Below are 41,987 nucleotides of genomic sequence, written 5' to 3'. Positions count from 1 at the left end.
GCCACCTTCTTTAGAAGGTGGTAATTTACTTGGTGCCTGCGGTGTTCGTTGTGACGGTTAAACGCCACCCACAGGAATAAAGTAAACTAATGCAGACCATACGCTAATCCAGCTAATGACCACTGCAACGTCTATCCAATCTTTACTCCACATAATACCCCCTTGAGTATTATTGATACATAGCATGAACCCAAGGAGTAACTAGCAACCTTTGTGCCATTGAATAGAACTGATATCGGGCTGTAGACGATTGAGCGTTTGCGGCTTATCTTCCAGCAGTCGGATGAAGCAGTCGGCCATGGAGACAGAGGTTATAACCCCTTCATCTTCCATATTCAAAATCGCGTCGTAACCTTCTTTACCTTTCATCGTATATGCCGATGAAGAACCGTGATATATACGCTGGTGGTCAACTGGCTGCCAGTTGCCACTCGAATCTAAAATCATTAAATCCTGTATACGCTTACCGATTTCCGCCTCAGACAGATAAGTAAAGCGCAGATTATGTGTGTAAGGAAATGAGCCATCCCCTGTCCCTTCAACACCATTGTTTAGCGCGTTATTAATTGCCCCTTCTAAAATGAGCGGCAAGTATTGACCTTTAATTTTGTAGATACCGATCGGTACGGCAAATGGCAGTAGCTTACCTGCCACATCCGCAACAGATACGTTTCCCGCATTAAGTGAATTCCTCACTCCTCCGGCATTATGGAGCGCAAAATCTACGTCGTACCCCATCTGGGTCATCTTGTAATGGAATGACTGTGCGACTAAAGGGGCGAGTTGACTTGGTCCTTGCTCATCTGGGACGCGGATGTGACGCAATTTTCTATCGGCTGTCGCAATGATCTTACCTTGTAAAGCCACAACCTGATTACGATACTTCTCTTGCAACACCGTCTGAAGTGCAGGATCTTTTTTACACACAACAACATTTGGATGTACGTTAATAAACTCACGTGCTTGTTGATATGGTGTGTCGTCATGAGTTTCGCTCATGCTGGCATCAATAAACAGTCGTCGACCAAGGAGTAGCTCATTTTGACCGTTGAATGAGATCAGTTCACCATTGGCCGTAAACTCCAAGTCGCAATGACCAAGGCTCAAGGCATGATAGCCCGCTTGTACTACGTAGGTTTGATTGACTTTTACGCCATAATCATCGTCTTTGGTTAAGCCTAAATCACTGAAATCCCCCTGCAAGCGATGACTATGTCCGCCAACAATCACACTGATGCCATCGACATGGTTGGCGAGATCTAAATCGGCTTCGTACCCCATATGACTGAGCAAGATAATCTTGTTGATTCCTGCAAGGTGCATCTGTGCTACCGTATTTTTTGCCGTTTCAATCGCGTTAATAAAGGGCGTGTCCCAGTCTGGATTTGAGATGTCGGCCATCTTGTCGAGCGCTAAAGAAAAAATAGCAATCTTATCGTCACCAAACGGTTTCTCTATCCAACCAGCGCTATGAGTGACGGCGTTATAGCTCACCACCTTTGGATTGATTGACAGCCTATGTGCCTTATTGAGGGATTCGTTACTTAGATCCCAATTGCCAGCAAGCAGCGGGAAATTAATCTGAGTTGCAAACTGAGCGACGGGTTCATTACCCATGTCTAATTCATGATTGCCTAACGCCATCGCATCAATATCTAAGCCGTTAAGCATGGTGGCGTTTGCTTCTCCCTTAAACAAAGAGAAGTACAAGGTCCCTTGAAAGCAATCTCCCGCATGAAGAAAAACAAATTCTTGGTCTTGAGATTGTGCCTCTTCACGCAACTGTTTTACTCGCGTGGCGATACGAGCAAAGCCCCCGGCACTGACATAGGGCGCTAACGAGTGTCCATCGACATTGATAGATAACTGAAGAGATGTAGGTTCAAAATAGGAATGTGTATCATTGATGTGAGCTATCCGCAGCCGTGTTGTTTTATTTTTTTTATCTGTCATATCTTTTCTCTCTTTTCCGCTACATCCTACCTTATCCAACATGACAGATTCATTATATTTCACATTTATATTGAGAACGATATGTCATATACATCTGAATGTATGATGACGGTCATAGTTATAAAACGAGTTGAGATTGATGTCAGGTTAAGACTTTGTGAGCTAAATGTCTGCTATGTCAGCATTTTTCTATTATGCTTATCATAACAACAATCATTGAGGTCACTCTATGAAGCTAGAGCGAATTGAGATTTCCGGGTTTCGTGGAATCAAACGTCTTTCAATCGCATTCGATGAACTCACCACCCTAATTGGTGAAAATACTTGGGGTAAATCATCACTCCTAGACGCGCTTTCTGTTTCACTCCCACCAGAGGGCACACCGTATAGTTTCGAAATGACAGACTTCCACGTCGATTATTCCATCGCCCATCCCCAGACTCAGCACCTACAAATCGTACTAAGTTTGGTTTCTACTGATAAAAACGAAACTCACGCAGGTCGCTATCGAAAGATCAAACCCGTTTGGGTTGAAGACGAACAAGGGGTCCATCGTATTATCTATCGATTGAGTGCATCACGTGTGGCGTATGATATCGAGACTAAGTACAGTTTTCTCGATATCGAAGGAAACCCATTGCCGTTGCATCACTCCGAAAAGCTGGCACAAGAACTGATGAGTCTCCATCCTGTTATTCGACTCAAGGATTCACGTCGTTTTGAACGCCCTATTCACAACGGAAACAGTGTCAGTTCCCGTGTAGAGAAACGGATAGACAATACTTGCCGCCGTTTAATGGCGATTCCCGGCCACGTCAACAAAGGTGAAATGCGTAGTAGCCTGAATTCAATGAACGCCTTAGTCGAACACTACTTTTCTTTTAAATCCAATTCACGCAAGAATCCACGCAAACAGCGTGATGGTATTTTCTTTAATGCGCCTCAAGGTACCAAAAGTATTTCTCAGGTAGTTGAGGAAACAAAAGACAAACAAACTCGCTTGCTGTTTATGGGGCTGTTAAATGCCTATCTTCAAGCGAAAGGCCCAACAACACTAAGACGTTGCGCTCGCCCACTGTTGATCATTGAAGATCCAGAAGGCCGTTTGCACCCTACCCACCTCGCGCGCGCATGGGGTTTACTGCAACTTTTACCTATGCAAAAAATATTAACAACCAATAGTGGCGAGTTACTTGGTCAGATTCCATTATCCAGTATTAGACGCTTAGTTAGACAGTCGGATCGTACTATTACCACTTACTTGTCTGAGCAAGGATTTGGCCGCGACGATTTGCGCCGCATCGGGTTCCATATTCGTTTCCATCGCTCAGGTGCGCTGTTTGCTCGGTGTTGGCTATTGGTTGAGGGCGAGACTGAGGTGTGGCTATTTAACGAATTGGCTAACCAGTGCGGCTACAACCTCGCCGCGGAAGGCGTGCAAATCATCGAGTTTGCTCAGTCAGGTCTAAAGTCGCTGATCAAAGTTGCCAAAGCATTTGGAATTGACTGGCATGTTGTAACAGATGGCGATGCCGCCGGTAAAAAGTACGCAGCCACCGTTAAAGCTCAGTTGGGTCATGACCAAGAGCGACACAGACTCACCGAACTACCGGATCGAGATATAGAGCACTTCTTGTATAACAATGGATTCGAGCCGTTTTTTAAAAATATGGTCAAGATTCCACTAGATCACCCTATTCCCGCGAAAAAAGTCGTCACACGAGTGCTGAAAAAATACGCCAAACCGGATCTCGCGCTCGCCATCGTTTCCCACTGCGAAACCAAAGGTAACGAATGCATTCCAATCTTATTGCGCTGGACATTGAAGCGTGTCGTCACAATGGCAAATGGCAACACATAAAAAAGCGGCATCTATAACTAGATGCCGCGTATCAAAAAATACTGATACAAATCAATCGGGGGTTCCTGAACAGCTTCGGTATAGCAGTCAGGATGGTTATCTAAAGCTAAGAACGCGCTTGTAAACGGCTATTAGCCTGAGATTGGTTTGACTTCTGATGAAGCCACATGCCGCTCGCTTTCATTAGGTAACCAAAAATGCCACCTAAAATCAGGGAAGGAATCACTAGCTTCCAGTTACCATCGGCTGCAAAGGTTGCGCATGAACCAATAAAGGTGCCAGGGATATAACCGAGCCAAGCTTGTTTCGCCTGCACACACATCAAAAATGCAACAAGGGCAGTAATCACGTAGCCAAGGATTTCCAGTGAAGCGAATTGAGATGCGTAAATGATCACCATTGCCCAAAAAACGCCACTCATATTAGTTATCAAACTAACTGATAACCCTTTTAGTCCGTCGTTTGGCGACGCAAAATAGCTAGTACAGCCCAAGAAACCTGCCCATGAAAGCAGCCCTAGAGAGATAGCTACCCACCCCCAAAGTCCGGATAAAATGCCTGTTGTAAGTGAAATTGCGACTAGAGTGCTCATTACGCCTCGCTCGGTGTGTTTAACCACACATCAAAAGTTCAAGTAAGCATACTAGGCAATTTCACGCCAATAACACACATCGTAGATCACACAATCAATAATTAAATTGCATTGTAAATCATTAAACTTGTGACGTAATCGATATTTCAACAGTTTTAGTTAATAAGGTGCAGGGGCGTTGGCTACAACACTGACGGCTTGCCTTTCATCATTCGTGCCCCTTCTCGCTTAATGCACTCGACAAGCGGGTTTTCAATCATGTCGGCTCGCCATATAAAAGAGAGAGTCCGCTCCATACTGAGTTCTGGGACATTCAGAGCGACAAGCTGACCACTTTCAATGAATCGCTCAACATCAAGATAGGGTAAACAAGTAAGATATTGACCGTTTTCAACCATACTGCGAAGCACTGGAACGTGTTCGTATTCACGCCATACATCGAGATCTTCAATCAAATGGTGTATCGAACTGTCAAAAATCATTCGTGTCCCGCTGCCGTGCTCTCGCAATACCCAACGAGCCTGCTCAAGCTGCGCCAAGCTCACTGTTTCATGGCGAGCGAAAGGATGATGAGCAGCAGCAACCACTGTTAGATGATCCCGGCACCAAACCTCCTGATGCAAGCGGTTGTCATCACAACGTCCTTCGATGATACCCAGGTCATATTTGTAGTCGAGTACCCCCTCGATAACACTGTCGGTACTTTTGACGTTAAGTGAAATACGCATTTCAGGAAAAGAGTTATCAATAATACTGATAAGGTCAGGCACCAAATGTTCTGCTGGTGTTTGGCTTGCGCCAAGCTTAACGTGGCCACTAAGCAAATGCTGTTCGTAGAAGCCCATTTCAATCTGTTGTGCATCTTGCAAGAGGCGTTTTGCTTTTGGGCGAAGCCACATTCCCCAGTGGGTCAGAGCCATCTGCTTTCCTTGGCGTTCAAAGAGCGGACGGCCGAGCATCTTCTCCAATTGAGCCAAAGACATGCTTGTCGCTGACTGAGTTAATGCGAGTTTATCAGCAGCCAAACTGACACTGCCGGTATCGGCAACTGAATCAAATACTGCAAGCTGTTTTAATGAATATCGCATAGCGATCCAATCCTTTGCTATTGATGGTGTTTTCTACACACATTACTACGTTCAAATGTCAGATTGACCCGACATATACGCAAACCATTTCATTTTACGCTCCTGCCACGGCATATCAATATTTTTGATGTGTTTTTTAAAAATTATCAATTTTACCTCTAGTGCTCCTGACCCTAATCTGGTTGGGCAGTGGTGAGTTATTCGCTGCATACACACAGGAGGAGATTTATGCAGTACACGTTGAGGAGCGGTTATGTCATCAACTCAAGTCAATAATCAGTACTTTTCGCCCATCGATATGATGGCCGAAGCTGAAAAATTTGCGTTAAGCAAAGCCAAAAAGAGCAGCGGCATGACGTTAAGCCTAGCGATTATGGCTGGCGCGTTTATCGGTCTGGCATTTCTGTTTTACATAACAGTCACAACAGGCAGTGCTGATAGTGGTTGGGGGTTAAGCCGATTAGCTGGAGGCTTGGCCTTCAGTATGGGGCTCATTCTCATCGTCATATGTGGTGGAGAACTGTTTACCAGTTCAGTGTTATCGAGCATCTCTTGGGCCAATAAACAGATTAGCTTTACCAAGATGATCTCTATCTGGGGCAAGGTCTACTTCGGTAACTTTATTGGTGCAATGCTGCTGTTGATCATCGTCAGTGCCGCTGGCATGTATCAATTGGATCAAGGTCAGTGGGGATTGAATGCGCTCAACATTGCTCAGCATAAACTACACCACACCACCATCCAGGCATTCGCATTAGGTGTGTTATGTAACTTATTGGTTTGTCTAGCAATATGGTTAACTTTTAGCAGTGCAAACGCAATGACAAAGGCAGCAATGACAATTATGCCTGTTGCCATGTTCGTCTCAAGCGGCTTCGAACACTGCGTAGCCAACATGTTTATGGTGCCATTGGGGATCGTTATCCAGAACTTTGCTCCCGATAGTTTTTGGCAGCAAGTCGGCGTATCAGCGACACACTATGCAGACCTAAACGTTAAGCAATTTGTCTTCGCCAACCTGATTCCAGTGACACTTGGAAACATTGTTGGGGGAGCCGTTTTGGTGGGACTTGCGAACTGGGGAATTTATCGCAGACCACATCTAAAAGCAGCCAGTGTATCGGCCATTACAACAACTCAGTTAAATACGGTTAAGGAACTAACTATGAACAACAACCTAACGGCTAAAGACATTATGAATAGCGCGCCAGTCGTACTACGCGCAGACATGCCAACTCCAACAGCGATCGACACTCTTTTAGACAACCATCTTGCCAGTGCACCCGTTTGTGATATCGAAGGTCGTTTAGTAGGTTTCTTCTCTGTACATGACGTGATGGTCGACCTATGGTGTCAGGATTACATTCCAACGAGCGATCAAAAAGTGGTTGATTTAATGTCACGCGAAGTTATCGCTATCGATAGCAAAGACAAACTGGTTGATATCGCTGAATTCCTTTGTATCGACAAGGAACAGCTATACCCAACAACGAGCATGGGGATGGCGACTCGCTTCACCACACTCTCTTTAGAAGAGCGTGCGAAATCGATGAAAGTAAACCAACCGCATGTACTGCCTGTTCTTGAGCAAGGTAAATTGGTCGGTGTGGTCTCACGAGAAACTGTTCTTGCCGCACTGCGCCCTATTTACGGTGAACGAGTGAGCATCGTTGAACAACGCCATCTAGAAACAGCGTAAAAGACAGAATAACAACACGTTGGCTAGAAGTTTTGGTCGGGAAATAAGTCGCTTGACCAAAAAAAGCCCCTTAGCTCTGGCTAAGGGGCTTTTTTGTCACTTCCGCTGCTGGCGTTATTTCTTAACACCTTCAACGTGCAGTTCCATGTCTACATAACTTGATGCACCCATCACTGCGATATTGAAGTCTGCAAGCTCAAGACGCGTTGTGCCGTAGAAGCCAGCACGCTCATTACCCCAAGGATCTTGACCTGCACCAATGAACTCAGCATCAATTGTAACTGGCTTAGTCACACCATGAAGATTCAGTTCACCATTTACAGCCAGTTTGCCGTCGCCTTTATCAACAACACTGGTACTGGTAAAGGTTGCTGTAGAGTACTTAGAAGCGTCAATAAAGTCTGAACTACGAATATGTTTATCACGCTCTGCATGGTTCGAGTCTAAACTTGTCGTATCAACATTTACCATTACTTTTGATGCGGCTACGTTAGCAGGATCATAAGAAAACTCACCATCGAACTTGTTAAAACGACCTTTGATAAAACTGTAACCTAGGTGGCTTACTTTAAAGTTAACTGAAGCGTGAGCACCTTTAGTATCGATCATGTAATCTGCTGCGCTAGCACCAAAAGGCAATGCCATAACCATAGCCAGTCCTGCAGCAAAAATTGTTTTTTTCATTGTGAAGCTCCTATCATCTTACGTAGCGTGTTGTTTTTCACGTTTTTGATAACGTTGTGCACGTAATAACTAGTTTATGCCTAGCATTTTACGTAACGTATTGTCTTTATTAATAAAGTGGTGTTTTAAAGCTGCAATTGCATGAACAGCAGCAAGAATAATGAGTGCCCAAGCCGTATAGAAATGAACCTGACCAGAGATATCTGCCTGATTTTCAAACAGAGCCCCTAACGCGGGTACACTAAACCAGTTGAAAACGTCAATCGCTCGGCCATCTTCCGTCGAAATCAAATATCCTGAGACAAACAGCACGATAAACAGACCGTACATCGCCATATGAGCCAATTTGGCGCCAATGATTTCTAGCGGGCTGCCTTCAGTTCGTGGTGACGGCGTCACTAATTTCCATACAAATCTAAAGATAGTTAACCCTGCTAGCAACAATCCAACTGATTTGTGCCAGTGCGGTGCGGTCTTATACCACTGACTGTAATAGGATAGATCGACCATCCACAATCCGACACCGAACATGGCGATAACCACAATCGCTGACAACCAATGGATTGATCTTGCTACTGGGTTGTAATTTTTTACGTCTGATTTCATTCAACAGCCCTATGCCTTAGCGTTACTTTTGTGCTCTTTAGACTACATTTCCGTCTTTCTTGCAACAGATTATTTACTATTCTTTACTTTCACGACATCCGTTGGTGTTGATTAAGTCGTTCAAAAAAATTGAAGGAACTTAATAATCACTCAATTGCTCGGCTTGATAGATTTCATCGCCGATATCTAACATTTTTCTTTCCATTATCGCTTGCGCATCAGATAGGCCTTTGTTGTAAAAAGCGCCACCAAAATTCTTGGTAATAAACTCAAGCAGAAATTCACTATCGAATTGTCCGATTTCAATATCAAGTTCGTCTTCTAAGTAGTTCTGAAGCCGCTGCGCCATCGCCTGTTTTTGTTGTGATGTAAATTCAATCTTAGACATAAACCCCTAAAGCTCCTCAAGTTTTAATCGATTAAGTGTAACGAAACTTTATCGCAGCATGTTAGTCTAGTTACGCTTAGTGCTTATTATGGAGAGATTGATCTTGTTATTGGATGTATTAGTACAGAGCGTCAACGAATTTCAGGCTGACTGCATGGCGTTATGTGAAAAGCACTACCCAACAATTCACAATAAGGGGATGAATGAGCATCATTTGGGCCTAGCCTTTGCGCGTCGTCTTTCACGCACGCTGAATGAGTTTGGTCATGACTACGACTATAAGTCTCTTGATACGGTAAACAACATCGATCTTCCCCATCACTATCGAGTCAGTTCAGAAATAGGCACGGTGTGGATTTTGACTTCTCACCTTGTTAGCGCTGGGCCTTCATGTCGTAAGAAGCTGTTTAAAACCATAGCCCATTGGCAAGAAGAGTATGGATACGCCGTCCAACCGAACGATCTATTACTATTACTTACTGACCATTGGATAACGCGTAGCAAACAGAGTCGAGAGTTACTACATTGGTGGACAGGTCAATTACCAGACGAGATAGATGAATACCGTGTTCAGGGGATCACTCTGTATGAAAGTGAATCTCTACTGGCTCAATCTCTAGAACAGCATTTTAGCCTCAGCCCTTATTTCGTAAAGTTTACCCATCCATTAAAGCGCGCTACGGATAAACAGCTGGTACGTAAATACATTCAGCTCTATTCAGTCATACAACTTAGTTAAACGCCGTCATGTCATCGTAAGGTCACGTTCTCCAACAATACTACTCCCTCTTTGTCGAGATAAAGAGGTTGAAGTGAAAGCTCTTAAACGCTACCAGTACGAACGATAGTATCGCCCGCTAATTTCCCCTCTAGCGTGGACAAAAACGCATCAAACCATGTTTACTACTTAGCCACTAATGACAAAACGTTCAGTTAATCTGTCTGCTAGTAAACGATTAATTAACCAATAGTTGGATATGCCTTCAAAATTCGAGTCTTTAGCCCAAAGTTTAATTGACAGATTTACGGCCGTGTCAATATTATGTCGCAACGTTGAGAACAACCCACTGTGGTTAACTTTGTCGATTATCGAGGTCTATTGTAGGTATGATTCTATCCACTAAGCAGCAATTTGTGGATTGCCTTTCCATCAATGAAAATTCGCAGTACGTCGGTACTTATAAAGACCTAAAACTCAATAGTGTGTTCCAACCGATTTTCGACCGCCAGGACCAAGTTATCGGTGTTGAAGCTTTGGTAAGGATTCACCGTGAAGGACATGGTTGCGTCCGCCCTGATCTCTTTTTCCATTCTGACCAGACTGACTTTGATGACAAGATCAATGTAGAGCGTTTAAGTCGAGTCATTCACATTCGAAACTTTGCGCGTTCAAAATACCGTCATCTGCAACTCTTCCTTAATGTCCTCCCGTCCGCTGGGGAATATCTCGCCATCGAAAGTATTGATTCTTGCTTGCTCAATCAGCGTCTCAAAGCTCTTGAGCTAAGTAGCTCGCAAATTGTCATGGAAGTGATTGAACTCGCTGCATCGAGCGAAGAGAACCTGCGCCGAGCGATGGACAAACTTGCTGAGAATAAGTTCACAATCGCGGTAGATGACTATGGTATAAATGCCTCAAACCAAAAGCGGGTTGAAGCGTTAAGACCCGGAATAATAAAAATTGATCGTACATTGATGCTATCGTGCATGGACGGCGATAAAAGTGGCTTGCTGTCTAGCATTAACCTTGCAAAAAAACTCAATGCAAAAACGGTAGTTGAGGGTATTGAGACTCAACAGCAGCTTGATGCAATGCGTCAGTTAGAGATCGATATGTTCCAAGGGTATTTTCTCGCAATGCCGGCTCCACTAGAGGCCGTCCATCCGTTCGCAACACACAACTTTGAGGAATTGAGTAAGTAAAATGTGACAAACGGCGATTTAAATAAGTTGTCCTAAAACTCTCGCTGAGAACAATACCTCCTCCCCATTTTGTATATGCCCCATCAATCATTGGCTGTAATTTTAACATCCAAGAAACCACATACTTACAATACATATCTCTAACTGCAAAAGCTTTATCGAATTATTGTTCCAGATCATTAGAACGGCAAATTGCCCTCGTGCCACAAGATAGAATTCTGTACATTCTTTGACATAGTTTGAAACAGTTTCTTTATATTTTTCATATCTTGAGGAGATTTCTATGCTGGAACTCTTGATTGGCCTCGTTGTGACGATCACCGTTGGCTATTTCATTGTCAAAGGCTACAAACCCGCTGGTGTCCTACTCACTGCCGGTATTTTTCTGTTGATTGTTACGGGGATTATCGGCCACACCGTATTGCCCGCAAAGATCACATCAACAGGAAACATGGTCACTGACGCACTAGAGTACGTCAAATACATGCTTCAGTACCGTGGTGGCGGTTTAGGTATGCAGATCATGCTGTTATGTGGCTTTGCTGCTTATATGACTCATATTGGTGCTAACAATGTTGTAGTAAAACAGTTTTCAAAACCACTCTCTGTCATCAAGTCTCCATACGTACTGCTCGTTGCAGCCTATATTGTCGCGTGTCTCATGTCATTAGCCGTGAGTTCTGCAACAGGCCTTGGTGTTCTATTAATGGCAACACTATTCCCAATGATGACGGCTATGGGCATTTCTCGTCCAGCTGCGGTTGCTGTTTGTGCGTCCCCTGCTGCGATCATTCTTTCACCAACGTCTGGAGATGTGGTCATTGCAGCTGAGAAGTCAGGATTAGATTTGGATGTATTCGCCGTCCAAACCGTACTTCCAGTCTCAATCTGTGCGATCATCGTGATGGCAGTAGCCGCTTTCTTTTGGAACAAATACCTCGATCAAAAGCAAAACTCTCCAATGGAGCGAGTCGATGTTTCTGAGATTGAAGTAAACGCGCCAGCGTTTTATGCCGTGTTACCATTCTTACCGATTATTGGTGTGTTCCTGTTTAACGGTCGTACTATCCCAGGCCTCAAACTAGACATCTACACCATTGTAGTGCTTTCGATTTTCATCGGCGCTTTGGTTGATTATGTTGTTAAGCGTTTTGACGGACAAAAAACCCTTGAAGACCTAGAGTCTTGTTACCAAGGTATGGCTGACGCGTTTAAAGGTGTTGTGATGCTATTGGTCGCAGCTGGTGTGTTCGCTCAAGGTCTTATGTCTGTCGGCGCTATTGATAACCTACTGCACTTAGCAGAAACAGCGGGCGCAGGCGGTATTGCCTTGATGCTGATCTTGACTGGTCTAACAGTTGCCGCGGCCATTGCGACGGGTTCAGGTAATGCGCCTTTTTACGCATTCGTTGAGCTTGCTCCTTCATTAGCCGCTAAAATGGGCCTCAACCCAGCGTTCCTAATCATTCCGATGCTACAGGCGTCTAACCTAGGTCGTACTATTTCGCCAGTATCAGGTGTTATCGTAGCAACTTCAGGCATGGCAAACATCAGTCCGTTCGAAGTCGTGAAACGTACTTCGGTTCCTGTACTGTGTGGTTTGGCAACGGTCATCATTGGTACGATGGTACTGGTTCCAATGAACGCGTAATTCGCCGACTAGGCACTAAAAAGGGCGCTATCAGCGCCCTTTTTTGTATTGGTGACAGTTACTTATTATCACCGTATCGTTCTAGGTATAACACGGTTGCTGCTGTGCGAGACGGTACCTTGAGCTTCTTAAGTAGGCTCTTCATGTGCACTTTCACCGTCGATTCAGAGATAAAAAGTGTGTCTGCAATCTGTTTGTTACGAAAGCCTTTTGCCACTTCTTTTAAGATTTGTAACTCACGGTCTGTGAGTTCATCAAAGACGTCCGTGCTGTTCTCACGTTCGCTAAGATATTTGGCTACTTCTCGGCTGTACGCTTTGTTACCGCGTAACGATGAACGCAGTAGCTCCACCAGCTCGTCAGGTTCCGTATCTTTAAGTAAATAGCCGTCAGCGCCTGCTTTGACGATCGCTTCAATATCTGCCGGGCTGTCTGATACTGTGAGGATAACAATTGCTGCATCGCAACCATCTGCACGAAGTGCCCCAAGCGTATCAAGTCCAGACATCCCCTTCATATTGAGGTCGAGTAACACGAGATCAGGTGTATGCTCATGGTTTTTGGCAACGGCATCAGCGCCATTGCTTGCTTCCGCCACCACATCAAAATCGTCTTCAAAGCTCAAGAGCTGCTGAATACCACGTCTCATCAGTGGATGATCATCCACTAGTAATACTCTACATACGGTCAATGTTCGTTTCCTTAATCTTGGGATACTCTAATAGTATTTCACAACCTTTATTGTCACGACTGTTAACGACAAGATTTCCACTTAATCGAGAGGCGCGCTCTTTCATAATGCTTAATCCGTAATGGTTGAGCTTTTCAATTGATTGATCAAACCCTACACCATCATCACTGACCGAGACTAGGACGTGTGTATCGGTTTCATGACATTGAATACAAATGTGTTGTGCATTTGCGTGCTTTATAGCATTTATGGTTGCTTCTCTTATCAATTGAAGTAGATGTACTTGTTGATTTGCATCTAGTTCAATGGATGATAATTGATTGCTTAAAATGATTTCTGCATCGGTCTGCTCTGCCAACTGAGACGTCATTTCACTCAGTGCGTTTCCAAAACTGCCCTCTTTGATCGTCAATCTAAAGGTCGTCAAAAGTTCCCTTAGCTGGGTGTAAGCCGCCGACAACCCGGTATCAAGTTCAGCAAGAATTGGCGTCGTGTTATCAAGCTCTTTGCTATCAGGTAGTTTAGCAATTCCTCTTTTAAGCAAAGAGACTTGAATCTTGAGATACGATAACGACTGCGCTAATGAGTCATGTAACTCACGGGCAATGGTCGCACGCTCTTCCATCAGAAGCAGTTGCTCAGCCTGTTTTTGCGCCTGATTGTAATAAACTGCCCGCGAGAGTATTTGGACAAAGTTATCGATCAGAGCTTGATCCGGACACGGCAATGATACTTTCCAATAAAGCGTCCCTAACTCCACGCCATCTAATGACAACGGCTGGCTCTGGCAGTTCGAATCGCATCCGGCACATTCGTCACCTTGTGTCAGTATTAGTGGACGTTCACCCTCGGCAGTGATTTCTAATTTAACCGCCGCGATGCCTTCTAAGCTTGCAATGTGAGCTAAGATGGCTTCAAAGTTATCCTGACCAATCCTCGAAGCAGTGAGTTCCTGCGATGATTTATATAGTACTTTCAGCGAGTTGTTGGCATGCTGAAGCCTCTGCGTTTTCTCATTAACCGCTTTTTCAAGCCCTCGATACAGCTTACCAAGTTCCGCGGCCATATTGTTAAAAGTGCGGGTTAAAATCCCCATCTCATTGTCGCTCGAAACATTGAGCTCAACGTCAAATGAACGCGATTGGATCTGTTCACTGGCATAAACCAATGCGTTCAAAGGTCTTACGATTTCACGTCGTGTGTAATGAACCACAAAGATGCCGACGATAAGAATCCCACCAAGACCTAATCCGCCAACCCATGCGAGCTTGATCAGTTTCTGCTCTGAGAAGTTTTGTAATTTGAATACAAAAGCATCGATTTGATTGACAAATCCAGCAACGAGGATCAAATAACGATCCCTGTCATGACTCTTTAACACCTGCTTGAGTTCGTGCCAACGTACAATCAGGCGGTAGTAATCATGGGTAATATCGTCAGGTACTGTCCAGCCTTGCAACGCCTTCATCGACGGTGCATAAACAGAACGTTCAAACATGGTAATGTGCGCTTCATAATCGACAGATTCAGACTGGATATCATGCGCAAGTCGATAGCTCTGCATACGCATCGATCCTGCTACGTTGACTGCCTCAGCATCATTCAGACTGGAAGCCAAAGTGATGATGGCAAAACTCGTTGTCGCCACCGAGAGTGCAAGGATAAGGCCCATCGCTTTGGCAATGGTTCTCGTAACGGAGTTTTTCACACTTTTTAACACAGTCTCACCACTTGTTGAATCTATCGCCGATATTTGTTCTACCTAGTTTGTGCGACACGCACAATATGTGATCAAAGCCGTCGGAATTTATTGATCTAAAACAACAACCCCCGCTAATTAACCCCTAAGGGGTATTTATACAAATATGTCAAAAACTACAATTTGTATGAACTTAAATGACAGTTTGTTAATGGCAATTGTGAGCTAAGCGTAGTCCACAATAATTGTGATATTAAGGATTTCAGTGGTCGATCTAGCAAAGCGCAGCTTTTTTTCTCGTAACAAAATCGATGATACCGCAATCAAGCTCCCTTGGTTGGCAAATTCTGGTGTTTTTACAGATTTATGCACCCGTTGCGGAAAATGTGCCGAGAATTGCGAAACGAACATCATTGTCAAAGGTGACGGTGGTTTTCCTACTGTCGATTTTTCGATTGATGAATGCACATTTTGCTATCAGTGTGCCGAAGCATGCCCTGAACCCTTATTTTTGCCTCAATCACAACAACCTTGGAATGCAAAAGCGTCAATCAGCGAAAGCTGTTTGGCGATTAATAATGTCGAATGCCGAAGCTGTGGCGATATGTGCGAAACCATGGCAATCAAATTCCAATTACAAATCGGCAAAGTCGCACAACCAAAAATAGAGTTTGATGAATGTAGCGGATGTGGCGCATGTGTTGCTGTATGCCCTACTTCGTCAATCATTGTGAGCAATTTAGTTTAAACGGAATCCATCCATGTCACTTAACGAAGTGCATATTTCTAGCTTAGTCGTCCACTGCTCTCCTGAGCATCTTAACGAAGTTAAGCAACAGATTGAGCAAAACGATAATGCAGAGATTTATGCTGATAGCCCTGAAGGGAAAATAGTCGTGGTTTTAGAAACTGAAAACCAGGGCTTTATCACCGACACAATCGAAGCAATAAACAATTTACCGAATGTATTGAGCACTGCGTTGGTTTACCACCAAATTGAAAGCAGTCTCGATGACAACGAATTAAACGACAATAACACTGGAACTCAACATTCCCAAATCGAGGGTGAAGTATGAAGATGACAAGACGAGCGTTTGTGAAAGCAAACGCAGCAGCATCAGCAGCGGCAGTCGCAGGTATCACTCTACCAGCGTCTGCAACCAACCTGATCGCTAGCTCAGACCAAACAAAAATTACCTGGGACAAAGCGCCTTGTCGTTTCTGTGGTACTGGCTGTTCTGTTCTTGTAGGGACACAAAACGGCAAAGTAGTGGCTACCCAAGGTGACCCAGAAGCACCTGTTAACAAGGGGCTAAACTGTATCAAAGGCTACTTCCTTTCAAAGATCATGTATGGTCAAGACCGTCTTACACAGCCTCTGCTACGCATGAAAAATGGCCAATATGACAAAGAGGGTGAATTCACTCCTGTCTCTTGGGATGTTGCATTTGACACCATGGCTGAAAAGTGGAAAGAAGCACTTAAAAAGCAAGGTCCTTCTGGCGTAGGTATGTTTGGTTCAGGCCAATGGACTGTGATGGAAGGTTACGCAGCCGCTAAAATGATGAAAGCTGGCTTCCGCTCTAACAACATCGACCCTAATGCTCGGCACTGTATGGCTTCCGCTGTAGTCGCATTCATGCGTACCTTCGGTATTGATGAACCAATGGGATGTTACGATGACTTTGAAAACGCGGACTCTTTCGTTCTTTGGGGTTCAAACATGGCAGAGATGCACCCAGTTCTTTGGACTCGCATCACTGACCGTCGTCTAAGTCACCCACACGTTAAAGTCAACGTGCTATCAACTTACTACCACCGTTCATTCGAATTGGCTGACCAAGGTTACATCTTTGAACCTCAGTCTGACCTAGCAATTGCAAACTTCATCGCTAACTACATCATCCAAAATAACGCGGTAAACTGGGACTTTGTAAACAAACACACCAACTTTAAGCAAGCAGATACTGATATCGGTTACGGCCTACGTGACGATGACCCACTGCAAAAAGCGGCGGCAAATCCTAACTCAGGCAAGATGTCTGCGATTTCGTTTGAAGAATACAAGAAATCTGTCGCGCCATACACCGTTGAAAAAGCGTCTGAAATGTCTGGCTTGTCTCAACAACAACTGATTGAACTGGCTAAACAGTACGCAGATCCAAACACTAAAGTGATGTCTTTATGGACAATGGGTATGAACCAACATACTCGCGGTGTATGGATGAACAGCCTAATCTACAACATCCACCTACTAACAGGTAAGATAGCGACTCCGGGTAACAGCCCATTCTCACTAACGGGTCAGCCATCAGCATGTGGTACTGCGCGTGAAGTTGGTACGTTTGCTCACCGTCTACCAGCAGATATGGTCGTAGCAAATCCGAAACACCGTAAGATCGCAGAAGGTATTTGGAACATTCCAGATGGCGTTATCCCACCTAAACCGGGTTACCACGCTGTATTGCAAGACCGTATGCTTAAAGATGGTAAGTTGAATGCTTACTGGGTTATGTGTAACAACAATATGCAAGCGGGTCCAAACATCAACGGCGAACGTCTTCCAGGTTACCGCAATCCAGAAAACTTTATCGTATGTTCTGATCCATACCCTACTGCAACAGCACAAGCAGCGGATCTTGTTCTACCTACAGCAATGTGGATCGAAAAAGAAGGTGCTTATGGTAACGCAGAACGTCGTACACAAGCTTGGTACCAACAAGTCGGTACGGTTGGCGAAGCTAAATCTGATTTATGGCAGGTGATGGAGTTCTCTAAACGCTTCAAGATGGAAGAAGTTTGGACAGAAGAACAACTTGCGAAAGCACCTCAATACCGCGGTAAGACTATGTATGACATGTTGTTCGCCAACGGCGTTATCAACAAGTTCCCAATTGAAGAAGCACGTGAGCTAAATGACGATGCTCACCACTTCGGTTACTACGTTCAAAAAGGTCTGTTCGAAGAATATGCGATCTTTGGCCGTGGTAAAGCACACGACTTAGCCCCATACGATGTATACCAACAAACTCGCGGTCTACGCTGGCCTGTTGTCGATGGCAAAGAAACACTATGGCGTTACAAAGAAGGCTCAGATCCATATGCGAAGGCAGGTTCAGGATGGGACTTCTACGGTAAGCCAGATGGTAAAGCACTGATTATTTCAGCGCCTTACGAAGCGCCACCAGAGTCGCCTGATGCTGAATACGACATGTGGCTATGTACTGGCCGTGTTCTAGAACACTGGCACACAGGTACTATGACACGTCGTGTACCAGAACTTTATAAAGCCGTTCCAGATGCAGTCTGTTACATGCATCCTGCTGATGCGAAGGCGCGTGGTATCCGTCGTGGCGATGAAGTTCTGATTGCGAACAAACGTGGTGAAGTACGTGTACGTGTTGAAACTCGCGGCCGTAACCGTCCACCAGAAGGCTTGGTCTTTGTACCGTTCTTTGATGCACGCATTCTGATTAACAAACTGATCCTAGACGCGACTGATCCTCTGTCTAAACAGACTGACTTCAAGAAGTGTCCAGTCAAGATCACTAAGATTGCGTAAGTTTGCATGCCCTGACTGATTCGTCAGTCAGGGATAAGAATTTAGCCGATAGGCGGAGAATGAATAATGAAAAAATTCCTAATTGCACTGTTATCTGTTGGTGCTTTAATGAGTGGTGCGGCTGTAGCTGAGCTTGATAATCCTGGTGGTATTGGTGGCTTAGAATCATTACGTGGCGTGAGTGAATTAGAAGCAACTCGCCCTGCTGATGAGTTTAAAAAATACCCACGCGAACAAATACTCGACAGTAGCTTTGTTTACCAGCCACCGTTGATCCCTCACAACATTCGCAACTATGAGGTATCTCTGAATGCGAACAAATGTCTCGCATGTCACAGTTGGAAGAATGCAAAAGAGATGGGCGCAACCAAGATCAGTGTAACGCACTACGTTAACCGCGAAGACGCAGTACTGGCTGACGTATCACCTCGCCGTTACTTCTGTCTTCAATGTCACGTTCCTCAAGCCAACGCAAAACCGCTTGTTGAAAATGAGTTCAAGAGTGTCGATGCGCTTAAATAAGCAGCACGTGAGTAAATAAGAGGTTATCTATGAAATTATTGAAAGCGTTTTGGAAACGATTGGCAACCCCAAGTAAAGCTGCGGTCGGTGTAGTTCTATTTATGGGTTTCGCTGGTGGTCTTCTATTCTGGGGCGCGTTTAACACGGGGATGGAGGCAACCAATACAGAGGAATTCTGTTCTGGCTGTCACGCACCTATCGTCGAGGAAATTCAAGAAACAATCCACTACTCTAACCGCTCTGGTGTACGTGCAGTCTGTTCAGACTGTCACGTACCACACGAGTGGACAGATAAGATTGTTCGTAAGGTTCAAGCATCGAAAGAGTTGTTTGCGCATTTTGTAACAAATACCATCGACACACCTGAGAAATTCGAGGAGCGTCGAGCGTACTTAGCTGAACGAGAATGGTCTCGCTTGAAGAAGAATGACTCACTTGAATGTCGTAACTGTCACGAATTTGAGTATATGGATTTCTCTGAGCAAGGTCAGCGTAGTGCAAAACAGCACTCTACTGCCCTAGCCTCTGGTGAGAAAACGTGTGTAGACTGTCACAAAGGTATTGCACACAAACTGCCTGACATGCACGGTGTTGAAGGCTGGCAATAAGGAGCACAGAAAATGAGTACTTTAGAATCCGTTATCTGGCATATCCTCGGCTATGGTGCCATGCCTTTTATCATTTTATCTGGCTTTGCGGTAGTCGCTGCAATCTCTCTATGGATACTATCGCTAGGTAAAGATAAAGAGGTGGAATAACGTTTCCCCTCCGCGCTGACACAATTTTGCCTATTTTGTATCAAGCGTAAAAAAACCACCGCATTTGCGGTGGTTTTTTTTGCTATTTATTTGGGTAACCCTGTGGATTGTTCGACTGCCATCGCCATGTGTCACTCGTCATTTCTTCAAGAGTTCGCTTCGCCTGCCAACCAAGCTCTTTGATGGCTTTACTTGGATCGGCCCAACACTCTGCAATATCACCGGGGCGACGCGCGACAATCTGGTAAGGGACATTTTTGCCCGAGGCAAGTTCAAAAGCTTTTACCATTTCAATCACACTGTAGCCACTGCCTGTCCCCAAGTTATAGATATGTAGACCCGATTTTTGACCGACTTTCTCTAACGCAGCAACGTGACCATCTGATAGATCCATCACATGAATGTAATCTCGAACACCCGTACCATCTTTGGTTGGATAATCATTGCCAAATACAGACAAAAATTCTCGACGACCAACAGCGACTTGAGAGACGAAAGGCATAAGGTTGTTTGGAATGCCTTGCGGATCTTCACCGAGTTCACCTGATGGATGTGAGCCAACAGGATTGAAGTAGCGCAAAAGCGTAATACTCCAACCAGGGTTTGCTTTTTGAAAATCGGATAGACACTCTTCAACCATCAATTTACTGCGACCATAAGGGTTCGTCGCACTAGTCGGGAAGTCTTCAGTAATTGGCACACTCGCTGGATCACCATATACAGTTGCAGAAGACGAAAAAACGAGTGTTTTCACATTAGCCTCGCGCATTGCAGCAACCAAGACCAAGCTACCATTGACGTTATTGTCATAGTATTCCAGAGGCATGGTGACAGACTCACCGACCGCTTTAAGCCCAGCAAAATGAATAACCGCCTGAATGTCATTACTCTTTAGCACATCAACGAGTAGCGCCTTATCGCGAATGTCGCCCTCGATGAACATCGGTCGAACGCCCGTTACACCTTGGATACGATCCAGTACGGATGCTTTGCTGTTGTACAAATTGTCAAAGATGACTGGCGTCATACCAGCTTCAATCATCTGTATACAGGTGTGGCTGCCAATGTAACCCATGCCGCCGGTAACCAAAATATTCATATCACTAACCTTCTGAATTATTAAGGCAAATATTAACCAAAAGTCGGGGTAAAATACAGGATAGGGATACACTTAGCAGAACAATCAATCCTGATTGATGACAAATCGACCTTTTCCACTCGCCTTGGCTTGGTACATTGCCGTGTCCGCTGCTTTAAGCAATTCGTCCATACTCTCGTCGTAGTCCTCTACAAAGTGTACGCCAATACTAGCACCTACGTTCAAAACACGGCCTTTATAGACAATGTCTTTATGGATCAAAGCGATTAGACGCTCGGCCAACATAGAAATTGATTGCTTGGTCGTATTGTTGATTAACACCACAAATTCATCACCAGAGAGCCTTGCGACTAAATCATTGGTTCTCACCTGTGACAAAAGGCGTTCTGATACCTGTTTAAGCACCTCGTCCCCCGCGTCGTGGCCATAGGTGTCATTCACACCTTTAAACCCGTCCAAATCGAGATAGAGTAACGCGAAACCAGTTCTGCTTTCTTGTTCACTTTTGAGTACTTCCGTCAGTACCCGATATAGCTTGGCTCGATTCGCTAGACCGGTAAGGGAATCATGGTGCGCCAGATGTTCTAGCCTTTCCATCTCTTTAAGGTTCGACAAATCGGTTAAAATGTAGACATAGTCAAATGCATTCTCATCGTCATTGTTTACGATACGTGAAACCTTTACGAACATAGGAACTTGATGTCCGTAGATGTGTTTTTCCCATACCTCACCTTGCCATTGCCCATAATTTATCACCGCCTCTTTAATTGTTGGCATAAGAGAGCGGAATTGCTGCCATTCGAAGATATCGTCGGTGTTTTTTCCCAATAATGACTCTTGAGGGTAGCCAAGCAACGATGTCAATGCAGGGTTGACCATAGTAATAACGTCATTTTCATCAGTGACTATCAACGCGTCCTGACTGTGTTCAAACACGCCGGCAGCTAGTCGCTGCCTCTGTAGCGCTAGTTCAACTTCCGTAACGTCCTGAATCGCGAACAGAAGCTGACCTAACTTGGTCAGTTTGGCGCAACTGACTTGAAGTAACTGGCGCTGTTCAAACACATCCGTAACCCAAAACTGTTGGTCGATAAATTCCTGCTGCTGTTTGAGTGCCTGCTTAATGCTCTCCGAGTTTCGCCCACCAATAAAGTCGAGAATATTCGCACCTTTAAGAAACGCACTTGTACAACGGAACACTTGGCAAGCGGAAGCATTAAAATGAATAATTTCACCGGTTGAATTGACCACCATGAGCGCATGTTTTACCGCCTCGACCACTTCATTGGCGAACGATTTCTCTTCTTCCAACCTATCTAATGTGTATTCAACTTGTTGGTCTCTTTGCTTCAATCTATCCAGCATGGTGTTAAAGGCACGAACCAGCGCGCCAATTTCGTCATTAGCCGTCGGGCGTACATTTAGAGTATTTTGCTTTCTGTCGATAAACGAACGCATACCGATATTTAAGTGGTAGACTGGTTCGACAATGTATTTCTGCACGGTCATGTACAATACAACGCCAGCTAACACCATCAAGAGCAAGAACATCAGACTATCGAACAAGGCGCGATCATAGAGTTCTTGGAAGGAGGATTTCGATATAATCACCCTCAGTTTGGCAATCACTTCTTGTTCTAGCTCGACAGGAACCAGCAAGAAAATATGATCCTTACCGATCGAATACCCTTGTCGGTTGATCTCATTCCGTTGTCCTTCTGTCGGAACTGGTGCTGCAAGACCTTCTCTCTCATACATAGCGAACAATTGACCGTCAGAAGTGTAGAGTTTAACCCTAGCCACTTCTTTATCCGCAGAGAAAGCATCCAACACTTCCTTCGCGGCTAAACTGTCATCAAATAAAATAGCCGCTTGTAAGTTATACGCCACACCTTTGGCCAGCACACTGACTCGGTTGATTAGATTATCTCTCTGTGTATCCACAGCATGGTAAAACGCGTACCCCTGAGACAATAGGAAAACAAGTCCAGTAAACACGATGAGCGGTATGATCAATTTACTTTTGAGTGACAGATCGGTGAGTGATTTCATCATAGCTTCCCCTCAACGTCTGAAACACGCAATAAATTTGAAGATATTCGATAGCTGCCAAGGTTGCCGAGGTTAACTTTAGGTTTTATTCGTCCGGCTTTGGTCGCCAATTCCACGGCGCCGCCGTAGTCAGTAAAACGCGTAACGTCACTGACAGTAACCGTGCTTTTGGGATAAGAGTTGAGCAGCGACAAACTGCTTCTTTGCGTTAAATAAACAAGATTGCAATTATCGCTAGTGATTCGAATAGGCTTATCTCGTACCATTTTTCCTTGGGTAATCTCGGAGAGTAAACTTCGGATTTTTTCACTGTCGGGAAGACAAATATTGATGCTATCCATCTGTTCCTCCGCTTGCCAATAAATAAAGCTCACGATGCGATAGAGGTAGACGGCCTTAATTTGATCTTCACTATATGTCGCTGCACAGGCTTGCTTACTACCCAGCAGTAATCCAATAACAATAAGCCACAACGAGCGAAAATGCCTAGTATTCATAACTCAGCCTCAATGCGACGAGTTCCTCACGCAAATAGAAACTGTTTATGTCTTCATAGAATCCCTGATTCTCAGCAAGGTTTTGTACCAATAATTCAACTAACGGCGCACTAGGGTTAGCTTGCCACGCCAACCTCACATCGAGCGTGAGGTAATTGTCCAAATGGGCATTACTCTCGTAATTCACCTCTTGCCCTTTGAGCATGAGGTCAAATTGAATTTGTTGAGTGACCTGCCATAACATTTGCAAAGACGCCAAATGTTGAGAATCTATAGATATGCTTCCTTCTGCACTTCCGTTACTCGTAGACGAAGGCTGCCAATCATGATCTAGGGTGAGATAACTATAACTACCATACAAGGACAAAGAGTCGTTGAGCATCCAACGAGTGGCAATTTCTACCCCATAAGAGTCGACAACATAGCTGTAAGTTAACTGGTAGATGTCAATTTGATCATAACCGGGATAACGCCCTTGATATTCGACGCCATCGATATTGTCGTAATGGCTGTAAAACACAGACGCATCAAGCTCGACATTCTCCGTGATTAAGCGATAGCCTATATCGTAGGTAATGACAGTTTCTAGATCTCGCTCTGCCGAAGGCAGGGTCAGTTGATAGAAGTATTCAAGATGACGGAAATCACTTGAACAATCTCTTCCTGCTGGACAATACAATTGGTTGGCAATGAAAATGGAGTTGGTATCCATATAAGAAGGAGCAACGATACCCCTGCCTACTCCAGCCCATACGCTGCTAATGAAATCAATATCGTAAATGGCTCTTAGTTGCGGAGAAAGTTCTAAGCTATCTCCCTGTTCAAAATATTCAGCTTTAACACCCACAACCGTTTTTAGCTTGTTAGTCCATTGTCCTTCATGCTGGATATAACTATTTACAATACTGTCGGCAGCAGAGTCGATATTGTACAAGCGTACATAATAATCCACTGAGTTGAGATCATAGCCCGAGAACTGATGCATTAGATCGAGAGCGATATAGCGGTAACCACCGCCATAAATAACCTGCTGCCGCGGAGTCAGTTGCGTCGCGAAGTTGAACTCGGCGTCAAAAGTTGAATATTTTCCGGGGGCATCATAAGCAGAGTCGTAGTTTTGTTGAAGCCAGAAGCGATAATTACTTTCTGTATTGTCTGAGAGAGTTTGGCGAGTATCGAGTTGTGCGTAATAGGAATGGCTAGTGATGGTTTCATTGGAATAACTTGTCCCAGTGGCAAAGCCATTAGCGTAGTCAACCGTGAACATATCTTGAATGACGCTACTTTTCTCTCCTCCTAGGCGTAATATCCACTGATGAGGCCGCTCGACAACAATGCCTGCACTGTGCATGTTCCAGCGCGTATCTGGTGTGATGGGCAGGTAGACTTCAGACTTATGCTTATAGTAGGCACGAGCATATATGTCTGGTGATAGCAATAAACCCTGGCGTACCGAGAGATCATAACTGCCATACTTTTGATAACTTAAGGAGACTTGCCCGCCTAACGTTTCCGTCGCTGACTTCGTCACAATGTTGATCACACCGTTTTCCGCATTCCCACCCCAAATACTCCCAGCAGGCCCACGAAGCACTTCAATGCGGTCAATGTCATCCATCGGATAATCTACATCCGCCCAATAGACGCCACCATATATCGGACTATAAAGGCTACGTCCGTCTTGAAGAACCAACATTTTATTAAATAGGCCACTGTGAAAGCCACGTGAAGATACGATCGGCTCCGCCGCGGAATAGTGACTCACTCTAAGCCCCGGCACTAGATTAAGAGCGTCAGCCAACGATCTTGCGCCACTTCGCTTAATCCGCTCTCCATTCAGTACATAAACCGCAGCAGGAATATCAGCGAGATCTTGAGAAAACTTCGAAGCAGAATCGACAGTTACATGCAGTAGGGAAAGCTCTTCTAAACTCATTGATACCAATTCATCGAGATCGCTCTCGCTATGAGCAACCGTCGAAGCTGTGAGGAGAACCATGGAGAATAGTGATCTTTTATACATTCAGGAACCTGACAATATTAGCAAATTATATTATTCCACTTATCAATATTTAATTACACACATAACAAATTAGTTTTTTCAGTTTGTTGGCTAAAAAATGAAACCGATCACTGTTTAATTTAGTCAATTGAAACATGTTACTAGGTGATTTGATTAGGGAATTCTTTCATTGATGATAAAACGTTCAATCAGTCTCAATTGTGATATGGGTGAGAGCTTCGGTTCTTGGACAATGGGTAATGACCGATCAGTCATGCCACATATTGACATGGCGAACATCGCATGCGGATTTCATGCCTCCGACCCTAAGATCATGAGTGATACCATTCAACTTGCGATCAAATATAACGTAAAGGTCGGCGCGCATCCTAGCTACCCCGATCTGCAAGGGTTCGGCAGACGCAGTATTCCAATGCCAGCAGAAGAAATTACTGCGATGCTTATCTACCAAATTGGAGCGATTAAAGGGTTATGTGAGAGCCACAACTGCGAGCTCAGTTACATAAAGCCCCACGGGGCACTATATAACGACATGCAAAAAGATATGGTTATCTTTGAGGCCGTGGTTGATGCTGTCTCTAGCTTTAACTTACCTTTAATGACTCTCGCTATCACAGATAATCAACGACTCCTCGACATCGCCGATCGATATGATGTGCCTCTGTTATTTGAAGCTTTTTCTGATCGACGCTATCAAGCCAATGGACAACTTGCACCCCGCAGTATGCCGAACGCCGTTATTAGCAGCGAAGACGATATTCTCAATCAAGTTCAACAAATTGTTCAGTATGGGAAAGTTCGCACGATAGACGGATTCTCTATTGCTCTCGATGCAGACACGATTTGCGTGCATGGTGATAACGAACAGGGAATCAAGATCATCGAGAAAATCAGATCGTTAATCCAACAAGAGAGGTCGGGCTAATGAACATTGACACGTCCATCGATCCCGTTGCGGAATGTTCAATTTTAATCCGTTTTCATAGTGATCCTAACGACCACCTTTCTTGGGTCATTGGAGAAATCAGTCATTATCTCAGCAACCAGCTTGGGATCTGGGTGATGAATGTCACTCCCTCGTTTGATTCAATCCTTATTGACTACCTTCCTCACCGCATTTCAATTTTTGAGTTCGTCCCCTATTTGGAAAAACTCGTGACCGAAGCGTTGCATCACATGCCGGAGTACCATCAGCCAGATATCTTAGAGCTGCCTATCTATTATGATGTTTCGGTGGGTCCAGACCTTGAACTCTATACTGAAAAAGGAATAGCCATTGAGGACGTGATTTCACGCCACTGCGATACTGAGTACACGGTAGGTGCGATTGGATTTTCAGCAGGATTTGCCTTTCTTAGCCAAGTTGACCCCGCTATTCAACTGCCACGAAAACGCACTCCTCGGGTATCTTTACCAAAGGGCAGCGTCGGTATCGCGAACCACCAAACCGCGATTTATCCAAGCGATAGTCCTGGAGGGTGGAACATCATAGGCAATTGTCCTATCGACCTTTACCATCCCAATAGTCACCCTATCCTGCCTTTTACTATCGGTACACGTGTACGTTTAAAACGCATTGAATTAGATGAATTTATTAGTCTAGGCGGGCAAATAACTGAGGGATGGCAATGATAAACGAGTACTACGTTGAAGTCATTAAGCCGGGTCAACAGACTTTGATCCAGGACTTTGGTCGATTTGGCCTTGCGCATTTTGGTATAACACAAGGTGGGCCTGTTGATGACTACGCCTATAGCTGGGCGAACCATTTGCTGGGCAACACGGTCAATATGCCCACACTTGAAATAACCTTAGGTCAGGCAGAGTTTCTTATTCATTCAAGCTGTGAAATGGCCATCGCTGGTGGTGATCTTGCCGCACGGCTGGATGAGCAACCACTTGAAAACTGGTCAACGTTTAAAGCGAGCAAAGGTCAACGTCTTACATTTGGACTACCTAAAAATGGCTTACGCAGTTACCTAGCGATTAAAGGCGGATTCATCGTTCCACCTCAATTAGGCAGTGCCGCGACCGTAACGCGAGATCAGTTGGGTGGGTTAGCATCAGGCTGTCCACTATCACTTGGAGATGTACTCAAATTTGCGCCGCATGTCCCCCGTCGTCGACCAGTACAAATGACGTTCCGCTATAAACCGGACTACAACCTGCCTATCGAACTACGTCTAATAGAAGGTTATCAAGTAGGTGATTTTACACGTGACGCGATTAATGGGTTGTACAATCTTGAATTTGATGTCAGCCAACTGATCAATCGCATGGGTTATCGACTCTCTGGTAATAAGATTGCAGCGCCGGAAAAAGAATATTTAAGCGAAGGAATTGCATTAGGTTCAGTTCAGATCCCGCCCAGTGGTGAACCCATAGTGCTTCTAAATGATAGGCAGACTATCGGCGGCTATCCAAAAATCGGTTGTGTGGCAAGGATTGACCTGCCTCGCCTTGCACAAGCGAAACCTGGGCAAAAAGTCCGCTTTGTACGGGGTGATTTACTGGGATTGCAGGATGTGTGGTGTCAATGGGCACGATTCTTCGGTTATTAGGGCCACGCGGCCCTAATAACCGCTATTGACCATAATATTGAGCGAGTTGCTGTGGATATGTTCTCGCTTTCGCCAGCTCCTTTGCTTTGTTCTCAATCTCTGCCTCACTAAGAGCAAGCGTGATCGGATGAAGCTGCTCAATCGTCAGGTCTTGGTAGTGAAACAGTTGCCACTGCTGGACGAGTTTTACCGCCGCTTCGTAGGCTGATGAACCTTTCACCACCTCCACCCGCGCGTAATGCCTGCCTTCAAACGTCACATCAGCCGCACGCAATGTGTCATCCTTGCCAGGTATTTGCTGTGCACCAAACAATGGTGTACCGAACTCATGAGCCACGGAGTAATCAGGGATAAATCGCGCCATATGTTCTATTGCACGTCGACTTCGTTGAATAATAACGTCCTCATCCCAGCCTTTCTGGATTTTAGTTTTCAACCGCAGTGGTAAGCTTGGCTGTGATGAATCAGCGCTAGAAGCAACTAAACCATCTTCAAATAATGTGATGTCTTTGGTCATGCCATGCAATTGAAAAATACCATCAGGATAAGGTGTCAGCTGTGCCATTCCGTTTGGTGTGCCACGTGGTCCGTGGAAAATTACTTCAGGCCAAAGTTCTTCGCATTGTGGCCAATGTGTCACATAGGCCGCTTTAAACTCGACCAGACGTTCACGTGGTTTCTGCGCCAAGTCATCGATTGATCCTGTCTCATAACCACAAGCGTTGACCAAGTAATCTACCTGAAGAAACTCAATGTTTCCCTCTCTGTCGATACACACCACTGTCCAACCTTGGTCTGACTCTTCAACACCTATCACTTGAGTTTGTGCCTTAAGTTGGCAGTTAGGCATTTTTTCTAGAGCCAACGTCGCTGATGCTGCAATTCGAAAAACACTCCACCCATATTCTTGAACAGCAACAACCGGAAATTTTAACACCTCCAAATCCACATGCTTGGCAAAAGGAATCAGCCATTCATCAATGGTAGTAGGATTTTGGGGTTGCTCTAAGCATGCTAAGGCTTCAATTTCATCACGACTATAAAACTTGTAGTAGTCTGCGGGTTCACCAAGCACCTTGTTGGCTATGTCTTGTTTTACAAGTTCAGCATAGCAGTCTTGAATCGTAATAAGACGCTCGTACAGCTCTTCGGGCGAGCCTCCATCACTGTATGGCACCGCGATGACCGTTGGACGTTTATTGACGGTTTGCGGATACAAGCGAATGGTGTCGATAGATTGTTTTAGTAGCTCGATACATTGTTCAGTCGAGATCTCTCTGTACAAATTTCCACCAGCATGGAGATGGCATATCGGCGGACCACTGACCAGCCCAGATCCTTTCTCGATTAAGTGTACGTTTAGGCCCAACTCCGCCATGTGGACGGCGGCCGTTGCTCCTGCGATACCGCCACCAATAATGGCGACGCTAGGGGTGCGAATTTGTTGCGATTCAGATTGCATTAATGTGGCTAATTCGTTCATTCTCAGGATATTTTACTGCCATTAACGAGTGAATAAAATCACAATTTTTGCATGGTGAATTAATGCCATTTTGACGAAAAAAAAATGAAAAAAATGCTTGACTCAAAAATGGTGAAACCAGAAATAATTGCTTCTGTGAATAACAAATCGTTGACGGGCTTTTGCTATTCAGGCTTGTGGCAAATTGTTACTTATCTACAGGCCAAGTTATCCCAAACTTTATCCACCGTTTTTGTGGATAACTGAACAACTTGGCCGAATAGATTTAGCTAACTGCCTTATTTATAGGGGTTAGTAGGCCTTTTATTAGGCTGTTAACCACCAGCGCCAATGTGAAAAAAGTACCTAACGGCAGTGTAATCCACAGCACGAGATGTAGGTTGGGCTTAAGATCAAATCCGTACACCATCAGAGCCCCAACGACAGCTTCTGATCCGATTGATGCGATTAAGGCCGCAATCAAAGACATCAATCCATATTCAGCCCAAATGGTTTGTTCTACACGCTTTTTACTCGCTCCTAGCGTCCGGTAAAGTTGAATTTCATCCTGTCGCTGCCCTAAGCTCAAACGCAACAAGGTGAAAATCAACAATAACCCAGACAATACACCGATTGCTGCCAGCAATGTTATCGACCAAACAATCTGTTCAAGCAGTTGTTGAATCTTAGCGCCCATCACTCGTATATCCATCAGACTGACTGTGGGGTATTGACGAGATAAACCATTAAGCAATTCGTTGTGACTATCTTCAACCCGAAAACTCACTAAGTAAGTAGCCGGTATGTTGGCCAGTACGTCTTTGGTAAAGATAAAGTAAAAGTTAGGCTTCATATCCCGCCACTCAACAGAACGAATCGAGTTAACGGTTGCCGTCACGGTTTGGCTATTAATCACAAAACCTAATTCATCGCCAATAGATAAATTGAGTTCATCGGCCACATCCTGTTCGACGGACACACCATTGCTTTCACTCCATTGACCTGTGATCAGTTGATTATGGGCCGGTATGCCATCAGCAAAGGTAAAGTTTATCTCTCTTCTCAACGCGTCACTCGACTCAGGACCATTGGCCAGCGACTTAGCGTCAACCCCGTTAATATCAAGTAAGCGACCGCGAATGATTGGATAGTCTTGGGAACGCTCAATAGCGTTATCATCCAGGACTTTCAAGTACCCCTCTTTTTCGTAAGGTGCGATGTTGAGGGCAAACGCGTTGGGGGCATCTTTGGGTATGGTTCTACTCCAATCGGATAGCAGATCGGTTCGTACTAGCCACATCGTTGCCAGCAACATCAAAGAGAGAGCTAAAGCACCGAACTGAATTCCTGTCGCTGACATAGAACGATTTATTCTGCTCAACGCTAACTTGAGCGGAGGAGACAAAGGCATCTTAGCAAGTGATTTTGTAATCACTACACTCAGTAGCCCTAACACAATGAACAATACGCCCATTCCGGTTAACACTATCCACACCAATAAATTGTCGTAATACGCGACTAACATGGGGATTAGTGGGAACAAAAGTAACAGATATCTTTGCTTGCTTTGCAGAGAATGTTGCTCAGCTTGCATCACATTTACCGCACTGACGTTAATCAAATTGAGCAGCGGAATTCCTAACGCAGGAATGGCAATCAGAATACTGGTGGTTATTGCTATTATTGCCGGTTTGATACCATAGCTAGGCAGTGGATTAGGTAATAAATCGACCAATGGTATTCTTAGCAAAAACTCAAGCAGTATGCCTAAAGACGTGCCCAGTACCATAGCAGAAATAAGAAGAATGGATACCTGAGTCAGCAACCAGCGAGTTAACCAATGCTTGCTCGCCCCTAAACTCTTGAACATCGCAATGGTTCTTTTCCTCGTTGCTACGTAGTGCTGGCAAGTTAACACCAATGTCGTCGCTGCCATGATGATCACGATCGCCACCGTTAGGGAAAGGTATTGTTCCGTTCTCTGAAATACTTCATTGGTTCGGCTAGCACTATTTTGGTCACGCCAACGGTCACTAGGTGTCAATGTGACGTTCGCTTTGAGCTGTTCAATCTCCGACTGGTTCGCGTCAATGAACAGGCTGTAGCGAACTCTGCTACCGATTTGCACCGCACCTGTTTTACTTAGATCATCACTATGAATAAACGCAGATGGCATTTGTTGAAACGGGTTAAAACTCAGTCCGGGTTCCTCGACTATTCGCCCACTGACGGTAAAATCCGCGTCGCCAACTGTGACGGCGTCACCAATTTCAACTTGTAGCTGTGCAAATAGCCGTTCGTCTAGCCAAAGCTGCCCTGGTTCCACTTTTGAATATTCAGCCTTGTCATCACTCAGTCGCATCTCCCCTTGCAGCGGGTAGCGACTATCAACAGACTTAACGGTGATAAGTTTCATCGCATTGTCGCTAAATGCCATGGTTGCAAAACGTGTCTGTTGTGAAGCAGTGAGACCACTTTGTTCTACGAGCTTTGTGAGCGTGGCAGGCAAAGGGTTTGACGAGCTAAATACTGTGTCTGCGGTCAATGCTTGCTTACCCTGCTTGACCACCACTTGTTCCATTCTCTCTGCAAGCGCGGTGAGGGCAAATATACACGCGATGATCATCACCAATGCAATCGAGACTGGCCATAATTGGCCTTGTCTGATCTCGCTAATGCTCCAGCGTATCATCTGACTGTTAAATGCTCCGTGATTTGATTTCCCCATCACTAAGCCTCCAGCTTGCCTGCTTTCATGGTCAACACCCTATCGCAACGCTGAGCGAGTTTCTGATCATGCGTCACCAACACCAGTGTCGTACCATGCTTTTTATTCAGTTCAAACAGTAGCTCAATGATCGTGCTCGCCGTTTGTTCATCTAAATTACCCGTTGGCTCGTCGGCAAACAGTACTTTAGGCTGAATCATAAAAGCACGAGCCAAAGCTACGCGCTGCTGCTCCCCACCGGATAACTGCGTTGGAGAGTGATGGATACGATTTCCAAGCCCTACAGATTCAAGTAACGTCGTCGCCCTTTGCTTATCTTCGCTTTCACCTTTCAGCAAACAAGGGAGAGTGACGTTGTCTAACGCGCTAAGGCTCGGGATGAGTAAAAAACTTTGAAACACAAAGCCAACCGATTCACTGCGAATAGCCGCTCTCGCTTCATCATCAAGCGTGTGTAACGATTGTCCTAGAAGGTTCACTTCACCACTGGTGGGGATGTCCAAACCTGCCAACAATGTCATCAGTGTCGATTTTCCAGCACCAGATGTCCCTACAATAGCGACGCTTTCTCCTTCCTTGATGTCGAGATTGACGTCTTCAAGGATTGTTAATTGCTCTTGTTTAGTAGAGACTATCTTAGACAATGAGTGTGCTTTAATTACGGATGTTTGCATGTTTCGACTACTTTCCTTTGTACTTTTACTGACTTTTATTAATCCTGCGTATAGCAAAACCCTGATGATTCTCGGTGATAGCCTTAGCGCTGGCTACCAAATGCCGATCGAGCAAGCATGGCCATCTCTTCTTACGCAAGATCTCGCCAATAAGGATCAACATGTTACCGTAATCAATGCTAGCATTTCTGGCGACACAACGGGCAATGGTTTAGCACGTCTTCCTAAACTGTTAGAGCAGCACAAACCTGACTACGTCCTAATAGAACTTGGAGCCAATGATGGACTGCGCGGCTTTCCACTAGGTCTGATTGGAAACAACTTATCACAAATGGTGACATTAATTAGGCAAACAAATGCCAAACCACTCATTATGCAGATCCATGTACTGCCAAACTATGGCAAGCGTTACACTGAAGCCTTTTCAGCCGTTTATCCTTCATTAGCCGCAAAACTCGATGTCCCCTTACTGCCCTTTTTTCTTGAAGGTGTGATTATCAAACCTGAGTGGATGATGGACGATGGCCTTCACCCTAAGCCAGAAGCACAAGCTTGGATTTCAAGTTTTGTTGCCAATCAATTGATTAATCACTTCTAGTTGCCCTAGCTCAATGAAGTTTACATAGCTTTACGTTAATTTTCTCCGAATACCCTCAGTAGGTGAAGGACAGAAAATGATTATAAAACCTGTAATAGATGGCGTTGTTGCACGCAGCGCACATCCATTAGGATGTGAGCAAGCCGTGCTTAACCAAATTGAATATGTAAAGTCTTCACAACTCATACCCAACGGGCCCAAGCGTGTCTTAATCATCGGTGGTTCATCTGGCTTTGGCCTAGCCTCGCGAATTGCTCTGACATTCGGTGCTCAGGCTGACACCATTAGCGTATCGTTTGAAAAAGCACCTTCTGAACAAGGGACAGGGTCTGCGGGTTTCTACAACAATTACTATTTTAAACGCCACGCCAAACGCGCGGGACGAATCGCTGTAAATATCCATGGCGATGCTTTTTCTAAACAGATAAAAGATGACGTCATTGAAGCGATAGAAACCTATTTTGAAGGTGAAGTTGACCTGATTATTTACAGTGTTGCGTCAGGTGTGAGACCAAAAGAACAACCAGGACAGTTCTGGCGCTCTGCTATTAAACCGATTGGTCAACCTGTGTCAGGGACTACGCTACTGCTTGAAAATGATCAGTGGTACAACTCAACGTTAGAAGCTGCGAGCGAAGAAGAGGCAGAAGCGACACGCAAGGTCATGGGTGGCGAAGACTGGGAAGCATGGATCGATGCTCTGATCAATTCAGAGTCGCTTGCTCATGGTTGTAAAACAATCGCCTTTTCTTATATTGGCCCAGAACTGACTCACCCAATCTACCTTGATGGCACATTAGGCCGAGCGAAAATAGACCTGCATCAAACCAGCCATTCCTTGAATCTGAAAATGGCGAACTTCGAAGGCGGCGCATACGCAACCGTCTGTAAAGCGTTGGTGACCAAAGCGAGTGTCTTTATACCAGGTCTAAGCCCATACATTATCGCTCTGTATAAAGTGATGAAAGAGAAAGGCACCCATGAGGGATGTATCGAGCAAATGCTACGTCTGTTTAGTAGCAAACTTTACGGCTCTGAGCGTGTCCCTGTTGATGGTGAAAGGCTGATTAGAATGGATGACTGGGAACTTGATGCGGATACACAATCACAAGTTAAGCAGTTAATCAGTGAAATGGATTGCGGCAACTTCATGCAGTTAGGTGATTACTCTGGCTTCAAGCATGAGTTCCTCAATTTAAACGGATTCGATTTGCAAGGTGTAGACTATTCAACCGACATCAATATTGATAAGTTTATAAAATGAAATTATTGTTTTAAAACCATGTCTCATTAATAAGACAAAGTGTATTGATTGCCCTAAAGCTGAGCCTTGGGGCTTTTTTTTGTCTATTTCATCATGCATCCTTAACTCCTGTGCCATCCACCGTTTAATTATTAAACATTTCTTTACCCGTATGTGCATCGTAACGACTATCCTTAAAACAGAGAGCAAGGACTGCCTTTATAAAAAATTAACGACAGGGAGTTTGTATGTCTAAGTTAAATACAGACAACATGGTAATTCCTGATGAAATGAGCTCGGGATGGCAAGTTATCGTTAACCTTTTAGCTGAGATTATTTCCGTACCAGCCGCTTTAATCATGCGTGTGCACAAAGAGCATATTGAAGTGTTTAGCGTGAACAATAACAACGCCCATCCCTATCACATTGGGGACAAAGAGGGTTTAGGTCAAGGTCTTTACTGTGAAACGGTGATCAACGAAAATCGGCTGCTTTTGGTGCCTAACGCGTCCAAGGATAGCCAGTGGCAAAACAATCCTGACATGAAATTCGGCATGCTAGCGTATTGCGGCTTACCCTTATGTTGGCCTAACGGTAAAATGTTCGGAACCATCTGCGCGCTGGATAATATTGAAAACCCGTTTAATCAAACCTATCAACAATTGTTGATGTCATTTCGTGACTCCATTGAGGCACAACTCAAAACCGTTTTTCAAAACTACCACCTTCAACAACTCAACAGCGAGCTGGAATCGCGCGTTCAAACTCGAACACAAGATCTGGTCAAACTCAACTTTTCTCTAAACCAAGAGATCGACAAGCGCCGCGCCGCCGAGCGTCAAGTACGCTATCAGCAGTTGCATGATTTGGGGACCGGTTTTTTGAATCGTTCAGCACTCGAGTCAGAGGCAAGTCGTTTGATCCAAAACGTCTCGGATAATCAATTCCGAAAAGTCGGTGTACTGCACGTCGGCTTTACCAATGGGCGACGTATTCAATCTAAGTATGGCTACTCAACTTGGGAACACATCCTTATTGAATTTCGTCAGCGACTCCATCAACACTCAGCATTGAATGTGATAACCGCACGTCCAAGCTCCACTGACTTGGTGTTTATTTTTGAAACCAACAGCTACGACAGCGATATTTATCTGCTATGTCAGGAGTTGGTCGATGTCAGCCAATCAAAGTTTACTGTCGAAGGGGAAAGCCTACACCTACATAGCTATATTGGTGTCGCCAGTTCAGACGAAAGCCAGTGTGCTAAAAGTCTCCTAAAATACGCCTCTGAAGCGATGCAATCTTGTAAAGATTCCGGTCATAAATTCAGCTTTTACTCTCAGGACATCTCCGATACACAGAAAAACATCAACCAACTTGAAAGTTACTTGCTTCAGGCTGTTCGTAACGATGACCTACTACTCTATTTCCAGCCTAAAGTGTCACCGGAAACTCATCGTTGGGTAGGAGCAGAAGCACTTCTTCGTTGGCGGCACCCTATTCTCGGTGATATTTCCAATGAAACACTAATCCACTTAGCGGAACAAAACGGCCTCATCTTTGAAGTGGGAAGCTTTGTGCTTCGTTCTGCGATTCAAAAAGCCGCAGAATGGTCTGCCAAGGTGGATGACTTTCGCGTCAGTGTGAATGTTTCTGCAGTGCAGTTGCAAAGTCCACAATTTGTCAATCAGATTGAAGATCTACTCACTGCCTACGAACTACCTGCACGCTACTTAGAGCTTGAGATTACTGAAAGTGGTCTGATTGCGGATGAAGTCGTTGCACGTAACACGCTTCAGTCGCTAAACAAGCTGGGAGTGACACTGTCACTAGATGATTTTGGTACGGGCTACGCATCATTCAATTACCTGAAAAAATTTCCGTTTGACGCCATTAAAATCGATAAGAGCTTTGTCCATCAACTTGATGAAAGTGAACAAGACAAAGAGATCATGCGCTCGATTATCAGTATTGCACAGAAGCTGAGCTTACAAGTTACCGTTGAGGGGATAGAAAACGAACAGCACGAGGCGTTTATCATCACCGAAGGATGTGATATCGGTCAGGGCTACCTTTATGGTAAACCAATGCCCTATGATGAATTCGAAAACAATCTTTACAATCAGATATCTTCGTCGATGAAATATAGTTACTCATCACAACCACACTAGTCCTTTACTCTTAGGCGAGCGATTCCTATAATCCTCGCCTTTCGTGTTCCTAACCGACGATATCAAGATGGATCAGTTAACTGCAAAGCTAAAGAAAATTGAAAAACAGAACTACCGTGCGTACCAGCAAATCAAAGGCGATTACGACTTCGGTGACTACACATTCCATATTGAATACGTACAGGGTGACCCATACGCTTCAGCATCACGTGTGCGTGCCGTTCGCCCTTGGTCATTAACAGGACTCGCTTGGCTACTGAAGAAATCTGCACACTACCAGATTGCAGCGCGCGATTTTATTGCGCGTAGTTTCGCACAACTTGCCAAACAAGACTCTTTACTCAGTATCAGTTTAACAGGACAAGCGGTACTCGACAGCACGGCAGTTCTATTCACCGATGAAGGCATAGAATTGCGTTTTCGCGTCAATCTGCCAGCAGAGGGACGCTCAGTGTTAGGCAAAAAAGCGGATAACCTTTTGACTTTTCATTTGCCTAAGTACATACGTCGAGCCACTCTTGAGCGTGAACTAGACTTAGAAGCCTTGAAACATCATTGTGAGGTCATTGAAGACCAATATGCTTTGCGTAGCCAACTTGATAAATTAGGGCTTATCGCGTTTGTTGGGAACGGTTCGATACTGCCTCGAGTTGCTGGTAACTGCGACTTACCAATGAAAGATGCCATCCCATTTGTTGCTCCGCAATCACTTGAGGTGACAATAGAGACCCCAAACCAAGGCGCGATCACTGGCCTAGGTATCAAGAAAGGCATTACTCTGATCGTCGGTGGTGGATTCCACGGTAAGTCGACGCTGCTAACAGCAATTGAGCGCTCTATCTACAATCACATTCCTGGCGACGGTCGTGAAACCATAGTCACTAACGACGGAGCGATGAAGATCCGAGCTGAAGATGGTCGTTGTGTCCACAATCTCAATCTGTCTAATTACATTAACCATCTGCCAATGGGCAAAGATACTCGAGATTTCTCGACTCAAGATGCCTCTGGTTCAACGTCTCAAGCCGCATGGCTTCAAGAGTCTATTGAAGCGGGCGCATGTGGTTTACTCATCGATGAAGACACCTCAGCGACCAACTTTATGATTCGTGATGAACGAATGCAGGCGTTGGTAAGTAAAGGCGATGAACCTATTACTCCGCTCGTTGATCGCATCGGTCAGCTAAGGGATCAAATGGATGTATCGACGATTATCGTTATGGGTGGTTCAGGTGACTATCTAGACGTAGCCGATACCGTTATTCAGATGCATGACTATCAGCCTGTCGATGTGACCGCGAAAGCCAAACAAGTTGTGCTTCAGCATCCAACCGAGCGTCACAATGAAAGCGAAGCGGAGTTAGAAACCTTTCGTTCACGAGCACTGAACTGTTCAGCTCTACAAAAAATCTTAGTCGATGGAAAATTTCGCGTCGCAGCCAAAGGCATCGATTCATTGCGCTTTGGCAAAGAGTTCACCGATCTGACTGCACTCGAACAACTAGAGTCTAGCGCTGAAGTCAATGCCATTGGCTGGCTATGGTTCCAACTGGCTCAGCGCCCTGGCTGGGTAAATAATCCTGCGAAAGAAATTAAAGAAATGCTGTATGGTGATTGGTCTGCGCTCATGCCAAACCAAGGCGATCTAGCGAAACCACGCCCGTTAGATGTGATGGCAGCACTAAATAGAATGCGTAGCTCTCAATTTAAACCATCGAAATGATGTTTTAACCGTAACTGATGTATAAAGCGCCTTAACTGGCGCTTTTTAGATCATGAATCATGAGTTTTATACTGGAAACCGAACATCTTATTTTACGAGATTTTACTCAAGAGGACATTCAGCACTACGTTAAACAGTGCCAAGATCCCAAGTATCAACGTTTTTACAATGAACAAGATTGCTCACAAACCGAGAGTGAGCAACTGGTTAAGATGTTCATTACACAAGCTGAACAACAACCTCGCCAACAGTACCATTTGGCTATTACCGATAAGATGACCGGTAGCTACTTAGGCATTGCCGCTCTGCGCGTCGAAAACGAACAACAAGCGTCCATCGGCTGTGGTTTGGTGCGTGGAACACAAGGAAAAGGAGCCAGTGAAGAAGCAATGAGAGCCCTGTTGCAATACGGCTTTGACCAATTGTCTATTCATCGAGCCTATGCGGAAACCATCTCTGAAAACCGAGCAGCAATCAGACTATGCTCACGACTTGGAATGCGGGTTGAAGCGACTCTGGTTGAAAATCGCTACTTTAAACAACGCTGGTGGAACACGACGATCCTTGCAATACTCAAAGAAGAATTTAACCGCTTATGAGCGCGTTAATGGCGTAGTACGTTCCATGCTTCGCAGAGAACTCGAAAACGTTCACTGTCTCCTTTCTCACGATCTGGGTGCCATTTGAGCGCCAGTTTTCGCCATCTTCTTCTAATTTCTGTTTGGCTCGCATCATGATGAAGTTCAAATAGACTCAACGCCTTCGCTCTGTCCATGTTTTTTCCATTGGTGCTGCCAACAGAATGACGGTAGCGCGTCCAGAACTCATTGAGTAAACGTTTCACTTCGCCCTCTTCCGCTTCATAGTTCTTCCAGTGGATGTAATAATCACGCAGTGGGTCGTTTACGTCGACTTTATGACCTGCGACTTGATGTGCAGGCATCAGAACAATATTCATCGCTTCAACTTGCAGCCATTTCTCTGGATAGAGCGTTTCCTGAAGTTGGTAGAGCGCATTCATGATAAGAAAATTACGCTTAAATAGATCTTTTTCTGGAGAAGGGTCTAGTACGGGGATAAAACCAAGATCGCCCAAATGAGAAGCCAAAGTGTGGACTTTCCAGCCACTTGGCTGTTTTCTTAGAACCTCTAATACCGGCCAAAGCAACGGGTTTTCCATATACTGCTGAAACTGGGCAGTGAGTTGTTGTTTATCGTCCATAAGCCTTTCTCTTTTTTTATTCAATAAATGACATAATCACTTATTTGTCGAGTCTTGCTTGTTACATTTGTCGCCTGAGCCATAAAAAAGAGCCACCTTTGCTGACTCTTAATTGGTGAATGAATACAGACTAAATGACACCAAGCTCTCTTAGGCGTTCCATCAAGTAACTATCTGCGGTATGGCGTTCAGATAAGACGACTTCTGGTTTTGGATGAAGGAACAGCGGTAAAGATATACGTGAATAATCTTGACGTGAGCCATCAGGGTTGATCACGCGGTGTGTGGTCGATGGGAAATATCCACCCGAAGCTTCTTGTAGCATATCGCCAATATTGATGATCAAGTTACCGAAGTCACATGGTACATCGATCCATGAACCGTCTTTCGCTTTAACCTGTAGACCTGGCTCATTTGCAGCTGGCAACACAGTAAGTAAGTTAATGTCTTCGTGGGCAGCAGCTCGAATTGCACCCGGTTCTTCATCACCCGTCATTGGTGGGTAGTGAAGTACACGTAGAAGCGTCTTTTCACTGCCGTTAATCATTTCTGACAGTGCAATAGAGAATTTTTCTTGCACGTCTTGAGGGGCGTGCGCTTCAACCCAGCTTAGTAGCTCCGCGGCGAATGCGTTAGCACGCTGGTAGTAATCCATGATTTGCTCTTTTAGCTCTTCTGGAATCTGTCCCCATGGATAGATATGGAAGTACTCTTTGATGTCTTTTACAGTGTGACCTTTTGCCACTTCTGATACTGAAGGAGGGAAGTAACCATCTTGAGTCGCGACATTGTAGGTAAACTCATTTTTGCGCTCAGACATAAAGAACTGATACCAGTTCTCATAGATCGACTCAACGAGCTCTTTAGGAATTGGGTGGTTTTTCAATACACCAAAGCCCGTCTCACGAAGTGAGTTAACAAATTGCTCTGCAGCATCGTCAGCAAGATAATCAACAGTTTCCAGTTTCATGACTTTTACTTCTAATTGTTATTAATTTCGAGCAAAGATTCTAAGTGTGACATTTAGGTAAATCAAACTTTGATGAAATGAAACAGAGAGTTTAACGTTTAAATATGCTGTCAAATACGCTTTCAACACATTCCGTTATTTCCAACTGTTTGCTAACAGCGTGTGTTCTCTTCTAACCAAGCCAAATAAGGGTTATAGCCCTCCATAAATGGGATTTGGACGATTTGTGGAACGTCATAATGGTGCAGTTTAACGATGGTCTGTTCCAATTCTGCATAGCATGCTTTTTTGGTTTTCATGATCATTAATATCTCATTGTCGGAACAGACTTCCCCTTTCCAAACATAATGACTGTGGATTGGCATCGTCTGAATGCACCCTGCCAATCCCTTATTCAACACTGAATTAATGATCAATTGCGCGCTTTCATCGCTATCTGTTGTGGTTAACGTAATGCAATACTGACCGCTCACTGGTGATTTCCTTACTTCTGTACGATGACTGGATAATCTTGCTCACAGAGTTCTTTGACAAAACAAGAACCTGAACCTGTATGTGCTACCCAGACTTTCTTTTTCGCTCGAGTTAAAGCGACATAAAACAAGCGTCGCTCTTCGGCATAAGGGAAGCTATCTTCAGACTGGGTCAAGGCTCCATTAATGTGCAGTGCTTTGACACGGGCAGGGAACTGCCCTTCGTCGACCCCCACAACTATAACAAAGTCAGCCTCTTTGCCTTTACTGGCATGACAAGTCATAAACTCAATTGAGAGTAAACCAAAATTTCTCTGCCAATCACGTAAGAGCTCAGGTTTGTGGTAATGGTTACGGCCCAATATCAATACACTCTGAATCGATTTCGCGTTCCTGTTCAATTGATCGAGCACTTTTTCCACATTTCCGGCAGGAATCAGCGTCACCGCTTTCGATTTTTGCTCTTTATGACTATTGAGCGCCTTAGGAATCTGGATTGGGTTTTGCTGCACAAATCGATTCGCCACTTCGCCGATCTTGTCATTAAAGCGATAAGTGGTATCAAGATGATGAATTGTTGAGTTTGGAAAGCGCTTGGCGAACCCAGTAGTAAGATCAACATCTGAACCTGCAAATTGATAAATGGATTGCCAGTCGTCGCCGACAGCAAACAGTATGCAGTCACTATACTCTTCTTGTTGGCAAAGCGCCTCAATCAGTGCTAAACGCTGAGGAGAAATATCCTGATACTCATCAATCATAATGTAACGCCACGGCGATCGAAATTTGCCTTTGACGACATGTTGGGTCGCTT

The 41,987-nt window shown here is 44.7% G+C and carries 38 protein-coding genes; 19 read left to right on the top strand and 19 right to left on the bottom strand.

Translation table 11 applies throughout. The features are described from left to right. Positions 1–201: 201 nt before the first annotated feature. On the bottom strand, positions 202–1,953 hold the full coding sequence (locus tag DA100_RS05290) for a bifunctional metallophosphatase/5'-nucleotidase (protein ID WP_138971234.1): 1,752 nt from the start codon (positions 1,951–1,953) through the stop codon (positions 202–204). Between the two features lie 229 nt (positions 1,954–2,182). Between DA100_RS05290 and DA100_RS05285 the strand changes: the two genes are divergently transcribed. Continuing rightward, the gene (locus DA100_RS05285) at positions 2,183–3,814 is read left to right on the top strand and encodes an ATP-dependent endonuclease (protein WP_138971233.1); all 1,632 of its coding nucleotides are present in this window, start codon (positions 2,183–2,185) and stop codon (positions 3,812–3,814) included. A 106-nt stretch (positions 3,815–3,920) separates the two neighbouring features. Here DA100_RS05285 and DA100_RS05280 read toward each other — a convergent pair whose 3' ends face one another. Both DA100_RS05280 and DA100_RS05275 read right to left on the bottom strand, forming a co-directional pair. After that, complete coding sequence (locus DA100_RS05280) at positions 3,921–4,406, bottom strand: DUF1097 domain-containing protein (RefSeq protein WP_138971232.1); 486 nt, start codon at positions 4,404–4,406, stop codon at positions 3,921–3,923. A 182-nt stretch (positions 4,407–4,588) separates the two neighbouring features. Beyond that, the gene (locus DA100_RS05275; protein WP_138971231.1) at positions 4,589–5,494 is read right to left on the bottom strand and encodes a LysR substrate-binding domain-containing protein; all 906 of its coding nucleotides are present in this window, start codon (positions 5,492–5,494) and stop codon (positions 4,589–4,591) included. 253 nt (positions 5,495–5,747) lie between these two features. On the opposite strand from DA100_RS05275, the gene focA reads away from it, so the two are divergent. Next, positions 5,748–7,193, top strand: coding sequence for a formate transporter FocA (focA, locus tag DA100_RS05270; protein WP_138971230.1), 1,446 nt, complete (start codon positions 5,748–5,750; stop codon positions 7,191–7,193). A 114-nt stretch (positions 7,194–7,307) separates the two neighbouring features. On the opposite strand, the gene DA100_RS05265 is transcribed toward focA, so the two are convergent. The 3 genes from DA100_RS05265 to DA100_RS05255 form a co-directional block, all read right to left on the bottom strand. Beyond that, entirely contained in the window at positions 7,308–7,877 is a 570-nt protein-coding gene (locus DA100_RS05265) for a YceI family protein (RefSeq protein ID WP_138971229.1), read from the bottom strand. Between the two features lie 69 nt (positions 7,878–7,946). After that, positions 7,947–8,483, bottom strand: a complete 537-nt coding sequence (locus tag DA100_RS05260) for a cytochrome b (protein ID WP_138971228.1) — start codon at positions 8,481–8,483, stop codon at positions 7,947–7,949. A 139-nt stretch (positions 8,484–8,622) separates the two neighbouring features. Further along, positions 8,623–8,871: a DUF2164 domain-containing protein gene (locus tag DA100_RS05255; protein ID WP_138971227.1), complete on the bottom strand. Its 249-nt coding sequence runs from the start codon at positions 8,869–8,871 to the stop codon at positions 8,623–8,625. A 103-nt stretch (positions 8,872–8,974) separates the two neighbouring features. Between DA100_RS05255 and DA100_RS05250 the strand changes: the two genes are divergently transcribed. The 3 genes from DA100_RS05250 to dcuC all read left to right on the top strand — a co-directional run bounded on the left by DA100_RS05250 (position 8,975) and on the right by dcuC (position 12,445). After that, on the top strand, positions 8,975–9,610 hold the full coding sequence (locus DA100_RS05250) for a hypothetical protein (protein ID WP_138971237.1): 636 nt from the start codon (positions 8,975–8,977) through the stop codon (positions 9,608–9,610). Positions 9,611–9,978: 368 nt separating this feature from the next. Further along, positions 9,979–10,794 (top strand): EAL domain-containing protein, encoded by an 816-nt coding sequence (locus DA100_RS05245; protein WP_138971226.1) that lies wholly within the window; start codon positions 9,979–9,981, stop codon positions 10,792–10,794. A gap of 283 nt (positions 10,795–11,077) precedes the next feature. Next, on the top strand, positions 11,078–12,445 hold the full coding sequence (dcuC, locus tag DA100_RS05240) for an anaerobic C4-dicarboxylate transporter DcuC (protein WP_138971225.1): 1,368 nt from the start codon (positions 11,078–11,080) through the stop codon (positions 12,443–12,445). A gap of 58 nt (positions 12,446–12,503) precedes the next feature. On the opposite strand, the gene DA100_RS05235 is transcribed toward dcuC, so the two are convergent. Both DA100_RS05235 and narQ read right to left on the bottom strand, forming a co-directional pair. After that, positions 12,504–13,136 carry a response regulator gene (locus DA100_RS05235; RefSeq protein WP_138971224.1) on the bottom strand — a complete coding sequence of 211 codons (633 nt, stop codon included), beginning with the start codon at positions 13,134–13,136 and terminating at the stop codon, positions 12,504–12,506. Then, entirely contained in the window at positions 13,123–14,856 is a 1,734-nt protein-coding gene (gene narQ / locus DA100_RS05230; protein ID WP_138971223.1) for a nitrate/nitrite two-component system sensor histidine kinase NarQ, read from the bottom strand. Before narQ ends, DA100_RS05235 begins: the two co-directional genes overlap by 14 nt. Before the next feature lie 244 nt (positions 14,857–15,100). Between narQ and napF the strand changes: the two genes are divergently transcribed. The 6 genes from napF to DA100_RS05200 all read left to right on the top strand — a co-directional run bounded on the left by napF (position 15,101) and on the right by DA100_RS05200 (position 19,677). Continuing rightward, positions 15,101–15,583, top strand: coding sequence for a ferredoxin-type protein NapF (napF, locus tag DA100_RS05225; protein ID WP_138971222.1), 483 nt, complete (start codon positions 15,101–15,103; stop codon positions 15,581–15,583). 13 nt (positions 15,584–15,596) lie between these two features. Then, on the top strand, positions 15,597–15,911 hold the full coding sequence (locus DA100_RS05220) for a chaperone NapD (RefSeq protein WP_138971221.1): 315 nt from the start codon (positions 15,597–15,599) through the stop codon (positions 15,909–15,911). Continuing rightward, complete coding sequence (gene napA / locus DA100_RS05215) at positions 15,908–18,397, top strand: periplasmic nitrate reductase subunit alpha (RefSeq protein WP_138971219.1); 2,490 nt, start codon at positions 15,908–15,910, stop codon at positions 18,395–18,397. The genes DA100_RS05220 and napA overlap by 4 nt, the downstream gene beginning before the upstream one ends. 66 nt (positions 18,398–18,463) lie before the next feature. Further along, positions 18,464–18,919, top strand: coding sequence for a nitrate reductase cytochrome c-type subunit (locus DA100_RS05210; protein ID WP_138971218.1), 456 nt, complete (start codon positions 18,464–18,466; stop codon positions 18,917–18,919). Positions 18,920–18,948: 29 nt separating this feature from the next. Beyond that, positions 18,949–19,527 (top strand): NapC/NirT family cytochrome c, encoded by a 579-nt coding sequence (locus DA100_RS05205; protein WP_138971216.1) that lies wholly within the window; start codon positions 18,949–18,951, stop codon positions 19,525–19,527. Between the two features lie 12 nt (positions 19,528–19,539). Next, complete coding sequence (locus DA100_RS05200) at positions 19,540–19,677, top strand: TIGR02808 family protein (RefSeq protein ID WP_138971215.1); 138 nt, start codon at positions 19,540–19,542, stop codon at positions 19,675–19,677. An 82-nt stretch (positions 19,678–19,759) separates the two neighbouring features. Here DA100_RS05200 and galE read toward each other — a convergent pair whose 3' ends face one another. The 4 genes from galE to DA100_RS05180 all read right to left on the bottom strand — a co-directional run bounded on the left by galE (position 19,760) and on the right by DA100_RS05180 (position 25,348). Then, positions 19,760–20,776, bottom strand: coding sequence for a UDP-glucose 4-epimerase GalE (galE, locus tag DA100_RS05195; protein ID WP_138971214.1), 1,017 nt, complete (start codon positions 20,774–20,776; stop codon positions 19,760–19,762). Positions 20,777–20,860: 84 nt separating this feature from the next. After that, a complete protein-coding gene (locus tag DA100_RS05190) occupies positions 20,861–22,828 on the bottom strand; it encodes a diguanylate cyclase (protein ID WP_138971236.1) in 1,968 nt (655 codons plus the stop codon). Next, the gene (locus DA100_RS05185) at positions 22,828–23,325 is read right to left on the bottom strand and encodes a YfiR family protein (protein WP_138971212.1); all 498 of its coding nucleotides are present in this window, start codon (positions 23,323–23,325) and stop codon (positions 22,828–22,830) included. Before DA100_RS05185 ends, DA100_RS05190 begins: the two co-directional genes overlap by 1 nt. Further along, positions 23,315–25,348: a TonB-dependent receptor gene (locus DA100_RS05180; RefSeq protein ID WP_138971211.1), complete on the bottom strand. Its 2,034-nt coding sequence runs from the start codon at positions 25,346–25,348 to the stop codon at positions 23,315–23,317. Before DA100_RS05180 ends, DA100_RS05185 begins: the two co-directional genes overlap by 11 nt. Positions 25,349–25,520: 172 nt before the next feature. Between DA100_RS05180 and DA100_RS05175 the strand changes: the two genes are divergently transcribed. From DA100_RS05175 to DA100_RS05165, 3 genes are read left to right on the top strand one after another with little or no spacing between them, the layout of a single operon-like run. Next, the gene (locus DA100_RS05175; RefSeq protein WP_138971210.1) at positions 25,521–26,273 is read left to right on the top strand and encodes a 5-oxoprolinase subunit PxpA; all 753 of its coding nucleotides are present in this window, start codon (positions 25,521–25,523) and stop codon (positions 26,271–26,273) included. Beyond that, complete coding sequence (locus DA100_RS05170) at positions 26,273–26,980, top strand: carboxyltransferase domain-containing protein (protein ID WP_138971209.1); 708 nt, start codon at positions 26,273–26,275, stop codon at positions 26,978–26,980. The genes DA100_RS05175 and DA100_RS05170 overlap by 1 nt, the downstream gene beginning before the upstream one ends. Next, on the top strand, positions 26,977–27,909 hold the full coding sequence (locus DA100_RS05165; RefSeq protein ID WP_138971208.1) for a biotin-dependent carboxyltransferase family protein: 933 nt from the start codon (positions 26,977–26,979) through the stop codon (positions 27,907–27,909). The genes DA100_RS05170 and DA100_RS05165 overlap by 4 nt, the downstream gene beginning before the upstream one ends. A gap of 22 nt (positions 27,910–27,931) precedes the next feature. Here DA100_RS05165 and DA100_RS05160 read toward each other — a convergent pair whose 3' ends face one another. The 3 genes from DA100_RS05160 to DA100_RS05150 all read right to left on the bottom strand — a co-directional run bounded on the left by DA100_RS05160 (position 27,932) and on the right by DA100_RS05150 (position 32,773). Beyond that, on the bottom strand, positions 27,932–29,371 hold the full coding sequence (locus tag DA100_RS05160; RefSeq protein WP_138971235.1) for an FAD-dependent oxidoreductase: 1,440 nt from the start codon (positions 29,369–29,371) through the stop codon (positions 27,932–27,934). A gap of 286 nt (positions 29,372–29,657) precedes the next feature. Further along, positions 29,658–32,099 (bottom strand): ABC transporter permease, encoded by a 2,442-nt coding sequence (locus DA100_RS05155; RefSeq protein ID WP_138971207.1) that lies wholly within the window; start codon positions 32,097–32,099, stop codon positions 29,658–29,660. A 2-nt stretch (positions 32,100–32,101) separates the two neighbouring features. Further along, on the bottom strand, positions 32,102–32,773 hold the full coding sequence (locus DA100_RS05150; RefSeq protein ID WP_138971206.1) for an ABC transporter ATP-binding protein: 672 nt from the start codon (positions 32,771–32,773) through the stop codon (positions 32,102–32,104). On the opposite strand from DA100_RS05150, the gene tesA reads away from it, so the two are divergent. From tesA to DA100_RS05125, 5 genes are all read left to right on the top strand, one after another. After that, entirely contained in the window at positions 32,772–33,371 is a 600-nt protein-coding gene (gene tesA, locus DA100_RS05145) for a multifunctional acyl-CoA thioesterase I/protease I/lysophospholipase L1 (RefSeq protein WP_138971205.1), read from the top strand. The genes DA100_RS05150 and tesA overlap by 2 nt on opposite strands. A 76-nt stretch (positions 33,372–33,447) precedes the next feature. Then, on the top strand, positions 33,448–34,635 hold the full coding sequence (fabV, locus tag DA100_RS05140) for an enoyl-ACP reductase FabV (protein WP_138971204.1): 1,188 nt from the start codon (positions 33,448–33,450) through the stop codon (positions 34,633–34,635). A 227-nt stretch (positions 34,636–34,862) separates the two neighbouring features. Beyond that, complete coding sequence (locus DA100_RS05135) at positions 34,863–36,785, top strand: EAL domain-containing protein (protein ID WP_138971202.1); 1,923 nt, start codon at positions 34,863–34,865, stop codon at positions 36,783–36,785. A gap of 67 nt (positions 36,786–36,852) precedes the next feature. Then, positions 36,853–38,508, top strand: a complete 1,656-nt coding sequence (locus DA100_RS05130; protein ID WP_138971201.1) for an ABC-ATPase domain-containing protein — start codon at positions 36,853–36,855, stop codon at positions 38,506–38,508. A gap of 59 nt (positions 38,509–38,567) precedes the next feature. Further along, positions 38,568–39,107, top strand: coding sequence for a GNAT family protein (locus tag DA100_RS05125; RefSeq protein WP_138971200.1), 540 nt, complete (start codon positions 38,568–38,570; stop codon positions 39,105–39,107). Positions 39,108–39,112: 5 nt separating this feature from the next. Here the strand turns inward: DA100_RS05125 and DA100_RS05120 are convergent, their stop codons facing one another. From DA100_RS05120 to DA100_RS05105, 4 genes are all read right to left on the bottom strand, one after another. Continuing rightward, complete coding sequence (locus tag DA100_RS05120; RefSeq protein WP_138971199.1) at positions 39,113–39,730, bottom strand: DNA-J related domain-containing protein; 618 nt, start codon at positions 39,728–39,730, stop codon at positions 39,113–39,115. Positions 39,731–39,860: 130 nt separating this feature from the next. Next, positions 39,861–40,700: a 2OG-Fe(II) oxygenase family protein gene (locus DA100_RS05115; RefSeq protein ID WP_138971198.1), complete on the bottom strand. Its 840-nt coding sequence runs from the start codon at positions 40,698–40,700 to the stop codon at positions 39,861–39,863. A gap of 152 nt (positions 40,701–40,852) precedes the next feature. Continuing rightward, entirely contained in the window at positions 40,853–41,173 is a 321-nt protein-coding gene (gene cutA / locus DA100_RS05110; RefSeq protein WP_138971197.1) for a divalent-cation tolerance protein CutA, read from the bottom strand. An 11-nt stretch (positions 41,174–41,184) separates the two neighbouring features. Further along, positions 41,185–41,987: 3'-5' exonuclease (locus tag DA100_RS05105; RefSeq protein WP_171052146.1), on the bottom strand; the 803-nt coding region annotated here is incomplete at its 5' end.

The sequence above is a fragment of the Vibrio sp. Hep-1b-8 genome (assembly GCF_006124995.1).
Taxonomy (GTDB): domain Bacteria; phylum Pseudomonadota; class Gammaproteobacteria; order Enterobacterales; family Vibrionaceae; genus Vibrio.
This window is presented reverse-complemented; position numbering and strand designations above follow the sequence as displayed.

What these genes read in the sequence shown, in the direction of transcription:
- DA100_RS05290 (WP_138971234.1), bottom strand. Translation starts at nt 1,953, where the DNA reads ATGACAGATAAAAAAAATAAAACAACACGGCTGCGGATAGCTCACATC.
- DA100_RS05285 (WP_138971233.1), top strand. Translation starts at nt 2,183, where the DNA reads ATGAAGCTAGAGCGAATTGAGATTTCCGGGTTTCGTGGAATCAAACGT.
- DA100_RS05280 (WP_138971232.1), bottom strand. Translation starts at nt 4,406, where the DNA reads ATGAGCACTCTAGTCGCAATTTCACTTACAACAGGCATTTTATCCGGA.
- DA100_RS05275 (WP_138971231.1), bottom strand. Translation starts at nt 5,494, where the DNA reads ATGCGATATTCATTAAAACAGCTTGCAGTATTTGATTCAGTTGCCGAT.
- focA (WP_138971230.1), top strand. Translation starts at nt 5,748, where the DNA reads ATGTCATCAACTCAAGTCAATAATCAGTACTTTTCGCCCATCGATATG.
- DA100_RS05265 (WP_138971229.1), bottom strand. Translation starts at nt 7,877, where the DNA reads ATGAAAAAAACAATTTTTGCTGCAGGACTGGCTATGGTTATGGCATTG.
- DA100_RS05260 (WP_138971228.1), bottom strand. Translation starts at nt 8,483, where the DNA reads ATGAAATCAGACGTAAAAAATTACAACCCAGTAGCAAGATCAATCCAT.
- DA100_RS05255 (WP_138971227.1), bottom strand. Translation starts at nt 8,871, where the DNA reads ATGTCTAAGATTGAATTTACATCACAACAAAAACAGGCGATGGCGCAG.
- DA100_RS05245 (WP_138971226.1), top strand. Translation starts at nt 9,979, where the DNA reads ATGATTCTATCCACTAAGCAGCAATTTGTGGATTGCCTTTCCATCAAT.
- dcuC (WP_138971225.1), top strand. Translation starts at nt 11,078, where the DNA reads ATGCTGGAACTCTTGATTGGCCTCGTTGTGACGATCACCGTTGGCTAT.
- DA100_RS05220 (WP_138971221.1), top strand. Translation starts at nt 15,597, where the DNA reads ATGTCACTTAACGAAGTGCATATTTCTAGCTTAGTCGTCCACTGCTCT.
- napA (WP_138971219.1), top strand. Translation starts at nt 15,908, where the DNA reads ATGAAGATGACAAGACGAGCGTTTGTGAAAGCAAACGCAGCAGCATCA.
- DA100_RS05210 (WP_138971218.1), top strand. Translation starts at nt 18,464, where the DNA reads ATGAAAAAATTCCTAATTGCACTGTTATCTGTTGGTGCTTTAATGAGT.
- DA100_RS05205 (WP_138971216.1), top strand. Translation starts at nt 18,949, where the DNA reads ATGAAATTATTGAAAGCGTTTTGGAAACGATTGGCAACCCCAAGTAAA.
- DA100_RS05200 (WP_138971215.1), top strand. Translation starts at nt 19,540, where the DNA reads ATGAGTACTTTAGAATCCGTTATCTGGCATATCCTCGGCTATGGTGCC.
- galE (WP_138971214.1), bottom strand. Translation starts at nt 20,776, where the DNA reads ATGAATATTTTGGTTACCGGCGGCATGGGTTACATTGGCAGCCACACC.
- DA100_RS05190 (WP_138971236.1), bottom strand. Translation starts at nt 22,828, where the DNA reads ATGAAATCACTCACCGATCTGTCACTCAAAAGTAAATTGATCATACCG.
- DA100_RS05185 (WP_138971212.1), bottom strand. Translation starts at nt 23,325, where the DNA reads ATGAATACTAGGCATTTTCGCTCGTTGTGGCTTATTGTTATTGGATTA.
- DA100_RS05180 (WP_138971211.1), bottom strand. Translation starts at nt 25,348, where the DNA reads ATGTATAAAAGATCACTATTCTCCATGGTTCTCCTCACAGCTTCGACG.
- DA100_RS05175 (WP_138971210.1), top strand. Translation starts at nt 25,521, where the DNA reads ATGATAAAACGTTCAATCAGTCTCAATTGTGATATGGGTGAGAGCTTC.
- DA100_RS05170 (WP_138971209.1), top strand. Translation starts at nt 26,273, where the DNA reads ATGAACATTGACACGTCCATCGATCCCGTTGCGGAATGTTCAATTTTA.
- DA100_RS05165 (WP_138971208.1), top strand. Translation starts at nt 26,977, where the DNA reads ATGATAAACGAGTACTACGTTGAAGTCATTAAGCCGGGTCAACAGACT.
- DA100_RS05160 (WP_138971235.1), bottom strand. Translation starts at nt 29,371, where the DNA reads ATGCAATCTGAATCGCAACAAATTCGCACCCCTAGCGTCGCCATTATT.
- DA100_RS05155 (WP_138971207.1), bottom strand. Translation starts at nt 32,099, where the DNA reads ATGGGGAAATCAAATCACGGAGCATTTAACAGTCAGATGATACGCTGG.
- tesA (WP_138971205.1), top strand. Translation starts at nt 32,772, where the DNA reads ATGTTTCGACTACTTTCCTTTGTACTTTTACTGACTTTTATTAATCCT.
- DA100_RS05150 (WP_138971206.1), bottom strand. Translation starts at nt 32,773, where the DNA reads ATGCAAACATCCGTAATTAAAGCACACTCATTGTCTAAGATAGTCTCT.
- fabV (WP_138971204.1), top strand. Translation starts at nt 33,448, where the DNA reads ATGATTATAAAACCTGTAATAGATGGCGTTGTTGCACGCAGCGCACAT.
- DA100_RS05135 (WP_138971202.1), top strand. Translation starts at nt 34,863, where the DNA reads ATGTCTAAGTTAAATACAGACAACATGGTAATTCCTGATGAAATGAGC.
- DA100_RS05130 (WP_138971201.1), top strand. Translation starts at nt 36,853, where the DNA reads ATGGATCAGTTAACTGCAAAGCTAAAGAAAATTGAAAAACAGAACTAC.
- DA100_RS05125 (WP_138971200.1), top strand. Translation starts at nt 38,568, where the DNA reads ATGAGTTTTATACTGGAAACCGAACATCTTATTTTACGAGATTTTACT.
- DA100_RS05120 (WP_138971199.1), bottom strand. Translation starts at nt 39,730, where the DNA reads ATGGACGATAAACAACAACTCACTGCCCAGTTTCAGCAGTATATGGAA.
- DA100_RS05115 (WP_138971198.1), bottom strand. Translation starts at nt 40,700, where the DNA reads ATGAAACTGGAAACTGTTGATTATCTTGCTGACGATGCTGCAGAGCAA.